The sequence below is a fragment of the Actinosynnema sp. NPDC037264 genome (assembly GCF_055603705.1).
In genome coordinates this window covers 1-56,376 of sequence record NZ_JBVJVK010000006.1, presented here as the reverse complement: position 1 = coordinate 56,376, position 56,376 = coordinate 1, and the positions used below count along the sequence as shown (strand labels likewise).

General features: G+C 72.2%; 56 protein-coding genes (1 of these 56 only partly in view). 37 read left to right on the top strand and 19 right to left on the bottom strand.

The genetic code is table 11. The features are described from left to right. Both ACZ7GX_RS09710 and ACZ7GX_RS09705 read right to left on the bottom strand, forming a co-directional pair. Positions 1 to 267, bottom strand: partial view of a DUF3515 domain-containing protein gene (locus ACZ7GX_RS09710; protein WP_498774765.1) — the 5' portion only. It extends 294 nt beyond the left edge of the window; the window shows 267 of its 561 coding nt (coding positions 1-267); the start codon lies at positions 265 to 267; its stop codon lies off the left edge, out of view. 20 nt (positions 268 to 287) lie between these two features. Further along, the gene (locus ACZ7GX_RS09705; RefSeq protein WP_015104517.1) at positions 288 to 521 is read right to left on the bottom strand and encodes an Lrp/AsnC family transcriptional regulator; all 234 of its coding nucleotides are present in this window, start codon (positions 519 to 521) and stop codon (positions 288 to 290) included. Between the two features lie 97 nt (positions 522 to 618). On the opposite strand from ACZ7GX_RS09705, the gene ACZ7GX_RS09700 reads away from it, so the two are divergent. The 4 genes from ACZ7GX_RS09700 to ACZ7GX_RS09685 are packed head-to-tail and all read left to right on the top strand — an operon-like array spanning position 619 to position 3,296. Continuing rightward, positions 619 to 1,584, top strand: a complete 966-nt coding sequence (locus tag ACZ7GX_RS09700; protein ID WP_498774763.1) for a thiamine-phosphate kinase — start codon at positions 619 to 621, stop codon at positions 1,582 to 1,584. Positions 1,585 to 1,598: 14 nt separating this feature from the next. Further along, positions 1,599 to 2,069 (top strand): GNAT family N-acetyltransferase, encoded by a 471-nt coding sequence (locus tag ACZ7GX_RS09695; protein WP_498774761.1) that lies wholly within the window; start codon positions 1,599 to 1,601, stop codon positions 2,067 to 2,069. Positions 2,070 to 2,085: 16 nt separating this feature from the next. After that, positions 2,086 to 2,607 carry a gamma carbonic anhydrase family protein gene (locus ACZ7GX_RS09690; RefSeq protein WP_230567739.1) on the top strand — a complete coding sequence of 174 codons (522 nt, stop codon included), beginning with the start codon at positions 2,086 to 2,088 and terminating at the stop codon, positions 2,605 to 2,607. 14 nt (positions 2,608 to 2,621) lie between these two features. Further along, complete coding sequence (locus tag ACZ7GX_RS09685) at positions 2,622 to 3,296, top strand: uracil-DNA glycosylase (protein WP_498774758.1); 675 nt, start codon at positions 2,622 to 2,624, stop codon at positions 3,294 to 3,296. Positions 3,297 to 3,475: 179 nt separating this feature from the next. Here ACZ7GX_RS09685 and rpmB read toward each other — a convergent pair whose 3' ends face one another. Further along, a complete protein-coding gene (rpmB, locus tag ACZ7GX_RS09680) occupies positions 3,476 to 3,667 on the bottom strand; it encodes a 50S ribosomal protein L28 (RefSeq protein WP_033437952.1) in 192 nt (63 codons plus the stop codon). A 145-nt stretch (positions 3,668 to 3,812) separates the two neighbouring features. Between rpmB and ACZ7GX_RS09675 the strand changes: the two genes are divergently transcribed. The 3 genes from ACZ7GX_RS09675 to ACZ7GX_RS09665 all read left to right on the top strand — a co-directional run bounded on the left by ACZ7GX_RS09675 (position 3,813) and on the right by ACZ7GX_RS09665 (position 8,670). Beyond that, on the top strand, positions 3,813 to 5,405 hold the full coding sequence (locus tag ACZ7GX_RS09675) for a DAK2 domain-containing protein (protein WP_498774756.1): 1,593 nt from the start codon (positions 3,813 to 3,815) through the stop codon (positions 5,403 to 5,405). A gap of 14 nt (positions 5,406 to 5,419) precedes the next feature. Further along, the gene (recG, locus tag ACZ7GX_RS09670) at positions 5,420 to 7,639 is read left to right on the top strand and encodes an ATP-dependent DNA helicase RecG (RefSeq protein WP_498774754.1); all 2,220 of its coding nucleotides are present in this window, start codon (positions 5,420 to 5,422) and stop codon (positions 7,637 to 7,639) included. 221 nt (positions 7,640 to 7,860) lie between these two features. Beyond that, entirely contained in the window at positions 7,861 to 8,670 is an 810-nt protein-coding gene (locus tag ACZ7GX_RS09665; protein WP_498774752.1) for an SCO4651 family lipoprotein, read from the top strand. 60 nt (positions 8,671 to 8,730) lie between these two features. Here the strand turns inward: ACZ7GX_RS09665 and ACZ7GX_RS09660 are convergent, their stop codons facing one another. Further along, complete coding sequence (locus tag ACZ7GX_RS09660) at positions 8,731 to 10,104, bottom strand: hypothetical protein (RefSeq protein WP_498774750.1); 1,374 nt, start codon at positions 10,102 to 10,104, stop codon at positions 8,731 to 8,733. 456 nt (positions 10,105 to 10,560) lie between these two features. Between ACZ7GX_RS09660 and ACZ7GX_RS09655 the strand changes: the two genes are divergently transcribed. The 11 genes from ACZ7GX_RS09655 to mutM all read left to right on the top strand — a co-directional run bounded on the left by ACZ7GX_RS09655 (position 10,561) and on the right by mutM (position 20,677). Continuing rightward, on the top strand, positions 10,561 to 13,938 hold the full coding sequence (locus tag ACZ7GX_RS09655) for a pyruvate carboxylase (protein ID WP_498774748.1): 3,378 nt from the start codon (positions 10,561 to 10,563) through the stop codon (positions 13,936 to 13,938). A gap of 408 nt (positions 13,939 to 14,346) precedes the next feature. Continuing rightward, positions 14,347 to 15,435, top strand: coding sequence for an MBL fold metallo-hydrolase (locus ACZ7GX_RS09650; RefSeq protein ID WP_498774746.1), 1,089 nt, complete (start codon positions 14,347 to 14,349; stop codon positions 15,433 to 15,435). A gap of 4 nt (positions 15,436 to 15,439) precedes the next feature. Then, on the top strand, positions 15,440 to 16,006 hold the full coding sequence (rsmD, locus tag ACZ7GX_RS09645; protein ID WP_498774744.1) for a 16S rRNA (guanine(966)-N(2))-methyltransferase RsmD: 567 nt from the start codon (positions 15,440 to 15,442) through the stop codon (positions 16,004 to 16,006). A gap of 54 nt (positions 16,007 to 16,060) precedes the next feature. Beyond that, the gene (gene coaD, locus ACZ7GX_RS09640; RefSeq protein ID WP_498774742.1) at positions 16,061 to 16,543 is read left to right on the top strand and encodes a pantetheine-phosphate adenylyltransferase; all 483 of its coding nucleotides are present in this window, start codon (positions 16,061 to 16,063) and stop codon (positions 16,541 to 16,543) included. Between the two features lie 65 nt (positions 16,544 to 16,608). Beyond that, positions 16,609 to 17,037, top strand: a complete 429-nt coding sequence (locus ACZ7GX_RS09635) for a guanyl-specific ribonuclease (RefSeq protein ID WP_498774740.1) — start codon at positions 16,609 to 16,611, stop codon at positions 17,035 to 17,037. An 87-nt stretch (positions 17,038 to 17,124) separates the two neighbouring features. After that, entirely contained in the window at positions 17,125 to 17,841 is a 717-nt protein-coding gene (locus ACZ7GX_RS09630; protein WP_498774738.1) for a DivIVA domain-containing protein, read from the top strand. Between the two features lie 105 nt (positions 17,842 to 17,946). Further along, on the top strand, positions 17,947 to 18,534 hold the full coding sequence (locus ACZ7GX_RS09625) for a YceD family protein (RefSeq protein WP_498774736.1): 588 nt from the start codon (positions 17,947 to 17,949) through the stop codon (positions 18,532 to 18,534). A gap of 2 nt (positions 18,535 to 18,536) precedes the next feature. Next, the gene (gene rpmF / locus ACZ7GX_RS09620; protein ID WP_053720453.1) at positions 18,537 to 18,719 is read left to right on the top strand and encodes a 50S ribosomal protein L32; all 183 of its coding nucleotides are present in this window, start codon (positions 18,537 to 18,539) and stop codon (positions 18,717 to 18,719) included. Positions 18,720 to 18,749: 30 nt separating this feature from the next. Next, entirely contained in the window at positions 18,750 to 19,571 is an 822-nt protein-coding gene (rnc, locus tag ACZ7GX_RS09615; protein ID WP_498774734.1) for a ribonuclease III, read from the top strand. A gap of 7 nt (positions 19,572 to 19,578) precedes the next feature. Beyond that, positions 19,579 to 19,809, top strand: a complete 231-nt coding sequence (locus ACZ7GX_RS09610) for a hypothetical protein (protein ID WP_498774732.1) — start codon at positions 19,579 to 19,581, stop codon at positions 19,807 to 19,809. A 10-nt stretch (positions 19,810 to 19,819) separates the two neighbouring features. Further along, complete coding sequence (gene mutM, locus ACZ7GX_RS09605; protein ID WP_498774730.1) at positions 19,820 to 20,677, top strand: bifunctional DNA-formamidopyrimidine glycosylase/DNA-(apurinic or apyrimidinic site) lyase; 858 nt, start codon at positions 19,820 to 19,822, stop codon at positions 20,675 to 20,677. A 9-nt stretch (positions 20,678 to 20,686) separates the two neighbouring features. Here mutM and ACZ7GX_RS09600 read toward each other — a convergent pair whose 3' ends face one another. Continuing rightward, positions 20,687 to 21,121, bottom strand: a complete 435-nt coding sequence (locus ACZ7GX_RS09600) for a MarR family winged helix-turn-helix transcriptional regulator (protein ID WP_498774728.1) — start codon at positions 21,119 to 21,121, stop codon at positions 20,687 to 20,689. 254 nt (positions 21,122 to 21,375) lie between these two features. Between ACZ7GX_RS09600 and ACZ7GX_RS09595 the strand changes: the two genes are divergently transcribed. Beyond that, the gene (locus ACZ7GX_RS09595) at positions 21,376 to 22,053 is read left to right on the top strand and encodes a response regulator (protein WP_498774726.1); all 678 of its coding nucleotides are present in this window, start codon (positions 21,376 to 21,378) and stop codon (positions 22,051 to 22,053) included. Positions 22,054 to 22,197: 144 nt separating this feature from the next. Here ACZ7GX_RS09595 and ACZ7GX_RS09590 read toward each other — a convergent pair whose 3' ends face one another. Continuing rightward, positions 22,198 to 23,304, bottom strand: coding sequence for an NAD(P)/FAD-dependent oxidoreductase (locus ACZ7GX_RS09590; protein ID WP_498774724.1), 1,107 nt, complete (start codon positions 23,302 to 23,304; stop codon positions 22,198 to 22,200). Positions 23,305 to 23,373: 69 nt separating this feature from the next. Here ACZ7GX_RS09590 and ACZ7GX_RS09585 point away from each other — a divergent pair, with 69 nt between their 5' ends. Further along, a complete protein-coding gene (locus ACZ7GX_RS09585; protein WP_498774722.1) occupies positions 23,374 to 23,931 on the top strand; it encodes a GNAT family N-acetyltransferase in 558 nt (185 codons plus the stop codon). Here ACZ7GX_RS09585 and ACZ7GX_RS09580 read toward each other — a convergent pair whose 3' ends face one another. The 3 genes from ACZ7GX_RS09580 to ACZ7GX_RS09570 form a co-directional block, all read right to left on the bottom strand. Beyond that, positions 23,932 to 24,411 carry a hypothetical protein gene (locus ACZ7GX_RS09580; RefSeq protein WP_498774721.1) on the bottom strand — a complete coding sequence of 160 codons (480 nt, stop codon included), beginning with the start codon at positions 24,409 to 24,411 and terminating at the stop codon, positions 23,932 to 23,934. Positions 24,412 to 24,547: 136 nt separating this feature from the next. Then, positions 24,548 to 25,045, bottom strand: a complete 498-nt coding sequence (locus tag ACZ7GX_RS09575; RefSeq protein ID WP_498774719.1) for a hypothetical protein — start codon at positions 25,043 to 25,045, stop codon at positions 24,548 to 24,550. 19 nt (positions 25,046 to 25,064) lie between these two features. Next, positions 25,065 to 25,793 carry a CAP domain-containing protein gene (locus ACZ7GX_RS09570; protein ID WP_498774717.1) on the bottom strand — a complete coding sequence of 243 codons (729 nt, stop codon included), beginning with the start codon at positions 25,791 to 25,793 and terminating at the stop codon, positions 25,065 to 25,067. Positions 25,794 to 25,830: 37 nt separating this feature from the next. On the opposite strand from ACZ7GX_RS09570, the gene ACZ7GX_RS09565 reads away from it, so the two are divergent. From ACZ7GX_RS09565 to ACZ7GX_RS09545, 5 genes are all read left to right on the top strand, one after another. Continuing rightward, on the top strand, positions 25,831 to 26,127 hold the full coding sequence (locus ACZ7GX_RS09565; RefSeq protein ID WP_498774715.1) for an acylphosphatase: 297 nt from the start codon (positions 25,831 to 25,833) through the stop codon (positions 26,125 to 26,127). A 33-nt stretch (positions 26,128 to 26,160) separates the two neighbouring features. Beyond that, positions 26,161 to 26,667: a sigma-70 family RNA polymerase sigma factor gene (locus tag ACZ7GX_RS09560; protein ID WP_498774713.1), complete on the top strand. Its 507-nt coding sequence runs from the start codon at positions 26,161 to 26,163 to the stop codon at positions 26,665 to 26,667. Further along, complete coding sequence (locus ACZ7GX_RS09555; RefSeq protein ID WP_498774711.1) at positions 26,664 to 27,308, top strand: anti-sigma factor family protein; 645 nt, start codon at positions 26,664 to 26,666, stop codon at positions 27,306 to 27,308. The genes ACZ7GX_RS09560 and ACZ7GX_RS09555 overlap by 4 nt, the downstream gene beginning before the upstream one ends. Positions 27,309 to 27,366: 58 nt before the next feature. Then, positions 27,367 to 31,119 (top strand): chromosome segregation protein SMC, encoded by a 3,753-nt coding sequence (smc, locus tag ACZ7GX_RS09550; RefSeq protein ID WP_498774709.1) that lies wholly within the window; start codon positions 27,367 to 27,369, stop codon positions 31,117 to 31,119. A 122-nt stretch (positions 31,120 to 31,241) separates the two neighbouring features. Further along, a complete protein-coding gene (locus ACZ7GX_RS09545; RefSeq protein ID WP_498774707.1) occupies positions 31,242 to 33,731 on the top strand; it encodes an Ig domain-containing protein in 2,490 nt (829 codons plus the stop codon). A gap of 183 nt (positions 33,732 to 33,914) precedes the next feature. Here ACZ7GX_RS09545 and ACZ7GX_RS09540 read toward each other — a convergent pair whose 3' ends face one another. From ACZ7GX_RS09540 to ACZ7GX_RS09525, 4 genes are read right to left on the bottom strand one after another with little or no spacing between them, the layout of a single operon-like run. Continuing rightward, entirely contained in the window at positions 33,915 to 34,613 is a 699-nt protein-coding gene (locus ACZ7GX_RS09540) for a lysophospholipid acyltransferase family protein (protein ID WP_498774705.1), read from the bottom strand. 15 nt (positions 34,614 to 34,628) lie between these two features. Further along, entirely contained in the window at positions 34,629 to 34,964 is a 336-nt protein-coding gene (locus ACZ7GX_RS09535; RefSeq protein WP_053720469.1) for a hypothetical protein, read from the bottom strand. A gap of 45 nt (positions 34,965 to 35,009) precedes the next feature. Continuing rightward, the gene (locus ACZ7GX_RS09530) at positions 35,010 to 36,179 is read right to left on the bottom strand and encodes a cytochrome P450 (RefSeq protein WP_498774703.1); all 1,170 of its coding nucleotides are present in this window, start codon (positions 36,177 to 36,179) and stop codon (positions 35,010 to 35,012) included. Between the two features lie 10 nt (positions 36,180 to 36,189). Next, positions 36,190 to 36,768, bottom strand: a complete 579-nt coding sequence (locus ACZ7GX_RS09525; protein ID WP_498774701.1) for a maleylpyruvate isomerase family mycothiol-dependent enzyme — start codon at positions 36,766 to 36,768, stop codon at positions 36,190 to 36,192. A 47-nt stretch (positions 36,769 to 36,815) separates the two neighbouring features. On the opposite strand from ACZ7GX_RS09525, the gene ACZ7GX_RS09520 reads away from it, so the two are divergent. Next, entirely contained in the window at positions 36,816 to 37,748 is a 933-nt protein-coding gene (locus tag ACZ7GX_RS09520; protein ID WP_498774699.1) for a GNAT family N-acetyltransferase, read from the top strand. Between the two features lie 17 nt (positions 37,749 to 37,765). On the opposite strand, the gene ACZ7GX_RS09515 is transcribed toward ACZ7GX_RS09520, so the two are convergent. Further along, entirely contained in the window at positions 37,766 to 39,325 is a 1,560-nt protein-coding gene (locus ACZ7GX_RS09515) for a sodium:solute symporter (protein WP_498774697.1), read from the bottom strand. Then, positions 39,312 to 40,448 carry an anhydro-N-acetylmuramic acid kinase gene (locus tag ACZ7GX_RS09510; protein ID WP_498774695.1) on the bottom strand — a complete coding sequence of 379 codons (1,137 nt, stop codon included), beginning with the start codon at positions 40,446 to 40,448 and terminating at the stop codon, positions 39,312 to 39,314. The genes ACZ7GX_RS09515 and ACZ7GX_RS09510 overlap by 14 nt, the downstream gene beginning before the upstream one ends. 114 nt (positions 40,449 to 40,562) lie before the next feature. Here ACZ7GX_RS09510 and ftsY point away from each other — a divergent pair, with 114 nt between their 5' ends. Next, positions 40,563 to 41,900, top strand: coding sequence for a signal recognition particle-docking protein FtsY (ftsY, locus tag ACZ7GX_RS09505; protein ID WP_498774693.1), 1,338 nt, complete (start codon positions 40,563 to 40,565; stop codon positions 41,898 to 41,900). Positions 41,901 to 41,943: 43 nt separating this feature from the next. Here ftsY and ACZ7GX_RS09500 read toward each other — a convergent pair whose 3' ends face one another. Next, on the bottom strand, positions 41,944 to 42,696 hold the full coding sequence (locus ACZ7GX_RS09500) for an IclR family transcriptional regulator (protein ID WP_498774691.1): 753 nt from the start codon (positions 42,694 to 42,696) through the stop codon (positions 41,944 to 41,946). A gap of 84 nt (positions 42,697 to 42,780) precedes the next feature. On the opposite strand from ACZ7GX_RS09500, the gene aceB reads away from it, so the two are divergent. From aceB to ACZ7GX_RS09485, 3 genes are all read left to right on the top strand, one after another. Next, positions 42,781 to 44,313, top strand: a complete 1,533-nt coding sequence (gene aceB, locus ACZ7GX_RS09495) for a malate synthase A (protein ID WP_498774689.1) — start codon at positions 42,781 to 42,783, stop codon at positions 44,311 to 44,313. Between the two features lie 2 nt (positions 44,314 to 44,315). Further along, complete coding sequence (locus ACZ7GX_RS09490; RefSeq protein WP_498774687.1) at positions 44,316 to 45,512, top strand: DUF6986 family protein; 1,197 nt, start codon at positions 44,316 to 44,318, stop codon at positions 45,510 to 45,512. A gap of 75 nt (positions 45,513 to 45,587) precedes the next feature. Beyond that, entirely contained in the window at positions 45,588 to 46,058 is a 471-nt protein-coding gene (locus ACZ7GX_RS09485; protein WP_498774685.1) for an Imm1 family immunity protein, read from the top strand. Between the two features lie 41 nt (positions 46,059 to 46,099). Here the strand turns inward: ACZ7GX_RS09485 and pucL are convergent, their stop codons facing one another. The 3 genes from pucL to uraD are packed head-to-tail and all read right to left on the bottom strand — an operon-like array spanning position 46,100 to position 47,757. After that, positions 46,100 to 46,978 (bottom strand): factor-independent urate hydroxylase, encoded by an 879-nt coding sequence (pucL, locus tag ACZ7GX_RS09480; RefSeq protein WP_498774683.1) that lies wholly within the window; start codon positions 46,976 to 46,978, stop codon positions 46,100 to 46,102. Between the two features lie 3 nt (positions 46,979 to 46,981). Further along, positions 46,982 to 47,275 (bottom strand): hydroxyisourate hydrolase, encoded by a 294-nt coding sequence (locus ACZ7GX_RS09475; protein WP_498774681.1) that lies wholly within the window; start codon positions 47,273 to 47,275, stop codon positions 46,982 to 46,984. After that, complete coding sequence (gene uraD / locus ACZ7GX_RS09470) at positions 47,272 to 47,757, bottom strand: 2-oxo-4-hydroxy-4-carboxy-5-ureidoimidazoline decarboxylase (RefSeq protein ID WP_498774679.1); 486 nt, start codon at positions 47,755 to 47,757, stop codon at positions 47,272 to 47,274. Before uraD ends, ACZ7GX_RS09475 begins: the two co-directional genes overlap by 4 nt. A gap of 158 nt (positions 47,758 to 47,915) precedes the next feature. Here uraD and ACZ7GX_RS09465 point away from each other — a divergent pair, with 158 nt between their 5' ends. From ACZ7GX_RS09465 to ACZ7GX_RS09435, 7 genes are all read left to right on the top strand, one after another. Then, on the top strand, positions 47,916 to 48,677 hold the full coding sequence (locus ACZ7GX_RS09465; RefSeq protein WP_498774677.1) for a hydroxypyruvate isomerase family protein: 762 nt from the start codon (positions 47,916 to 47,918) through the stop codon (positions 48,675 to 48,677). After that, positions 48,674 to 49,546, top strand: a complete 873-nt coding sequence (locus ACZ7GX_RS09460) for a 2-hydroxy-3-oxopropionate reductase (RefSeq protein WP_498774675.1) — start codon at positions 48,674 to 48,676, stop codon at positions 49,544 to 49,546. The genes ACZ7GX_RS09465 and ACZ7GX_RS09460 overlap by 4 nt, the downstream gene beginning before the upstream one ends. Beyond that, positions 49,546 to 51,261, top strand: coding sequence for a glyoxylate carboligase (gene gcl / locus ACZ7GX_RS09455; protein WP_498774673.1), 1,716 nt, complete (start codon positions 49,546 to 49,548; stop codon positions 51,259 to 51,261). Before ACZ7GX_RS09460 ends, gcl begins: the two co-directional genes overlap by 1 nt. Continuing rightward, positions 51,258 to 52,265, top strand: coding sequence for a glycerate kinase (locus ACZ7GX_RS09450; protein ID WP_498774671.1), 1,008 nt, complete (start codon positions 51,258 to 51,260; stop codon positions 52,263 to 52,265). Before gcl ends, ACZ7GX_RS09450 begins: the two co-directional genes overlap by 4 nt. A gap of 5 nt (positions 52,266 to 52,270) precedes the next feature. After that, positions 52,271 to 53,602 (top strand): allantoinase AllB, encoded by a 1,332-nt coding sequence (allB, locus tag ACZ7GX_RS09445; protein ID WP_498774669.1) that lies wholly within the window; start codon positions 52,271 to 52,273, stop codon positions 53,600 to 53,602. After that, complete coding sequence (alc, locus tag ACZ7GX_RS09440; protein ID WP_498774667.1) at positions 53,599 to 54,597, top strand: allantoicase; 999 nt, start codon at positions 53,599 to 53,601, stop codon at positions 54,595 to 54,597. Before allB ends, alc begins: the two co-directional genes overlap by 4 nt. 124 nt (positions 54,598 to 54,721) lie before the next feature. Beyond that, positions 54,722 to 56,257, top strand: a complete 1,536-nt coding sequence (locus tag ACZ7GX_RS09435) for an alpha/beta hydrolase (protein ID WP_498774665.1) — start codon at positions 54,722 to 54,724, stop codon at positions 56,255 to 56,257. Positions 56,258 to 56,376: the final 119 nt, after the last annotated feature.

Sequence of the window (56,376 nt, the reverse complement as noted above, 5' to 3'; positions counted from 1 at the left end):
GGCCAGTTCGCGGCGGGGCAGCGTGACGCCGCTGGACACCAGCTGCGCGGGCAGCGCACCCAGCAGCGCCTTGCACTCGTCCGACCCGGCCTCCGGCGCGGGCACCGGCACGAGCGCGACGGGCCCGGTGTGGACGGGGGGCGGGTCCGCGGAGTCGTCGCCGAGGAAGAGACCCGCCGCCGCGACGCCCGCCACGAGCAGCGCCGTCAGCCCGAGGACGACGACGAGCACCGGTCGGGGGAGCGGGGGAGCGGGTTCCTGTGCCACCCGGCTATGACAGCACGGACCTACAGGTGGACCACCGGACAGGTCAGCGTCCGGGTGATGCCCTCCACGTTCTGGATGCGGGCGACCACCAGTTGCCCCAACTGGTCGACGGTGTCGGCCTCGGCGCGGACGATGACGTCGTACGGGCCGGTGACGTCTTCCGCGGTGGCCACACCGGGGATGCCGGAGATCTCCGCCGCAACGGCGGCTGCCTTCCCGACCTCGGTCTGGATGAGGATGTATGCGTGCACCACGGCGTGCCCCTTCGTCGCGACAGGTTAGGTCGGGGTAGGAACGTGCACAGCAACGTACCCCAGTTGGGGTTCCGAATGCTCAGAACGGGAGGCAATCTTGCGTCCGGAGCCGCCGCGCAACGCGGACACGGTCGCTGAGGTGGGTGAGTTCGGTCTCATCCGCCGGGTGACGGCAGGTCGGACGCAGCCGCCCACCACGCTGCTCGGGCCGGGTGACGACGCGGCTGTGGTCGCGGCGCCCGACGGCCGCGTGGTGGTGTCCACCGACGTGCTGGTCGAAGGTGTCCACTTCAGACTCGACTGGTCGTCTCCCGAGCAGGTGGGGCGCAAGGCGGCGGCCGTGAACCTGGCCGACGTGGTGGCCATGGGCGCGATGCCGACGGCCCTGCTGATCGGCCTCGCGTGCCCGGCCGACACGCCGTCCTCCGTGGTGGAGGGGATCACCGCCGGGCTGTGGCAGGAGGCGACCGTCGCGGGCGCCGGAGTGGTGGGCGGCGACATGGTGTCGTCCGCGACACTGGTGATCTCCGTTACCGCGATGGGTGACATGGGCGGGTTGGAGCCCGTCACCCGTTCAGGCGCACAAGTGGGTGATGTCGTCGCGGTCTGCGGACGGCTCGGCTGGGCGGCGGGCGGGTTGGCCGTGCTGCAGCGCGGGTTCCGGTCGCCGGTCGCGGTCGTCGGCGCGCAGCGGAACCCCGAACCCCCTTACGAGGCCGGGCCCCAGGCCGCCGCGGCGGGCGCCACGGCGATGATCGACGTGTCGGACGGCCTGCTGGCCGACCTGGGGCACATCGCGGACGAGTCGGGCATCGGCATCGACATCCGCACGGAACTGCTGGAGGTCCACCCGCGGCTGATCGACGTCGCGGCGGCGCTCGGGGCGGACGCGCGGCACTGGGCGCTGACCGGTGGCGAGGATCACGCGCTGGCGGCGACGTTCCCCGAACCGGGGGCCGTTCCCGAGGGCTGGCGCACGATCGGCACGGTCCGGCACGGCAGCGGCGTGACCGTCGACGGGCGCGCGTACGAGAAACCCCCTGGCTGGGAGCACTGGCGCTAGGTAGCCTCACGTTTGTGGAACTATGCACGCTCGCGTATGACCATCCAGACTCGGTCAAGCTGATCGCCGACCTCCAGCAGGTCTACGTGGACCGCTACGGCGAGGGCGACGTCACGCCGGTCGACCCGGCCGAGTTCGCCGCGCCGCTGGGGCACTTCGTGGTCGGGTACCTCGACGGCGTGCCGGTGGCGTGCGGCGGGTGGCGGGCGCACGACGTGGCCAAGCACTCGTTGCGCCCCGGCGACGCCGAGATCAAGCGCATGTACGTGGGCGAAGCGCTGCGCGGGCGCGGACTGGCGCGGATCGTGCTGACGTCGCTGGAGACGGCGGCCCGGGCGGTCGGGCGCAGGCGCATGGTGCTGGAGACCGGGTTGCGCCAGCCCGAGGCGATCGGGCTGTACCAGGCCAATGGATACGCGCGCATCGACAACTTCGGCGTCTACCGGGATGATCCCGAAAGCCTTTGCTTCGCGAAGGATCTCTGAGGGCCGGGAGGACCGCATGGCGATCTACGCGTTGGGTGACTTCGAGCCGGTGATCCACCCGGACGCCTACGTGCACCCCGACGCGACGGTGATCGGCGACGTGCGGATCGGCGCGCACGCGTCGGTGTGGCCGCAGGCCGTGCTGCGCGGCGACTACGGGCGCATCGAGGTCGGCGCGCGGACGTCGATCCAGGACGGCACGGTCGTGCACTGCACCGAGGTCCACCCGACGCTGATCGGCGCGGAGTGCGTCGTCGGGCACAACGTGCACATCGAGGGCGCGACCATCGCCGACCGGTGCCTGATCGCCTCGGGGTCGGTGGTGCTCAACGGGTCCGTGGTGGAGACCGGCGCGATCGTCGGCGCGGGCGCGGTGGTGTCGTTCGAGGGCCACGTGCCCGCCCGGTCGATGGCGCTCGGCGTGCCCGCCCGCGTGCGCGAGGGGTACGTCGTGCCGGACGGCGCCTGGCAGTTCGCCGTGGACAAGTACGTGAACAACATCTTGCTGTACCGCAAGGAACTGCGACGCCTGGACTGAGGTAGGGTCCCGCCGTGGCACGTCCGCTTGAGGAGATCATGGAAGCCGGCTGGGCCGCGGCACTCGCGCCCGTGGCCGATCGCATCGCCGCGATGGGCGAGTTCCTGCGGGCGGAGGTGGCCGCGGGGCGGACATACCTGCCCGCCGGGGAGAACGTCCTGCGGGCGTTCCAGCAGCCGTTCCACTCCGTCCGGGTGCTGATCGTCGGCCAGGACCCGTACCCGACGCCGGGGCACGCGGTCGGGCTGAGCTTCTCGGTGTCGCCGGAGACCCGGCCCATCCCGAAGAGCCTGATCAACATCTACACCGAGTACGTGGCCGACCTGGGCCACCCCAAGCCCGCCAACGGCGACCTGACCCCGTGGACCGAGCGCGGCGTGCTGCTGCTCAACCGGGCGCTGACGGTGCAGCCGGGCAAGTCCAACTCCCACCGCAACAAGGGCTGGGAGCCGGTGACCGAGCAGGCGATCAAGGCGCTGGCCGAGCGGGACGCGCCGCTGGTCGCGATCCTGTGGGGCAGCCAGGCGCGCGCCCTCAAGCCGCTGCTGGGCGCCGACCGCTGCGTGGAGTCGGTCCACCCGAGCCCGCTGTCCGCGGCGGGCGGCTTCTTCGGCTCGCGGCCGTTCAGCAAGGCCAACGAGCTGCTGGTGAAGCAGGGCGCCGAGCCGATCGACTGGAAGCTGCCCTAGCCCGCCGACGGGTTTCCGCCACGGCCGGTGACGCCGGCCGTGGACGGGTCGCCGACTGGAGCGCGGACGTCTCCCGCACGTGCTCGGTGGCCCCAAGCCCGCGAAGAACGGCCCCCAGACGCCGAAAGGCCCCCGGAACGTGGTTCCGGGGGCCTTTCGCCAAGCTCAGGCGCGGGTCATCAGCCGCGCACCACCTTGCCCGCCTTCAGGCACGAGGTGCACACGTTCAGCCGCTGCCGCGTCGAAGAGGAAACCTTCGCGCGCACGGTCTGAATGTTCGGGTTCCACCGGCGGTTCGTCTTCCGGTGGGAGTGCGAGACAGAATGGCCGAAGCCCGGCCCCTTGCCACAGACGTCGCACACGGCAGCCACGTCAGCCACTCCTTAAGGTTCCTGATCGATACTCACGCCCCGGCGGGCGCGCAAGCGTGCACAAGCCTCAGCCGGGCATGGCAACCCAGACAGGGTAGCCGGTGGCGCGTTCTGCCACCAAACCGGGTCGAATACCCTCGCCGGCATGCAGGCTCTCGATGCGGTCGCGGTGCGCCAGTGGGCGGACGCCTGCGTTCGGTCCCTGGACGCCCACCGGGAGGACATCGATCGCATCAACGTGTTCCCCGTGCCGGACGGCGACACCGGGACCAACCTGCTCCAGACGATGCGCTCGGCGTTGGACGCGCTGCTCAGGACACCCGTCGACACGGTCGGCGCGGCGTTGGGCGCGCTCGCGCGGGGTGCGCTGGCCGGTGCGCGGGGCAACTCCGGGGTGATCCTGTCGCAGGTGCTGCGCGGCCTGGCGGAGGCCGCTCAAGGCGCCTCCACGGCGTCCGGAGCGTCGTTGCGGCGGGCGTTGTGGCGGGCCGACGAACTGGCCACCGCCGCGGTCTCGGAGCCGGTCGCGGGCACCGTGCTCTCCGTGCTGCACGCGGCGGCCGAGGCGGCCCGCGACTGCGCGTCCGACGACCTGGACGAGGTGGTCACGGTCGCGGCGAAGGCGGGCGCCGAGGCGTTGGCCGACACACCGCGCCAGCTGACCGCGCTGGCCCGGGCCGGTGTGGTCGACGCGGGCGGGCGGGGGTTGGTCGTGCTGCTGGACACGTTGGCGGCGGTGATCACCGGGCGGGTCGTCGAGGACGTGCCGGTCGTCGCCACGGTGCCGCGCGAGCCGCTGACCACCGCTCGGGAGGCCGGGTCGGCGGAGTTCGAGTACGAGGTCATGTACCTGCTGGACGGCTCGCCGGACGTGGAGGCGCTGAAGGCCGAGCTGACGGCCATCGGCGACTGCGTGTCCGTGGTCGGCGACGGCGACGCGCTGTGGACCGTGCACGTGCACTGCAACGACATCGGCGCGGCGGTGGAGGCGGGCATCCGGGCCGGCCGGCCGCACCGGATCACGGTGGCGCGCTTCGCCGACCAGATCGCCGCCCAGGCCCCGCGGTTCGTGCGCGACCGGGCGATCGTCGTGCTGGTCGAGGGCGAGGGCGCGGCGGAGCTGTTCCGGTCCGAGGGCGCGGTGGTGTTCGAGCCCGGTGACGAGGTGACGGCGGCCGACCTGCTGGCCGTGGTGGTGGGCACGCGGGCGCGGCAGGTGACCGTGCTGCCCGGCGACCCGACGTGGCGCGAACCGCTGGACGAGGCCGTCACGCAGGCCGTCGCCGCAGGTCAGGACGTCGTGGTCGTGCCGACGTTCTCGCCGGTGCAGGCGTTGGCGGCGCTGGCCGTGCACTCGCCGTCCCGGCGCGCCGGTGACGACGTGGTCGCCATGGCCGAGGCGGCGGCGGCCACCCGGCGCGGCGAGGTCGCGGTGTCCGACCGGGAGGCGATCACCTGGGTCGGCCGGTGCCGTCCCGGCGACCTGCTCGGCATGGTGGACGGCGAGGTCGTGCTGATCGAGCCCGACCCGGCCGGCGTGGGCGCGCTGGCGTGCCGGCTGGTCGACCGGATGCTCGCCAGCGGCGGCGAGCTGGTCACCGTGCTGTGGGGACGGGCCGCCCCGGACGGCGTCGAGCGGGTGCTGGAAGATCACCTGCGCGTCGCCCACCCGGAGGTCGAGCTCGCCGCGTACCCGGGCGGGCAGCGCGACGCGCTGCTGACTGTCGGTGTCGAGTAGTTGAATAGGCCGGGATGACGACCTTCGACGAGAAGCTGGTGTCGGTGCTCGGCAAGAAGAGCGCCGACGCGCTGGAGGCAGGGCTCGGCCTGACCACCGTCGGCGAGCTGCTGCGCCACTACCCGCGCCGGTACGACGAGCGCGGCAAGCTGACCGAGATCGCCGGGCTGGAGCTGGGCGAGCACGTCACCGTGCAGGCGCGGGTCAAGAGCGCGCGGCAGCGGCGGATGAAGTCGCGCAGCGGCGAGCTGCTGGAGGCCGTGATCACCGACGGCACCAGCGACCTGCACCTGGTGTTCTTCGGGCGCGGCTCGCGCAAGGTCGAGCGGGAGCTGCTGCCGGGGCGCGAGGCGATGTTCGCGGGCAAGGTCGGCATGTTCAACGGCAAGCTCCAGCTCGCGCACCCTGACTACCAGGTGCTCGACGGCGAGGGCGTGGCGGCGGCGGACTTCGCCGGGGCGATGATCCCGGTCTACCCGGCGGCGCAGGGCATCCAGTCGTGGAACGTCTCCAACTGCGTCGAGCAGGTCCTCGCGGTGTGGGACGGGGTGGCGGACGACCCGCTGCCGGAGTCGTTGCGGGCCGAGCGCGGGCTGATCGGGCTGGAGAAGGCGCTGCGCGACATCCACCGGCCGGACGGCTGGGCCGCGATCACCGTCGCGCAGCAGCGGTTGAAGTGGGACGAGGCGCTGGCGGTCCAGCTGACGCTGGCGCAGCGCCGCCGTTCGGCGACGGCCCGTCCCGCGCCCGCGTGCCCGCCCCGGGACGGCCTGGTGCGCGACGCGTTCGAGGCGCGGCTGCCGTTCGAGCTGACGGCGGGGCAGCGCGAGGTCGGCGAGCAGATCGTCCGGGACCTGTCCGGCGAGCACCCGATGAACCGGCTGCTGCAAGGAGAGGTCGGCTCGGGCAAGACGATAGTGGCGCTGCGGGCGATGTTGCAGGTCGTCGACGCCGGGCGGCAGGCGGCGATGCTCGCGCCGACCGAGGTGCTCGCGGCCCAGCACGCGCGGTCGTTGCGCGAGTTGCTCGGCGACCTCGGGCAGGCCGGTGAGCTGGGCGGGGCCGAGCACGCGACGCGGGTGACGCTGCTGACCGGGTCGATGGCGACGGCGGCGCGGAAGCGGGCGTTGCTGGAGATCGTGTCCGGCGAGGCCGGGATCGTGGTCGGCACGCACGCGTTGATCCAGGACAAGGTCGAGTTCGCGGACCTGGGGCTGGTCGTGGTGGACGAGCAGCACCGGTTCGGCGTGGAGCAGCGGGCCGCGCTGAGCGGGCGCGCGGGCGGGTCGACGCCGCACGTGCTGGTGATGACGGCCACGCCGATCCCGCGCACGGTGGCGATGACGGTGTACGGCGACCTGGAGGTGTCCGCGCTGCGCGAGCTGCCGCAGGGGCGTTCGCCGATCAGCACGTCCGTGGTGCCCGTGGCCCAGAAGCCGGGCTGGCTGGACCGGGCCTGGCAGCGGATCCACGAGGAGGTCGGCAAGGGCCACCAGGTGTACGTGGTGTGCCCGCGCATCGGCGACGGCGAAGCGGAGGACGACGGGGAGGTCCCCCCGAAAGAAGGGCCGGGCAAGGAGTCCGCCAAGGGCTCGCCGAAGGACGACGGCTCCGACCGCCGGCCGCCGCTCGCGGTGGTGGACGTGGCGAACAAGCTGGCCGAGGGGCCGTTGCGCGGGCTGCGGATCGACATCCTGCACGGCCGGATGGCACCGGAGGACAAGGACGCCGTGATGCGGGCGTTCGCGGCGAACGAGGTGCAGGTGCTCGTCGCCACGACCGTGGTCGAGGTCGGCGTGAACGTGCCCAACGCCACCGTCATGGTGATCATGGACGCGGACCGGTTCGGGGTCAGCCAGCTGCACCAGCTGCGCGGACGGGTCGGGCGGGGCAGCGCGCCGGGGCTGTGCCTGCTGGTCACCGAGATGCCCGACGGCACGTCGACGATGGAGCGGCTGCGGGCGGTGGAGTCCACTTTGGATGGTTTCGAGCTGGCGCAGCTCGACCTGGAGCTGCGGCGCGAGGGCGACATCCTCGGCGCGGCGCAGTCCGGGAAGCGGTCGGGGCTGAAGATGCTGTCGCTGCTGCGCGACGAGGACGTGATCGCCGAGGCCCGGGTGGTGGCGCAGGAGGTCGTGGAGGCGGACCCGGAGCTGACCGGGAACCCGGGGTTGGCCGGGCTCGTGGCGGGGTTGTTGGACGACGAGCGGGCGGAGTACCTGGAGAAGGCGTAGGCCGCTCGGTGGCCGGTGGCCGGTGGTCGGTGGGCCGGTGGGCTGGCCGGTGGCCGGGTGGCCGGGTGGCCGGGTGGGCTGGGCGGCCGGGGGTCGGTGGGCTGGGCGGTGGCGGGTGGCCCGGTGCCCGGGGGGCCGAGTCGGCTCGGGGTTCGGACGACTGGTCGGCCCGGTGCGGGTGCGTGGGGAAGGGCCGGCCGGCCTGTTGGTTACCCTGGCTTGTGCGCCGATTCCTGCTCGCCCTGGTTCCGTTGGTGCTCGTCGCCTGCACGGCGGCGCCCGCCGGTGACCAGGCCCCCACCACGTCCTCGCTGCCCAAGGGCGATCTGGCGGTCCTCGCCGAACGCATCGGGCAACGGCAGGCGGAGCTGGGCACGGCGACGTTCCACACCGAGAATTTCGCCTCGGACGGGCAGGCCACCGAGGTGCGCAACGTGGTGGACGGCACGCTGAGGCGCGACGGCGACGGCGTGACCGGCTCGATGACGATGGACGTGTCGACCGGCGGGCAGCCGAAGAAGATCGCGCTGGTGGTTGTGCGCGACGGCACGTACGTGCAGGTCGAGGGCGCGCCGATGCCCGCGGGCAAGAAGTGGGGCTTCTACCCGTCGGCGAGCGGTGGCGAGGTGTCCGCGTTGCTGCGCGGCTTCGGGCCGAGCGCGACGCCGGGCGCGGAGCTGGACTACGTGCAGCCGCGGGCGGCGTTGATCGTGGGCCGGTCCTCCGAGCAGGTGGACGGCGTGCCGACGACGCGGTTCGACCTGGTGGTCGACGCGTTGAAGATGGCGAAGGTCATCGAGGACCAGGACATCCAGCTGCAGCACACCCAGCTGGCCGAGTACGGGGTGACGATCTCGGCGTCGGTGTGGGTGGACGACACCAGCGCGCCGGTGCGGGCCGAGTACCGGTTCGAGCTGGACGGCAAGGTCGTGAAGCAGTCGACCACCCGGTTCCGCGGGTGGGGCGAGCCGGTCGAGATCACCGTGCCGGCGCCGGGTGAGGTCGTGCCGGCCGACCAGCTGCCCCAGTAGCCGGCTGCCCGGTAGCCGGCTGCCCGGTAACCAGCTGTCCCGGTGAGCGGGGGCGCGGACCTACTTGGACTGCCTGCCCTTGGGTACAGGCAGCTGGGTGGTCGGCTGCTCCGACGGGTCGACGTCCTTGGCCTTGGTGGCGGGCTTGCCGTCGGCCGGCTTGGGGTGGGGAGGCCTGGTGTCGGCCGGCTTGCTGTCGGCGGGCTTCGGGCCGGCGGGCTTGGCGGGCACGGGCTTGGGGGTCGCCGGTTTGGTCGGCGCGTCGCCGGCGTCGGCGGTGTTGGTCGCCTTGTCGGCGGCACGGTCGGCGGCCGCGTCGGCGGGTTGGTCGTCGGCCGCGGCTTCCTCGTCCAGCGGGGTGAGCGTGGCCACCGCCAGGGACACCGCTTCCTGCGCCGCGGCGAACTGCTCGCTCAACGCGCGGTGCACGCGGTGCAGCTCGGCCAGCTTCTCGTCGGCCGCCGTGGTGCGGCGGTCGGCGTGGGCGTCGGCCTCGGTGATGGTCTTCTTCGCGTGGGCGTCGGCTTCGGTGACCGTCTGCTCGGCGCGGGCGTCGGCTTCGGTGACCGTCTGCTCGGCGCGGGCGTCGGCTTCGGAGATGGTCTTCTCGGCGAGCGCGTTCGCCTCGGTGACGGTCTTCTCGGCGAGCGCGTTCGCCTCGCTCACCGCCTTCTCCGCCTTGGCCAGCGCCTCGGACTCCAGCTCGGCGACCTGCTTCTCGGTCTCCGCGCGCAGCGCCGCCGCCTCGGCCTGAGCGGCTTCGAGGAGCTTCGCGGCCTCGGCCTTGGCCTCGACCACGTGCACCTCGTGCTCCTTGCGGAGCTTGGTGCGCAGCTCGTCGTACTCCTTGTCGAGGTCGTCGTGGTAGCCCTTGTACTTCTGCTCCAGCTCGACCCGCTTCGCCTCGAGCTCGGCGGTCTTGGCCTCGAACTCCCCGGTGAGCTTCTCGCGGTCGGCGCGGGACTCCGCCATCAACGCCTCGTGCTCGGCGGTCAGCTTGGCCCGCAGCTCCTCGTGGGAGCGCTCCAGCTCGGCCCGGCGCTCGTCGAACTGCCGCTCCAGCTCGGTGGTCCGCTGCTGGTGGGCGGCCTCCAGCTGCCGCCGCCGGTCCTCCAGCTCGCCCATCGCGCGGTGGTGCGCCGCCTTGCCCTCGGCCGCCGCCCGCTCGGCCTCGGCGCGGGTGGCGTTGGCCTGGTCGAGCGCGGCCTTGCGGATGTCGGCGATCTCCTCCTCGGCCAACGTCATCATCACGCGCACGCGCTCGGTGACGTTGGACGCGCTGGAAGGGCTCGCGGCCAGCTTGCCCAGCTGGGACTTGACCTTGTCAAGCTCGGCGCGGGTGGAGTTGAGCAGTTTGCCCAGCTCCGCGACCTGGGCCGACGCCGCTTCCCGGGCCCGGTTCGAGTTCTTGAGGTCGAACTCGAGCCGCGTCACCCGTTCGTTCACCTGACGCTGGTTGTACCCGCGCAGTACGACGTCGAAATGGGTGCGGGCAGCAGGCTGCCCAGTCCCTTCAGCCCCGGCCATGGGCCAACCCTACCGAGAAGTCGCCGCCCGTAGTCACCCGATGCAGCGAACGCACCGTAACGAGTCGGTGATCCACCGTGCGGGGCGAACGCCGGTCGGCGGGCGGTGGGGTATGGGTCCCGCCGCGCGGACGTCAATCCGCCGCACGCGTGGGGGCTGCGCCGCGCGACCTCGCAAGGGAGAATCCCGGGGCGTGATCCCAGGTCGCGCCCGCCTTGACCGGAGGAGTGACCGATCACGATGACGTCCGTCACGTGGGATGGAACTCCCGAGGGGCGGGAAGCGCACGGTAGCGTGCCTTGATTCATCGAGTCCCGCCCGCGCTCGGGCGGGACTCGCCGAGTAACCGGGAGGGAACGCCGCATGTTCCGCAAGGTTCTTGTCGCCAACCGCGGCGAGATCGCGATCCGGGCCTTTCGCGCTGCCTACGAACTGGGCGCCGGCACGGTTGCCGTCTTCCCCCACGAGGACCGCAACTCCCTGCACCGGCTGAAGGCCGACGAGTCGTACGAGATCGGCGAGCCCGGCCACCCCGTCCGGGCCTACCTGTCCGTCGAGGAGATCATCAAGGCGGCGCGCAAGGCGGGCGCCGACGCGGTCTACCCCGGCTACGGGTTCCTCTCCGAGAACCCCGAGCTGGCCAAGGCCTGCGCGGACGCCGGCATCACGTTCGTCGGCCCGCCCTCGGACGTGCTCGAGCTGACCGGCAACAAGGCGCGCGCGATCGCCGCGGCCCGTGCCGCCGGCCTGCCGGTGCTCAAGTCCAGCGAGCCGTCCAGCGACATCGACGCCCTGGTCCGGGCCGCCGAGGACATCGCGTTCCCGGTCTTCGTGAAGGCCGTCGCGGGCGGTGGCGGGCGCGGCATGCGGCGGGTGGAAGCCCCCGCCGCGCTCCGGGAAGCCCTGGAAGCCGCGTCACGCGAGGCGGAGTCGGCGTTCGGCGACCCGACGGTGTTCCTGGAGCAGGCCGTGGTCGAGCCGCGGCACATCGAGGTGCAGATCCTCGCCGACGGCGGGGGCAACGTGATCCACCTGTTCGAGCGCGACTGCTCGGTGCAGCGCCGCCACCAGAAGGTCATCGAGATCGCGCCCGCGCCGAACCTGGACCCCGGGCTGCGCGACCGGATCTGCGCCGACGCCGTCAAGTTCGCCCGGCACATCGGCTACCGCAACGCCGGCACCGTCGAGTTCCTGCTCGACCCGAACGGCAACTACGTCTTCATCGAGATGAACCCCCGCATCCAGGTCGAGCACACGGTCACCGAAGAGGTCACCGACGTCGACCTGGTGCAGTCGCAGATGCGCATCGCGAGCGGCGAGACGCTGGACGACCTCGGCCTGAGCCAGGAGACCGTGCAGCTGCGCGGCGCGGCCCTGCAGTGCCGCATCACCACGGAGGACCCGGCCAACGGCTTCCGCCCGGACACCGGCATGATCAGCGCCTACCGCTCGCCGGGCGGCTCGGGCATCCGGCTGGACGGCGGCACGACCGGCGCGGGCACGGTCATCGGCGCGCACTTCGACTCGATGCTGGTCAAGCTGTCGTGCCGCGGCCGGACGTTCTCCGCCGCGGTGGCCCGCGCGCGGCGCGCGGTGGCCGAGTTCCGCATCCGCGGCGTGTCCACGAACATCCCGTTCATCCAGGCGGTGCTGGACGACCCGGACTTCTTCGAGGGCCGGGTCACGACGTCGTTCATCGAGAAGCGCCCCCACCTGCTGACGGCGCGGCACTCCGCCGACCGCGGCACGCGGATGCTGACCTACCTGGCCGACGTGACGGTGAACAAGCCGAACGGCCCGCGCCCGTCCGTCGTGGACCCGAGGGTGAAGCTGCCGGTGGTCGACCTGAACGCCGAGCCGCCGGCGGGGTCGAAGCAGAAGCTGGACGAGCTGGGTCCGGAGGGCTTCGCCCGCTGGCTGCGGGAGAGCAAGGCGCTGGCCGTCACCGACACCACGTTCCGCGACGCGCACCAGTCGTTGTTGGCGACGCGGGTGCGGACGAAGGACCTGCTGGCGATCGCGCCGCACGTGGCGCGGATGGCGCCGCAGCTGCTGTCGTTGGAGGCGTGGGGCGGCGCGACGTACGACGTGGCGCTGCGGTTCCTGGCCGAGGACCCGTGGGAGCGGCTGGCGGCGCTGCGCGAGGCGGTGCCGAACATCACGCTGCAGATGCTGCTGCGCGGCCGGAACACGGTGGGCTACACGCCGTACCCCGAGGCGGTGACCAGCGCGTTCGTCGAGGAAGCGACGAAGACGGGTATCGACATCTTCCGGATCTTCGACGCGCTCAACGACGTGGAGCAGATGCGGCCGGCGATCGAGGCGGTGCGCGAGACCGGCACGGCGCTGGCCGAGGTGTGCCTGTGCTACACCTCGGACCTCTCGAACCCGGACGAGCGGATCTACACGCTCGACTACTACCTCAAGCTGGCCGAGCAGATCGTGGGCGCCGGTGCGCACGTCCTCGCGGTGAAGGACATGGCGGGCCTGCTGCGCCCGCCGGCGGCGGCGCGGTTGGTGACGGCGCTGCGCAAGGAGTTCGACCTGCCGGTGCACCTGCACACGCACGACACGGCGGGTGGGCAGCTCGCCACCTACCTGGCGGCCATCCAGTCCGGGGTGGACGCGGTGGACGGCGCGGTGGCGTCGATGGCGGGCACGACGTCGCAGCCGCCGTTGTCGGCGATCGTGGCGGCGACGGACTACACGGACCGGGCGACCGGTCTGGACCTGCGCGCGGTGTGCGACCTGGAGCCGTACTGGGAGTCGGTGCGCAAGGTCTACGCGCCGTTCGAGTCGGGGATCCCCGGTCCGACAGGGCGGGTGTACTCGCACGAGATCCCCGGTGGGCAGCTGTCGAACCTGCGGACGCAGGCGGTCGCGCTCGGGCTCGGGCAGAAGTTCGAGGAGATCGAGTCCATGTACGCGGCGGCCGACCGGATGCTCGGTCGGCTGGTGAAGGTGACGCCGTCGTCCAAGGTGGTGGGCGACCTGGCGTTGCACCTGGTCGGAGCGGGTGTCTCGCCGAAGGAGTTCGAGGCGGACCCGGGTCGGTTCGACATCCCGGCGTCGGTGATCGGGTTCCTGCACGGTGAGCTGGGCGACCCGCCCGGCGGGTGGCCGGAGCCGTTCCGGAGCAAGGCGTTGCAGGGGCGTGCCGCGCCGAAGGGCGTGGCGGAGCTGACCGACGACGACCTGAAGGGCTTGGAGCACGACCGGCGGGCGACGCTCAACAGGTTGCTGTTCCCGGCGCCGACGAAGGAGTTCCAGGCGCACCGGGAGGCGTATGGCGACACGAGTGTGCTGGGCAGCAAGGACTTCTTCTACGGGCTCAAGCCGGGGGAGGAGTACCAGGTCGACCTGGAGCCCGGGGTGCGGCTGCTGATCGGGCTGGAGGCCATCGGTGAGGCGGACGAGCGCGGTATCCGCACGGTGATGGCGACGTTGAACGGGCAGTTGCGGCCGATCCAGGTGCGCGACCGGTCGATCGCGGCCGAGGTGCCCGTGGCGGAGAAGGCGGACCGGGGCAACCCGGGGCACGTCGCGGCGCCGTTCGCCGGGGTCGTCACGCCCAGCGTGGCGGAGGACGAGCAGGTCGAGGTCGGGCAGACGATCGCGACGATCGAGGCGATGAAGATGGAGGCCGCGATCACGGCGCCCAAGGCCGGGCGGGTCAAGCGGCTCGCGGTGCGTGGGGTGCAGCAGGTCGAGGGTGGGGATTTGTTGATCGTGCTGGAGTGAGGTGGGCCGGCTCGGGGTCGGCTCGGGTTTGGGCTGGACCGGGTTGAGGTCGGCTCGGGTTTGGGCGGCTCCGGGCAGGTCACTTCCGGCTCGATTTGACATGGGGCCCTTACGGGCACCCCAGGCAGGCCAAAGCCGGGCAGGCATGGCGGAAAAAGCACCCGCCAAGCCTGCCCGGCTTCGTCCAGCCTATGGCGCCCGAACCCATGTCAAATCGGGCCTAGGTGCTGGTGTTCCGGGTCCGTTGTGGTGGTGGATCAGCTGTTGCGGCGGGCGTGGTTCCGGAGGCCGTGGTTCCGGAGGCCGCGGTTCCGGCGCGATGTGCGGAAAGCGGAGCGGGCTTGAGTGTTCGCGGCCACATCGGGCGTTCGGGGGAACCGGGGGGTTCGGGGCGGCGTTGGTGGTGGCATGAAGAAGGTCGCTGTCGGGTTGTTCGCTCTCACGGCCGGTGTTGTTGCCTGGGCGGCGCGGGATGTGTCGTTGGCGTTGGGTGGGAAGCCCGGTGGGGAGCGGGTGCGGCGGTCGCCCCGGTATCGCGACGGGAAGTTCCACAACGCGGCGAGCACGCGGACGATGCCGGACGGCGCGGCGGGGACCGTGCGGGAGATGTTCTTCGGTGGGCAGCAGCGGCGGCCCGTCGGTGAGGTGCCGTTGGTGCCGCCGACCGTTGGTTCGGCGGACGGGTTGCACATCACCTGGTACGGGCACGCGTCGACGTTGGTGGAGATCGACGGGGCGCGGGTGTTGATCGACCCCGTGTGGAGTGACCGGGTCTCACCGTCGCAAGTGGTCGGTCCGCGTCGGTTGCACCCCGTGCCGCACTCGTTGCCCGAGGTGGGGCCGGTGGACGCGGTGGTGATCTCGCACGACCACTACGACCACCTCGACCTGGCGACGGTGCGGGCGTTGACCGCGGACACGGACGCGGTGTTCGTGGTGCCGCTCGGCATCGGGGCGCACCTGCGCCGGTGGGACGTGCCCGAGCACCGGATCGTGGAACTGGACTGGGACGAGTCGCACGAGGTGGCCGGCGTCACGTTGGTGGCCACGGCGGCGCAGCACTTCTCCGGCCGCGGCTTCCAGCGGGACAACACGCTGTGGGCGTCGTGGGTTCTGAAGGGGCCGGCGCACCGGGTCTACTACAGCGGCGACACCGGTTACTTCGACGGTTATCGGGCGATCGGCGAGGAGCACGGTCCGTTCGACGCCTCTTTGATCCAGATCGGTGCTTACGGGCCCGGTTGGCCGGACATCCACATGACGCCGGAAGAAGGCGTCACGGCGCATCGGGACGTGCGGGGTGGCCTCTTGATCCCGGTGCACTGGGCGACCTTCAACCTGGCGTTCCACGACTGGTCCGAGCCGGTCGACCGGGTGTGGCGCGAGGCGAAGGCGCACGGGGTGCCGTTGGCCGTGCCGCGGCCCGGCGAGCGGATCGACGTGGAGCAGCCGCCGGAGGTCGACGGGTGGTGGCAGGCGCTCGCGGTGGGACGATGACCCGGTGACCAGGATTGTCGCGGGCGCCGCCGGTGGCCGCCGGCTGCAAGTGCCGCCGAGGGGTACCCGTCCCACCTCCGACCGGGTTCGCGAGGCGTTGTTCAGCTCGTTGGAGACGCTGCTCGACCTCGACGGCGCGGTGGTGCTCGACCTGTACGCGGGGTCGGGGGCGCTCGGGTTCGAGGCGTTGTCGCGGGGTGCGGTGAGCGCCACGTTCGTGGAGTCGGACAAGCGGGCTGCCGAAGTCCTGAAGAGCAACGCCAAGGTGGTCGCGCTGCCCGGCGCGACGGTGGTGAACCGCACCGCGGAGGCCGTGGTGGGCGGTGTGGCGGAGGTGGCGTGCGACGTCGTCTTCGCCGATCCGCCCTACGCGGTGACGGACGGGCAGCTCAACCGGCTCCTCGCGGCGCTGGTCACGAACGGTTGGACGAAACCGGGGTCGCTGATCGTCGTGGAACGCGACGCGCGCAGTCCTGAACCGATTTGGCCGAGTCCGGTGGAATCGTTGCGCAGCAAGCGATACGGCGACACGGCGCTGCACTGGGCCGAACAGGTCGACGCCTCCGGGTGATGCCGACCACGCACCGGAGTGGACGCGTCCGATCGGGTGCTACCGTCCGAAACCATGACGCGTGCCGTGTGCCCCGGCTCCTACGACCCGGCCACCAACGGACACCTGGACATCATCGGCAGAGCGGCGAAGCTCTACGACGAGGTCGTCGTCGCCGTGCTCATCAACAAGACCAAGAAGACGTTGTTCTCGGTGGAAGAGCGCACGGAGATGCTGCGCGAGGTCACCTCGCAGTGGCCGAACGTCCGCGTCGACTCCTGGCACGGCCTGCTGGTCGACTACTGCCGGGAGAACGACGTCCAGGCCATCATCAAGGGCCTGCGCGCGGTCAGCGACTACGACTACGAGCTGCAGATGGCGCAGATGAACTACCAGCTCAGCGGGGTCGAGACGCTGTTCATGCCGACGAACCCGATCTACAGCTTCCTGGCCAGCTCCCTGGTCAAGGACGTGGCGACCTACGGCGGCGACGTGACGAGCCTGGTGCCGCCGTCGATCAAGGACCGGCTCACGGCCAGGCGCGCAGAGGGTCGTTGACCGGTCACGGTCCGTTAACTTGAGGACCGCCTCTTCGTCGCTGGGTGCGGTTAGCGTTCACTGGCATGAGCGAGATCACATCGCGCACCGCGAAGGTGCTGCTCTCCCTGCTGCTGGTCCTCGCGGGCACGTTCACCACCTCGACCCAGGCGGTCGCGGCCGAGTCGGTCGCGGTCGCGCAGGCCGCGTGCGGTGACACGTCCGGCTTCCGCAAGGTCGCCCTCTCCGCCCTGCCCGTCCAGGCGACCGACACCGTGAGGTTGGTCCAGCGGGGCGGGCCGTACCCGTATCCGCAGGACAACCAGACCTTCTACAACCGCGAGGGCATCCTCCCGGCGTGCTCGACCGGCTACTACCGGGAGTACACGGTCAAGACGCCCGGGGTCTCCACCCGCGGCGCGCGGCGGATCGTGACCGGCAACGCCACCCCGAAGCTGTACTTCTACACGTCGGACCACTACGCGAGCTTCGTCCTGGTGGACATCACCCGTTAGCCGGACACGCCCTGCCGATCTCCCGGCGGCGAAGAGATCGGCAGGGCACACTAGGACGGGTACTGCTGTGGGCGCGAGGAGTGTGACGTGTACCGGGTGTTCGAGGCCCTCGACGAGCTGGTCACGATCGTCGAGGAAGCGCGTGGCGTGCCGATGACCTCCGGGTGCGTCGTGCCGCGCGGCGACGTGCTCGAACTCCTCGACGACGTGCGCGACGCCATCCCGGCGGAGCTGGACGACGCCCAGGACGTGCTCGACCACCGCGACGAGCTGGTCGGCAAGGCGCAGCACGACGCGGACCAGGCGCTGAGCAAGGCGCGGTCGGACTCCGAGCGGATGGTCGCCGAGGCGCAGCACGAGGCCGAGCGGATGCTGTCCGAGGCCCGGGCCCGGGCCGAGCGGATGGTCGCCGAGGCCGAGGACCAGGCGCAGCGCACCGTCTCCGCGGGCCGCCAGGAGTACGAGGACCTGGTGGGCCGGGCGCACGCCGAGGCCGACCGCATGGTCCAGGCGGGCCGGGCCAACTACGAGCGCGCGATCGAGGAGGGCCGGGCGGAGCAGGCGCGCCTGGTCGACGGGACCGAGGTCGTGCAGGCCGCGCACGCCGAGGCCGCCCGCGTGCTGGACGCCGCCCAGACGGAGGCGATCCGGCTGCGCAGCGAGTGCGACGCGTACGTGGACGGCAAGCTGGCCGACTTCGAGGACCTGCTCGCGCACACCCTGCGCAGCGTCGGGAAGGGTCGCTCGCACCTGCGCGGCCCGGCCGTCGCGAGCGCCGCGGCGCCGTTCGACTACCACGAATGACCCGACCGGACGACGCCCCGACCAGCCGATTTCACGTGGACGCCCGTTGTCCCGTACCCTTGACCGGCTGGTCGTGGTAAGTCCCCGACGGCAACACCAAACATCATGTCTGAGCATCGTCACGCCTCCGCGCGTCCCACAGCGACCGGGCCCTGGGTCATCGACACCAGGGACCTCGGGCGTCGTGCGGGCTCCAGCCGCGGGGTGCGCCGGACGGTGCCCGCTGAGGGCGTCGGCCTGCTCGGCGTGATCGCGGTGCCGGCGGGGGGCAACGTCGAACTCGACCTCCTGCTGGAGTCGGTGGTCGAAGGCGTGCTCGTGACGGGCACGGCCGCGACGGTGGTCGAAGGCGAGTGCTCGCGCTGCCTCGACCCACTGTCCGCGGAGGTCGAGGTGGAGCTGACCGAGCTGTACGCGTACCCGGACAGCACCACCGACGAGACGACCGAAGAGGACGAGGTCAGCCGTCTGCACGACGACCTGATCGACCTCGAACCCGTGGTGCGCGACGCCATCGTGCTCGCGCTGCCACAGGTGCCGCTGTGCTCGCCGGACTGCCTCGGGCTGTGCGTCGACTGCGGCGGCAGGCTGGCTGATCTCGGCCCCGACCACGGGCATGAGACGATTGACCCCCGTTGGGCCGCCCTCCAAGAGCGGTTCGACGGGAATCGTGACAATCCAGAGGAGAACTAGTCGTGGCCGTCCCGAAGCGGAAGATGTCGCGCTCGAACACGCGCTCGCGCCGCGCTCAGTGGAAGACCAGTGCTGTGCACCTGGTGGCTTGCCAGAACAGGGCCTGCCGCCAGCCGAAGCCGCAGCACATCGCCTGCCCGGCCTGTGGCCAGTACGACGGCCGCCAGGTCGTCCAGCCGGCCTGATCACCCCTCTGGCGAAGGTAGCGGCGAATCGTGGGGGGTAGGTCGTCGCGCGGTCGGTCCGCCGACCGCGCCCCGTTGCTCGAAGCGCTCGGCGTCCCGTTGGACGCCGAGCTGCTGACGCTCGCGCTCACACACCGGTCGTACGCGTACGAGAACGGCGGACTGCCGCCGAACGAGCGACTGGAATTCCTCGGCGACGCGGTGCTCGGCCTCGTCGTCACCGATCACCTGTACCGCACGCACCCCGAGCTGCCCGAGGGCCAGCTCGCCAAGCTCCGCGCGAGCGTGGTGAACATGCACGCCCTGGCGGGCGTGGCCAGGGGTCTCGGCGACGACGGGTTGGGCGGGCACCTCCTGCTCGGTCGCGGCGAGGAGCTGACCGGCGGCAGGGACAAGGCGAGCATCCTCGCGGACGGCCTGGAAGCCGTCATCGGCGCGGTGTACCTGCAGTTCGGCATCGAAACCGCGCGTCAACTCGTTCACCACCTGTTCGACCCGCTGTTGGCCGAAGCGCCGCTGCGTGGTGCTGGACTGGACTGGAAGACGAGTCTCCAGGAGCTGACCGCGTCCGCCGGCCTGGGCGTCCCCGAGTACCGGGTGGACGACCAGGGCCCCGACCACCGCAAGGAGTTCACCGCGACGGTGCTCGTCGGTGGACAGGCCTACGGGACCGGTGACGGGCGCACGAAGAAGGAAGCCGAGCAGAAGGCGGCCGCGGCCGCCTACCGCGTGCTGCAGGAACGGGTCCGCGCCGAGGAGACCGGCGCGTCCGGGAACGGCCACGCACCCGGCTCGGCCACGCAGGCTTCACCCCAGGCTTCACCTCAGGCTTCACCTACTCAGGAAGACTGACGCCGAAATGTATGCCACGAACGTCCGGACGAACCGGCGCGCGCGCCACGCGCGTCCGTCCCGCCCGCTGAACGCCAGCCGCAACGGCGGCATCCAGGGCCTGGTCCTCGTGCGCGACACCGCCCAGGCGGGCGGCTGGGTGCTCAAGCCGACCAAGCCGCAGGCCGCCGCCTACCAGATGCTCGAAGAGCTGGAGCAGGCCGAGGCCGCCGCCGCCGAGCGCGAGTCCGAGGACTGATCACCCGCCGGTGCCCGAGCTGCCCGAGGTAGAGGTCGTCCGCCGAGGTCTGCACGAGCACGTCGCGGGGAGGACCGTCGAAGCGGTAGAAGTCCTCCACCCACGCGCGATCCGCCGACACCTGCCCGGTGCGGCGGATTTCGCCATGCGCCTGACCGGTCAGCGACTGGAGGCCGCGCGCCGTCGCGGCAAGTACCTGTGGGTCGACCTGTCGGGCGGCGACGCCATGCTCGCGCACCTCGGCATGAGCGGCCAGATGCTGGTCCAGCCCGTCGGCGCGCCCGACGAGAAGCACCTGCGGGTGCGGGTCCGGTTCGCCGACGGCGGCCCGGAGCTGCGGTTCGTCGACCAGCGCACGTTCGGCGGGTTGGCGTTGGCGGAGATCGTCGAGGTCGACGGCGCCCGGCTGCCGAAGCCGGTGGCGCACATCGCGCGCGACCCGATGGACCCGGCCTTCGACCCGGACGCGGCGGTCGCGGCGTTGCGGAAGCGGCGGACCGAGGTCAAGCGCGCCCTGCTCGACCAGACGCTCGTCTCCGGCGTGGGGAACATCTACGCCGACGAGGCGCTGTGGCGGGCCGGGCTGCACGGGTTGCGGCCCGTGGACAAGCTGACCAGGCCCAAGGCCGCCGAGCTGCTCGCGCACGCCACGCAGGTGATGTACGAGGCGCTCGGCGAGGGCGGGACGTCGTTCGACGCGCTCTACGTCAACGTGAACGGCCAGTCGGGCTACTTCGACCGGTCACTGGCCGTGTACGGGCGGGAGAACGAGCCGTGCCGGCGGTGCGGGACGGCGATCCGGCGCGAGCCGTTCATGAACCGCTCGTCCTACTCGTGCCCGCGCTGCCAGCCCCGACCGAGGGGCTGACGGCCGGGCTCACCGCGCCGGGTCGGCGAGCCTGCGCAGCACGGGCGTGACCGCTCGGAGCGCGTCGCGCTCGGCCGGCTCCAACCGGGCGATCCGTTCGGACAACAGCTCCGCCTCGCCGTGCGCGAGGGACAGGATGGTCTCCCGGCCGAGGCCGGTCAGCTCGACGATCGTGGCCCGCCCGTCGGCCGGATCGGATTCGCGGCGCACCAGGCCGCTCGATTCCAGGCCCGTCACCACCGTGGTCGCCGTCGGCTGCGAGCACAGCGCCCGCACCGCGATCTCGCCGATCCTCATCGGCCCCTGCGACGCGAGTTCCGCGAGCACCAGCAGCTGGGTGGGCTGCAGGCGCCGGACGGACGCGGACTGGCGCAGGCTGCGGATCAGCCGGTGCACGGCGACCACGAGTTGTAACGCGTCCTGATTAGTCACACTGGTGGTCATCAGACCTCCTCGTGGCTCACCGTGAGTGAGCAAGTGTCCGAATTCGGACAGGACATTCGCACTTTCGCAGTACGGCTGTCCAGGGAATGGATTCATTCGCACCCGGATGTACTCACGCTTTCCGCACCGATGCGGAGAAGGACGCGTCAAAACGGCATAAAGGGAGAACAGAACCGCATCAAGGGCCCGTCAGGAAGTTCGCCGAACGTAGTCGGGCACGGTGGGCGCGCGAGGTCCGGGCGTAGTGTCTCAGCGTGACAAAGGTGCTGGTCGTCGATGACGAGCCGCAGATCGTGCGGGCGTTGCGGATCAACCTGTCGGCCCGCGGCTACTCGGTCCTGACCGCGCACGACGGCACGACGGCGCTCAAGGCGGCGGCCGAGGGCAAGCCGGACGTGGTGGTGCTCGACCTCGGGCTGCCGGACGTGGACGGCAGCGAGGTGATCGCGGGTCTGCGCGGCTGGACGACCGTGCCGATCATCGTGCTGTCCGCGCGGGTCGACTCCGCCGACAAGGTGCAGGCGCTGGACGCGGGCGCCGACGACTACGTGACCAAGCCGTTCGGGATGGACGAGCTGCTGGCCAGGCTGCGGGCGGCGGTGCGGCGCTCGGCGGTGGCGGAGGGCGAGGACGCGGTCGTGGAGACGGCGTCGTTCACGGTCGACCTGGCGGCGAAGAAGGTGCGCCGAGCCGGCGCCGAGGTGCACCTGACGCCGACGGAGTGGGGCCTGCTGGAGATCCTGGCCCGCAACCGCGGCCGGCTGGTGGCGCAGAAGCAGCTGCTGCAGGAGGTGTGGGGCCCGGCGTACGCGAAGGAGACCCACTACCTGCGCGTGTACCTGGCCCAGTTGCGGCGCAAGCTGGAGCCCGAGCCGGCGCGTCCGCGGCACCTGGTGACCGAGCCCGGCATGGGCTACCGGTTCGAGGTCTAGCGCACGTCCGGAGAGGGCTGCCCCGCCGCCACGGGGACCTGCAGGCCCGGTCGTCCGTCGTAGCCGAGGGCTGATTCTGCGCCGCGTCGGCCGACGATCTGCGCGCGTCGGCCGACGCGGTATGTGCCGCGGCCCCGTGCCCGCTCAACCCGCCGGCATCGTGGGGTGGCGCTGGAACGCCAGGGCGGTGCGCACCACCAGCTCCTTGGTGATGGCCGCCGCACGGCCGGTGAGCACGCGTTCCCTGGGGCGGTCGTCGGCGTCCACGAACTGGATCAGGGCGTCCCTCCGACCGAGGCTGATGCACCGGATGCGGTACCGGAAGTCGAGCCGATCGGCCGGCTGCCCGCCGTCGAGCCGCTTCGCCAGCGCCCGCACGGCCTGCTGCGACGTCGGCAGGCCGGTCGCGCACGCCATGCGCAGTTCGAGGCCGTCGTGCCGCTTCATCGCGGCGGCGTCGCCGATGCCCTGGACGTCCGGGTGCGAGATCGACGTCAACGTCTGGTCGACCAGCATCCGGCCGCGGTCGTCCACCGCGAACCCGGCCCGTGCGGCCAGGTCCGGCACGGCGAAACCGGCCGTCCAGACGACGGTGTCGGCGGCGACGAGCTCGCCGGCGTCGAGCACCAGGCCGTCGGCGCGGACCTCGGTGACGTGCGCGTGGTCGCGGACCCGGACGCCGAGCCGGTCGAACACCTCGCGCACGTGCCGCCTGCCCTTGTCCGACAGGGCATCGCCGAAGCCGCCGGCGGTGACCAGCACCACGTCCAGGTCGGGGCGCGACTCGGCCAGCTCGGAGGCGGCCTCGATGCCGGTCAGCCCGCCGCCCGTGACGGCGACCGTGCGCGCGGTCTTCAGCGCCACGGCCAGCTCCTGCGCGTCCTCCCGGGTGGAGAGGGCGTGCGCGTGCTCGGCTGCGCCCGGGACGCCGGCCAGGTCGGCGTGGCTGCCCAGCGCGTAGATCAGCCGGTCGTAGGCCAGCGCGCCGTCGGTGAGCCGGACCTTGCGCGCGTCGGGGTCGATGTCGGTGACCCGGTCGACCACCAGCTCGACCCCGGTGCCCTTGAGGACGTCGGCGAGCGGGACGTCGCGCATCCGCTGCCCGGTCGCGAACTGGTGCAGCCGGACCCGTTCGACGAACCGGTCCCGCGCGTTGACGAGCGTGACCCGCGAGTCGGTCCACTTCGCCGCCAGCTTGGCCGCGGCCAGACCCGCGTAACCCGCACCGACCACCACGATGTGCTCTGCCATGTTCGGCTCCTTTCGCCTGTCAGAGGAGCGAAACGGGAGCGTCGGGTGTGACGGCTTAGGGTGTGAAGCGTGTCACCGGTTTCCCTGATCCACACCTGGCAAGTGCCCGCGCCGGCGCTCGTCGCGGCCCGCGAGCTGCTCGACGAGGCGTTCGACGGCGATTTCGGCGACGAGGACTGGGAGCACAGCCTGGGCGGCGTGCACGCCTTCGTCTGGGACGGCGACGAGCTGATCGGCCACGGCGCCGTCGTGCAGCGTCGGTTGCTGCACGTACGCCGGGTCGCGGGTGTCCCGCACCCGACCCGCGCGCTGCGGGCCGGGTACGTGGAAGGCGTCGCGGTGCGTGCGGACCGACGTCGTCAGGGCGTGGGCGGGGTCGTGATGGCCGCGCTGGAGGACGTCGTGCGCGGCGCGTACCCCCTCGGCGCCCTCAGCGCGTCGGAGGAGGGCCAGGAGTTCTACGCGGCGCGGGGGTGGCAGCGCTGGCGGGGCAGGACGTTCGCGATGACGCCGACCGGGGTCGAGCGCACCGAGGAAGAGGACGACGGGGTCTTCGTCCTGCCGGTCGTGCCGCTCGACCTGACGGGCGACCTCGCGTGCGACTGGCGTGACGGCGACGTCTGGTAGCTACGGCTCGTCGGTTTCGTCCTCGTCGTCCTTGGTCGTCGGCGTGGTGGCGCTGGTCGACGCGGAGGACGACGGCGAGGGCGGGCGGTAGGACGCCGGCGGGTTGCTCGGCGGCTGGGCGGTGAGCCGGGGTTCGGACGACGTCGCCGCGCTGGTCCCCGGCGCCGGGTCCGCCGCCGGTGGTGTCCCGTTCTCCGGTGTGGAGCCCGGCTCCTTGCGCGGCGGCTGCTCGCCCGCGCGCTTGGACACGGTGACCACCAGCGTGGCCGTCCTCGCGTCCGGCGCGGCGGCGTCCGGCGCGTCCTCGGTCGTCAGCACCTCGACCTCGGGCACCGGCGGTGGCGAGGCCGTCGACCCGCCGCCGGTCAGCACCGACGCGAGGGTGGCGATCACGGTGGCGACGACGGCGCCGCCCGCGGCGAGCAGCACGACCGCGGTGATCTTCTTCTTCGGCGGCGCGGTCTGGTCTTCCTCGAACACACCATCTCCCTGTGGGGGATCCGGACGGATGGTCAGTGTTCGGGTTATCGGCCGCTCAGGCCGCCTACCTCAACGTTCGGGCGGTCCACCACACGATGGTGTGGCGGACCGTCACCGACCGCGGATGATCTCGTTACTAGCCGGCGCTGTTGGTCGTCGTGGTGGTCGTCGGTGCAGTCGTGGTGGTGGTCGTCGTCGTGATCACGGGCGGCGTCGTGGTGGTGGTCGTCGTGACCACCGGCGGCGTCGTGGTGGTCGTCGGCTGGGGCTGGGGGTCGTCCACCACCGTGGTCGTGGTGGTGCCGTCCGGCCGGGTCACCGTGGTCACGCGGGTGCGGCGCGACGTGGTCGTCGTGGTCGCGTCGGTCGTCGTGGTGGTCGACTCCGCGGTGGTGGTCATGCTGACCGAGGAGGACGACGACGTGCGCGGTGCCGTGCTGAGGGTGCTGCGGGACACGACGTCCTCGCGCGGCAGCTGGTTGGCGGGCGACGCGTCCGGGGTCGCGCCCGCCAGGGACGCGATGGTGGCGAAGATCGTCGACACGGCGACACCGGACGCGGCCAGCAGCACGTGGGGCGACACGCGCGGGCGGGTGCGCTCGGGCTCCGGGGTCTCGTACAACGGTTCTCCCATGGTCTGTCGGACGTCGTCTCTACCAGCCGAAGTTCTGGGTCCAGTACCAGCCGCGGGTGTCCAGGCCCACGCCGATGGTGGTGAACCCGCAGTTCAGGATGTTGCGGCGGTGCCCGTCGGAGTTCATCCAGGCCTTCATGACCTGCTCGGCGGACCGCTGGCCCATGGCGATGTTCTCCCCGCCGGGGCTCGGGTAGCCCGCCGCGCGCATGCGCTGGGCGAAGTCGACGCCCTCGGGGGTCGTGTGCGAGAAGTAGTCGCGCTGGGCCATGTCGGCGCTGTGGCCCTGCGCGGCCTTGACCACCCGGTCGTCCACCGCCAGCGGCTTGCAGCCGGCGAGGTCGCGCGCCTCGTTCACCAGGGCGACGACCTGCTGCGCCTGCGTCGTGTCGGCGGGCGGGGTCGTCGTCGTGGGCGCGGGCGACGGCTCGGACGTCGTGGTCGTCGGCTCCGTCGTCGTGGTGGTGGTCGTGGTCGTGGTGGTCGTCTCGGTGGTGGTCACCGTGGACGGCGGCGCCTCGGTCGTGGTCGGCCGGACCTCCGGCTCACGGCTCTGCGCGGGCCCGCCCACACCCCCGACCCCGCCGACGCCGATGTTGTCGGAACCGCCGCGCTGTGCTGCGCTTTCCCCGACGAACGGGGCGAGCTGTTCCGGGTTGGCGACGGCGACGCCGGTCGCACCGGCCGCGCCGAGGAGCAGGCCGACGAGTCCGCCGATCACGGACCGGTTACCGCGCCGTGCTGTCACGGTCGCGCACCGTACCACTAACGGGTGAAATGACAGGATGGCTCTTGTGGCTGGAGTAGAGCAGACCGTGCGCCTGACCGCCTGGGTGCGGGGTCACGTGCAGGGTGTCGGTTTCCGGTGGTGGACCCGCGCCCGGGCGCTTGAGCTGGGACTTGTCGGTTCGGCGTCCAACCTGCGTGACGGCCGGGTCGAGGTGAACGCCGAAGGTTCGGAGGCCGCGTGCCGGGAGCTGCTGACTGCGTTGCGTTCGGGTGATACCCCCGGTCGGGTGGACTCGATCGTGGAGCGCTGGTCGGAGGCCCGCGGCGGCTTCACGGGTTTCGTGGAGCGTTGAACGCCGAGGGGCCCGATGGCGTAGTACATCGATGTGGACCGTGGCGAAGATGTCGTCAGGCAGCTGTACGGCCGTTGGCGCGGCCCGCTGCACGGCTACGTCCTGCGTCTGGTCGGCGGTGACCACCAGCAGGCGGAGGACGTCGTCCAGGAGACGTTGCTGCGGGCGTGGCGGCACGTCGACGAGCTGACACCCGCCGACGCGGGCCCGTGGCTGTACACCGTGGCCAGGAACCTGGTCATCTCCGGCTTCCGCAAGCGCGGCGGCCGCAACAGCGAGGTGCAGATCGAACCGGGCGACCTGCCGCCGGTCGCGGACGAGGTGGAGCACGTCCTGCAGAGCTGGCAGGTCGCGGAGGTGCTGCGCGCGCTCAGCGCCGACCACCGCAACGTGGTGATCGAGCTGTACTACCGGCGGCGTTCGGTGGCGGAGGCGGCCGCGGTGCTGGGCATCCCGCCCGGCACGGTCAAGTCGCGCTGCTTCTACGCCCTGCGGGCGCTGCGGGACGCGTTGGAGGAGCGGGGGGTGACGGAGTCGTGAGCTGCGCGGAGACCGTGGCGCTCGGCGCCTACCTGCTCGGCTCGCTCGACCCGGCGGAGCGGTCGTCGTTCGAGCGGCACGTGCGCGGTTGCGCCGCCTGCCGGCGGGAGATGGTCCGGTTGGCCCCGCTGCCCGGGTTGCTCGGCCAGGTGCAGCTGTCGGACCTGGAGCTGCCGTTCGACGACCCCGCGCCCGATCCCGACCTGCGACCGCTGCCGCCCGCGCCCGAACCGGCGCACGTGCCCGCGGCGGGACGGCGGAGACGGTGGCCGGTGCTGGTCGGCGCCGCCGCGCTCGTCGTGCTCGTGGCGCTGGGCGTGCTCCTGGTGCCGCGGCTGACCGGGGACGACGCCGTGACGTGGCACGCCGCCGACGCCGCGTCCGGCGTGGTGGCCACCGCGGACCTCGTCGGCAGGTCGTGGGGCACCGAGCTGTGGATGAGCATCGAGAACATGCCCAAGGGCACGAGGTGCAAGCTGATCGTCCACGACCGGGCCGGGCGGACCGAGATCGGCGGCTGGTGGGGCACCGACCACGCCCCGGACGAGCGGATCCCCGGCGCCACGTCGTTCCCGGTCGGGGAGATCGAACGGCTCGACCTCGTGGTCGACATGTTGGTCCTGGTCTCGGTCCGGCCGTGATCGCGCAGGTCAGCGTGCCGCCGACTGGTTCGCGGCCCGCACGGGTACTCTGCCCCGCGTGCACCTCAAGAGCCTGACGCTGAAGGGGTTCAAGTCCTTCGCCTCGGCTACCACGCTGCGCTTCGAGCCGGGGATCACCTGCGTCGTCGGACCGAACGGCTCGGGCAAGTCGAACGTGCTCGACGCGCTGCGCTGGGTGATGGGCACGCAGGGCGCGAAGGACCTGCGCGGCGGCAAGATGGAGGACGTCATCTTCGCCGGCACGTCCGGCCGCGCGCCGCTGGGCCGCGCCGAGGTGACGCTGACCATCGACAACTCCGACGGCGCGCTGCCGATCGACTACGTCGAGGTGTCGATCACCCGCCGGATGTTCCGCGAGGGCGCCACCGAGTACGAGATCAACGGCAACTCCTGCCGGCTGATGGACATCCAGGAACTGCTCAGCGACTCCGGCATCGGCCGCGAGATGCACGTGATCGTCGGCCAGGGCCAGCTCGCCGCGATCCTGGAGTCCAAGCCCGAGGAGCGGCGCGCGTTCGTCGAGGAGGCCGCGGGCGTCCTGAAGCACCGCAAGCGCAAGGAGAAGGCGCTGCGGAAGCTGGAGGCGATGCAGGCGAACCTGACCCGCCTGACCGACCTCACCGCCGAGCTGCGCCGCCAGCTCAAGCCGTTGGGCAAGCAGGCCGAGATCGCGCGGCGCGCGCAGGTCGTGCAGTCGGAGCTGCGGGACGCGCGGATGCGCCTGCTGGCCGACGACCTGGTGACGCAGCGCGAGGCGTTGGCGCGCGAGGAGCAGGACGAGGCCGCCGCCCGCGCCCGCCGGGCCGAGGTGGAGAAGTCGCTGCAGCAGGCCCAGGTGCAGCAGAACGAGCTGGAGGACCAGGTCGCGGCCGACGCGCCGAAGCTCCAGCAGGCCCAGGACACCTGGTACCGGCTGTCGGCGTTGGAGGAACGGCTGCGCGGCACGGTGCGGCTGGCCGTGGAGCGGGAGCGGCACCTGTCGGCGGCGGTGGACGCGCCGCGCGGCGGGCGTGACCCGGACGAGCTGGACGCCGAGGCCGAGCAGACCGCGGAGCTGGAGCAGGAGCTCCAGGACGGCGTGACCGAGGCCCGGGTGGGGCTGGCGGAGGCCGTGGAGACGCGGGCCGAGCTGGAGCGCATGGTGTCCGCGGCGGAGAAGGCGCACCTGGCCGCGGTGCGGGCGATCGCCGACCGGCGCGAGGGCCTGGCCCGGCTGTCCGGTCAGGTGGAGGCGCTGCGGTCGAAGACGAGCGCGACCGCCGAGGAGATCGAGCGGATGTCGGTCGCGCTGGCCGAGGCGGTCGAGCGGTCCGAGGTCGTGCAGCAGGAGCTGGCCGAGGCCCGTGAGGTGACCGGGACCGAGGACGAGGACGACGTCGGGCTCGACGAGCGGCACCGGCTGGCGGTGGAGTCCGACGACGCCGCGCGCCGCCGGGTCGAGGAGCTGGTCAAGGCCGAGCGGACGGCCGAGCGGGACATCGCGTCGTGGAAGGCACGGGTGGACGCGCTGTCGCTGGGCCTGACCCGCAAGGACGGCGCGGGCGCGTTGCTGGCGTCGCGGCTGCCCGGGTTGCTGGGCTCGGTCGCGGCGCTGCTGACCGTGGAGCCGGGCGCGGAGGTCGCGCTGGCGGCGGCGCTGGGCCCGATCGCGGACGCGGTCGCGGTGGCGTCCGGCGCGGACGCGGTGGCGGCGCTGGAGCTGTTGAAGGAGCAGGACACCGGTCGGGCCGGGGTGCTGGTGGGCGGCGCGCCGGTGAGCGTCGACCGGTCCGGGTGGCCGTCGTTGCCGTCGGACGCGCGGTGGGCCGTGGACGTGGTGCAGGCGCCGGAGCCGCTGCGGCCCGCGTTGCACCGCGCGTTGGACCGGGTCGTGGTGGTGGACTCGCTGGCCACCGCGCGCGGGTTGGTGGAAGCGCACCCGTCGGTGCGCGCGGTGACCCGTGACGGCGACGTGCTCGGCGCGGACTGGGCGGTCGGCGGGTCCGGGCGCAGTCAGAGCGTCATCGAGGTCCAGGCCGCGGTGGACGAGGCTTCGGAGAAGCTGGCGCTGGCCGAGCGCGCGCTGGAGCAGTCCACGGCCGCTCTTGAGGGCGCACGGGCCGAGCAGCAGGCACGGCGTGCCGAGGTCGCCGCAGTGAAGGAGCAGCTCAACGAGGCCAAGGTGCGGCGCGCCCGGTCGTCGGAGCGGCTGAACCGGCTGGCCGCGGCGGTGCGCTCGGCCGAGGCCGAGGTGGAGCGCGTGCGGGCGCAGCGGGCGAAGGTCGAGGCGGCCCGCGAGGAGAACCTGCTCAAGCTCGGCGAGCTGGAAGAACGCCTGCTGGTGGCGGAGGAGCAGCCGCTGGACGACGAGCCGGACACGTCCCACCGCGACGAGATGGCGGCCGAGCTGGCCGCCGCGCGCCAGGGCGAGGTGGACGCCCGGCTGGCGTTGCGGACCGCCGAGGAGCGCGCCCGAGCGTTGCAGGGCAAGGCGGAGGGGCTGCGCCGGGCGGCGCGTGCCGAGCGCGAGGCGCGGGAACGCGCCCAGCGCGCCCACGCCGCCCGGGCCAGGGGCGCGGTCGTGGCGAAGGCCGTGGTGCGGGGCGGCGAGGTCGCGCTGGAGCGGATCGCCGCGTCGTTGGGCCGGGCGGCGCGGGAACGTGACGCGGCGCAGGAGCGCAAGGCGCGGCGCGAGACGTACCTGGCGCAGGTGCGCAACCTCGTCCGCGAGATGTCGGTGGAGCTGGAGAAGCTGACCGACGCCGTGCACCGCGACGAGGTGCTGCGGGCCGAGCAGCGGATGCGCATCGAGCAGCTGGAGACCAAGGTCGCCGAGGAGTTCGGCATCGGCCTGGAGGACCTGGTCGCCGAGTACGGCCCGGACGTGTTCATCCCGCCGTCGCAGCAGGAGGTGGCCGAGTACGAGGCGGCCAAGGAGCGCGGCGAAATGGTCACCGCGCCGCAGCCGATGCCGTACGACCGGGACACGCAGGCGCGGCGGGCCAAGCGCGCCGAGCGGGACCTGTCGCTGCTGGGCAAGGTCAACCCGCTGGCGCTGGAGGAGTTCGCGGCGCTGGAGGAGCGCTACAAGTTCCTGTCCAACCAGCTGGAGGACATCAAGGCGACGCGGCGCGACCTGCTGACCGTGGTGAAGGAGGTCGACGACAAGATCCTGGAGGTCTTCACGTCGGCCTACGAGGACGTCGCGCGCGAGTTCGAGGTCGTGTTCAAGGTGCTGTTCCCCGGTGGCGAGGGACGGCTGGTGCTGACCGAGCCGGACGACATGCTGACCACCGGCATCGAGCTGGAGGCCAGGCCGCCGGGCAAGAAGGTCAAGCGGCTGTCGCTGTTGTCGGGTGGCGAGAAGTCGCTGGCGGCGGTGGCCATGCTGGTCGCCATCTTCCGGGCGCGGCCGTCGCCGTTCTACGTGATGGACGAGGTCGAGGCGGCGTTGGACGACACCAACCTGCACCGGCTGATCAGCCTGTTCGAGCAGCTGCGCGAGCACTCGCAGCTGCTGATCATCACGCACCAGAAGCCGACGATGGAGATCGCCGACGCGCTGTACGGCGTCTCGATGCGCGGTGACGGCATCAGCCAGGTGATCTCCCAGCGCCTGCGGGGCGAGGACAAGCCGAAGCGCGCCAAGGCCGCACCGAAGGCCGCCGCGGCCATCGCCGCCGACGCCGCTGCGGACGTCGAGGTCGTGCCCGGTGACGCCGTCGACGCCGCTGGGGAAGCCGCCGCCGAGGACGCGCCGGTCGCCGAGGACGCGCCCGTCATCGAGCCCGGATCGACCTCGCCCGCCTAGGACCGGACCCGTAACGGGCGTTCCCCGGCGGTCGACTTCGTGATCAAGGGGAGTGCCCGGCCGCCGTGCGGCGGCCCGTGGGCGCGCGGTCACGAGGGGGTTCGATGCGTTGGTGGTCATGGGTGGGAGCGGTCCTGTCCGCGGTTCTGGTGACCGGGGTGCTGCTCCCCGCGGCGGCACGAGCGGGAGCCACGACGCCTTACGCGTTCGAGGACCGGGCCTACACGCCGGTCACGCCGACGCGGGTCCTCGACACCCGTAGCGGCCTCGGCGCGCCGGCGGGCCCGGTCGGCCGGCAGGGTCGGGTCGACGTGCGGACGGCGGGGCGCGGCGGGGTGCCCGCCACGGGCGTGGCCGCGGTCGCGATCAACCTGACCGGCACCGAGCCGACCGCCACCACCCACGTGATCGCCTACCCGGCCGGTGACACCAGGCCGACGGCCAGCAACCTGAACCTGGTCGCCGGCCAGACCGCGCCCAACGCGGTGGTCGTCAAGCTCGGCGCGGACGGCTCGATCAGCCTCTACAACAACGACGGGTCGGTGCACCTGATCGTCGACGTGGTCGGCTGGTTCGCCCACGTCCCCGACTTCACCGCCACCCGGCCCGCGCGCCTGCTCGACACCCGCTCGGGCCTCGGCGCCCCGGCGGGCAAGGTGGGTCCGCGCGGCAGCGTCGACCTGGACGTGACCGGCGTGGGCGGTGTGCCCGCCGCGGGCGTCGGCGCGGTGGTGGTCAACCTGACCGGGACGGAAGCCACCGAGGGCACGCACGTCATCACCCACGCGAAGGGCACCCCGAGGCCGTCGACCAGCACCCTCAACGTGGTCGCCGGGCAGACCGTGCCGAACCTGGCGGTCGTCGAGGTCGGTGCGGACGGCAGCATCAGCCTCTACAACAACGCGGGTTCGATCCACCTCTTGGTCGACGTCGTCGGCTGGTTCGCGATCGGCGCGGACTACGGCGGTGTCGCGCCGACCCGCCTCTTCGACAGCCGCACCGATCACCCCGTCCGGGAGGTCGGGGGCGTGGACGTCGAGGTCGCCGGTCAGGGCGGTGTGCCCGCGGTGGGCGTGGGCGCGGTCGTGCTCAACGTGACCGCGACCGAGGCGAACCGCAGCACCTACGTGACCGCGGCTCCGGTGGAGAACCCCTTCCCGCGGATCAGCAACGTGAACGTCGAGCCGGGGCAGACCGCGTCGAACCTGGTGGTCGTCGAGCTCGGCCCTTCGGGCCGGGTGCACCTGCACTCCTGGAAGAGTGACGTCCACCTCGTCGTCGACGTCGTCGGGTGGTTGTCGGTCGGCGTCACCGCCGCGGTCGACAAGCCGGACGGGACCGAGATCATCGCGCCCTCGCGCGTGACCGCCGTGTCCGGCGCGGACGTCACGCTGACCGGCGCGCCGCCCGCCGCGGGCACCGTCGTGTTCGTCGCGCCCGGCTCGGCGACCACGGGCCGCGGCCTGCTCGGCCGGGTCACCGGGACGACCGCCGGCGACGGCGTCACCACGGTCCACACCCAGCCGGTGATGATCACCGAAGCCTTCCCGTCCGGGCGGGTGGCGGGCAGCGTCGACACCCGGTCCCTGATGCCCGACGCCCTGCCGTCACCGGCGAAGGTGCTCGCCGGCCCGGCGATCGTCGCCGGTCCCGGAGGCCGGGTCCGGGTCACCGCGCGCGACCTCGTCGCGCAGTGCCAGGAAGGTACGGGGGAGGCCGACGCCGACCTGTCGGTCCACGCCCGGGCCCTCGTCCACGCCGAATGGGGCGCCGACGGCGTCCGGAGCGTGCGGACGGCCTTCGAGTTCGACCTCGACGGCTCGCTCACCGCGGTCGTGGCCGGGCACGCCGCGCCCACGACGGCGTGCCGGTTCGAGGTGGGCCCCGACATCCCGCTCGGCACGATCTGGGGCTTCACCCCCAGCGCGCGCAACGTGCTGGACGTGCGGTTGTCGGGCGGCGTCCCGGAGACGGTCGACGTCAGCGGGCACGTCCGGGTCGGTGCGCACCACGTGCGCGGCAGTGACGTCCAGTGGCTCCACGACGGCGACGTGCGGGGTACGCGGACCACGGCCACCATCGCCGTGGACGGCAGCGTGGAGGTGCTCTTCGCGCCGCGCGGATCCATGGCGTTCGGCTCCGTCGCCGGTCCGTCGTTCGTCGGCGGCATGTACGCCGACTCGACCACGTCGGTCATCGGCGACCCGTGGTGGTACAGCGTGTTCGGGGTGCGGGCAGCGGCGGACTTCGACGTCGACGGCTGGTTCCCCGTCGCGCCCGCCACGCTCCCGGTGTCGCGGGGCCCGTGGACCGACTCCTACAACAACTACGGGTTCTGGCCCGGACCGCGCATGGTGTCCGGTCCGCTGAAACCGGCCGTGGTCGGCGCCGCCTACGTCTCGTCCCTGAACCTCAGGACCGGCCAAAGCGCGACCGTGGGCCCGAGCGTCGTCGAGGGCGCCCTCCCACCGGGCCTGCTCATGATGCCGGAGACGGGCGTGCTGCGCGGCACCCCCACCGCCGCCGGCGAGTACAGGTTCACCGTGGAAGCCGGTGACGTCAGGGGGCACCGGGTGCGGGCCACGTTCACCCTGCCGGTGAACCCGGCGTAGGCGGGCGACTTCGAGGACCGGCTCCGGGCGCGCGTCGAGGACGGGCGCCCGGAGCCGGTCGCGTGATGGCCTGGTTGCCCGAGCACCGCGAGGTGTGGCGGGAGCGGGCTCTGGCGCGGCGGCGAGGGCCGGGCGTCGCCGACCTCCGAAGGGCGGCTGACGGCGTCGGTGGAAGGCCCGGCCTCAGCGGTCGTCGAGGCGCTTGGCCTCTTCCGGGGTCGGCGCGGCGCCGCCGAGGTGGGCCGGTTGCCACCACTGGCCCTCGCCCGACTCCGGGTAACGGGCCTGGGCGTCGTCCAGCAGGTCCTGCATCCGCTCGCGCAGCGCGGCGTCCGTGGTCGGCTCCACCGGCTCGCCGACGATGATCGTGATCGGCACGTGCCGCTGGGTCAGCGACTTCGGCCTGCCCTTCGTCCACAGGCGTTGCGTGCCCCACACCGCCGTCGGCAGCAACGGCACACCGGCCTCGGCCGCCAGCCGCACCGCGCCGCTCTTCACGTCCTTGACCGTGAACGACCGGCTGATCGTGGCCTCGGGGAAGATCCCCACGACCTCACCGGACCGCAGCGCGTCCAGCGCCTGCTGGTAGGACGCCTGGCCGGCGGCCCGGTCCACCGGGATGTGGTGCATCCCGCGCATGAGCGGGCCGGACACGCGGTGCTTGAACACCTCGTGCTTGGCCATGAACCGGACCAACCTGCGCGCGGGCAGCGCGCCGTAGCCGGCGAAGATGAAATCGAGGTAGGAGACGTGGTTCGAGGCCAGCACGGCCCCGCCGGTGGTCGGCACGTGCTCCGCGCCCTCCACGGTGATCCGCATGTCGAGCACGCGGAACATCAGTTTGGCCGCGGCGATCACCGGCGGGTACACGCGATCTGGCATGAACCCCAGCGTACGTTACTCGTCAGTAGTGCGATCGTGTTCGCGCACCACCCGTGGAACGCCGGCCAGGTCCTCCTCATTGCACAGCAGCTTGAGGGCGTAGTACGGCGAACCCTTGGTGTCGTCGTAGTCCAGGTGGACCGCGATCACGTCGACCGCTTCACCGAGCCAGTCCTGTGTCTGCCGCAGCCAGGAGGCCGCGCGCTCCAACGCGCTCGGCAGGTCGTCGTCGCGGAACTCGACCGGCCGATAGGGGACCTCCTGCACGGTGTCCCGCTGGTTGGCAGGCATCGGTAGGTCTACCGCCACCCCGCTGTCGTTGAGTTCGAGTTGGATCGTTTCCTCGCTCACGCTCCCAGGGTTCCCCAACGCGAAACGCGCGGCAATAGATGTCGGTCATCCGAGGCTGACCGGCAACTCGGCCAGGCCGCTGACCAGGACCCTCCGCCAGGCCAGCTCCTCGACCGGTCGGGCCGCCCGCAGCCCCGGGAACCGCCGCAGCAGCACCAGCAGCGCCTCCTGGAGCTCGATCCGCGCCAACTGCGCGCCGAGGCAGAAGTGCGGGCCGATCCCGAGCGCCAGGTGCTGGTTGGGCGTGCGCGCGAGGTCCAGCGCGTCCGGCTCGGCGAACGCGCGCGGGTCGCGGTTGGCCGAGCCGATGGACGCCATCACGCCCTCGCCCGCCCGCACGAGCACGCCCGCGACCTCCACGTCCTCCAGCGCCACCCGCAGCTGCCCGACCTCGCTGAGCCGGGTGAACCTCATCAGCTCCTCGACCGCGCTCGGCACCAGCGCCGGATCGCCGAGCAGCCGTTCCCACTGCGACCGGTCGCGCAGCAGGGTGGCGACGAAGCTGGTGATCTGGTTGGCCGACGTCTCGTGCCCCGCGACCAGCAGGTTCAACGCGAACGCGACCAGCTCGTCGTGCGTCAGCGACGTCGCGCACAGCTCGTCGAGCAGGTCGTCCGACCTCGGCTCCCGCCGTTTCGCCGCGACCAGGTCGCCCATGTACGCCAACAGGCTCTCCATCGCCGCCTCTACCCGCGGCCGCTCGGCCATCTCCAGGCTGTACGCCAGCTCGATCCACTCCCGGAACCGCTCGCGGTCCTCGTAGGGCACGCCGAGCAGCGTGCAGATGACCTGGATCGGCAACGGCAGCGCGTACACCTGCCGCAGGTCGGCGCCGTCCACCACGTCGTCGGCGAGCCGTTCGCACAGCTCGCGCACCCACGGCCGGGTCCGCGAGATCGTCCGGTGCGAGAACGCGCCGGACACGAGCTTGCGCAGCCGGGTGTGCTCGGGCGGGTCGGTGGTCGGCAGGGTGCCGGGCAGCGGCCGGGACACGCCGACCCTGGGCGCGCCCGCCGCCACCACGCCCGCCCGGGAGAACCTCGGGTCGGCCAGCACCAGCTTCACGTCGTCGTAGCGGGTGACCAGCCACACCTCGGCGCCCGCGAGCGTGCGGACCCGGACCACCGGCGACTCGTCCCGCAGCCGCGCCCACGTCGGCGAGGGGTCGAAGGCGAAGGCGTCGGCGAAGGGGATGTCGAGGACGTCGTCCGTCATGACCTCGACGCTAGGAGCCGAGGGGAGCGCAGTGCCAGCGCCATCCGGTGCGCTTCGGCAGGTCGTCGAGCGGCACGCGGCCGTTCGCCCACAGCAGCGTCCGCGCCGGGTCGCCGCCGGTCGGCGCCTCGGGGAACATCCGGACCAGCACCTTGCGCGCGAGGTCGGGCGGGATCGCGAACTCGCACCCGAGGCCGCGGGCCGCGTCGTGGGTGTGCACCAGCATCTCGTCGCACCCCATGCCGGCGAACCCCGCCGCGTCCGCCAGGCCCCACGGGTGCCAGCCCAGGGCGTCCGCCGGTGTCGCGTCGACCACCGCCGCCAGCACCGCCGCGAACGACCGCAGCGTGCGCACCAGGTCGGCGGGCGAGGAGTCGGGTCGCACTCCCACCTCGGCCGTGCTCAGCTCGACGGGTCCGGCGGCGAGGTCCGCGGCGTACCAGAGCAGGCAGTCGCAGGCGTGGGCGACGGTCTGCGCGACCGTCCAGTCCATGCCCGGCACGGCCACCGCCCAGTCCCGATCCGCCACGCCGTCGAGGAACGCCGCGCACCGCTCGGCGACCTCCATCACGTCCCGCCCGTCCACCACCGAAAACTCCCTCGCGTCGAGCCGCCTCGCGGGTGACCATTCCAGACATGTACGACATCCGTCCCGCCGCCCAGGACGACCTGGACGCCGTCCTCGCGCTGGTCCTGCGGTTGCAGGCCGACGACGCGCACCACATCGGCTACCTCGGCGAGACGCTCGGCGACATCTCCGCGGAGCTGGCCGAGTTCGAGCCGGACTGGGCCGCGTGCACCGTGGTCGCCACCGACGACTCGGGCTGGGTCGTCGGCGCGCTCAGCGTCGAGGTCGACGCCGAGTCCGGCCGCGCCTACCTGCACGGACCGTTCGTCGACGTGCCGGTCAACCACCCGGCGGGCAGCCGGATCTGGGACCAGACCGCCGACGCGCTCTATTCGGCGGCCCTACCGCTGCTCGACGGCGTCACCGACCGCGAGCTGCTCGGCCACACCGGGCACCGGCGGCTGGCCGCGTTCGCCGAGCGGCACCGCTTCGCCGCCGCGCGGGCGTGCGGCATCCACGTCCTCGACGGCGACGGCCTGCGCGGCCTGCTGCTGCGGGAGGCGAGCTGCCCGCGCACCGGCCCGGCCCGCGAGATGCGGGTCCTGCCGACCGACCGCGCCGTGCACGAGGCGGTGGCCGTGCTGCACGAGCGGTGCTTCCCCAAGACCTACCTGTCCGGGCGCAAACTCGTGGACGCCGCCCGACGGCACACCGTGGTGGTGGCCATGGACGGCGACCGCGTGCTCGGCTACGCCTCGGGCAAGGCCGAGCCGAGCGAGTTCTACCTGGACTTCGTGGCCGTGGAACCGGACGTGCGCGGGCAGGGCGTCGGCGCGGCGCTGGTCACCGAGCTGGTCTGGAAGCTGGCGGAGAAGTCCGGGGCACGACCGCAGGCCGCCGCCGCGATACTGGCCGGCAACCGCTCCTCCCAACGGCTCTTCGACCGGCTCGGCTTCCGCCTCCACCTCGAACTCGTCGCCTACCGCGCCAACGCCGCCTGAGCGCCGACCAGGGCGGACTAGGACGCCTTGGCCGACACCACGTCGCCCTGCACGTCCGGCGGCTGGTAACCCTTGTGCCGCAACGACATCAAGCCGCCCACGACCAACGTCACCAGCACCCCGAGCACCGTGTACCAGGGGTAGGCCAGCGACACGATCTTCTGCGCGGGCGCCGCCGGCGAGAAGTCGATCGCCAGGGTCGCCTCCGGCCCGACGAACTTCACGCCCAGGATCACGAAGGCCATCACGACCACCGTGACGACGAACGCGACGATCGCGTCGAGCTCCTTGGCCTTGCGGAACACCAGCCCGAGCAGGAACGCGCCGAGCAGCGCGCCGTAGGTGAACCCGGCGATCGACAGGCCCTGCTCCACGATCGGGTTGCCGCGGCGGGTGAGCGTGGCGAACAGCCCGGCGCACACGATCAGCAGCCCGGCCCAGACCACCGTCCAGATCCGACCCTGCTTGAACACCTCCGCCTCGCTCATCGGCCGCCGCACCACGCGCTGCACGATGTCCGTCACGGTCGAGGAGGCCAGCGCGCCCAACGACGACGACAGCGCCGCCGCCAGGATGCCCGCGATCACGAACCCGGACAGGCCCGACGGCATGTCGTTGACGATGAAGTTGGCGAACAGCTCGTCGTTGTTGTTGAGCCCGAGGTCCTTGACCGGGTTGGCCGCCTTGTAGAACGCCCACAGCATCACGCCGATGAACAGGAACAGCGCGAACTGGAGGAACACCACGACACCGCTGGCGATCAACGCCTTCTGCGCCGAGCGCACGTCCTTCGTGGCCATCAGCCGCTGCACGATGAGCTGGTCCGCGCCGTGCGAGGCCATGGACAGCACCGCGCCGCCGATGAACGCGACGACGATCGCGTAGGGCGAGGTGAACGCGCTGGCGTTGAAGTCGAGGACCTGGAACTTGCCCGCGTCGGCGGCACTGGCGAACCACCCGTCGGGCAGCTTGCCGTTCAGCACCAGGATCACCGCGAACGCGCCGACGACGTACCAGAGCATCTGGATCGCGTCGACCCACACCACGGCCCGCACGCCGCCGAGGAAGCTGTAGACGACCATCGCGACGCCGAGCGCCGCCACGATCACCCAGTACGACACGTCCACGCCGTACGCGACGAGCACGACCTTGATCGGGATGGCGGTGGCGAACAGCCGCAGGCCGTCCGCCAGCAGCCGGGTGACGAGGAACGTCAGCGAGGCCGTGCTCTGGATGTTGCGCCCGAACCGCTTGCCGAGGAAGCCGTACGCGGTGATCAGCTCGCCCGCGATGTACTTCGGCAGCAGCACGAACGACACCACGATCCGGCCGATCAGGTAGCCGATGGCCAGCGACAGGAACGTCATCGTCCCCAGGTAGGCGACCGTCGGCACGCTCAGCACGGTCAGCGTGGACGTCTCCGCCGACACCACCGACACGCACACGACCCACCACGAGATGCGGCGCTCGCTGACGAAGTAGTCGGTGGCGGAGCGCTGGCGCCCGGCGATCCACACGCCCAGCAGCGGCATGCCCACCAGGAACAGCACGATGATGCCGACATCAAGTGCGCGCATGGCCTCTCCCATCCGACTGCCTCTCACGGCGGCCGATCGTCAATCCCGTCACGGCGGTGATCACGGGCTCGGGCAGGCGCAGCGGGTAGCGGCCGGGGGTGATCGACCCCAGCGGGCGCGGGCCGGCGGCGCCGGTGGCGGACGGCACGTTCGCGGGCAGGCCGTGCCAGGTCAGGAAGCCGAGCAGGGCGGCGAGGTAGGCCTCCTTGCCCGCGGCGGGCAGCCCCAGCTCGTCGCTCGTGCGCAGGTCCACGAGCCGTCCCAACGACTCGACCAGCACGGGGTTGCGCATCCCGCCGCCGGAGCCGATGACGGTGCCCTCGCACTCGGCGGCGATCGTGCGCGCGGTGAGCTCGGTCAGCGTGGCCAGCAGGTCCTCGGCGGGCATGGTCAGGCCCTCGGTGACGCGGTCCAGGTAGGCGCGGTTGAAGTGCTCCTTGCCGGTCGACTTGGGCGCGGGGAGGCCGTAGTACGGGTCGGCCAGCAGGCGGTCGAGCAGCTCGGCGCGCACCCGGCCGCGACCGGCGAACTCGCCGTCGGTGTCCTGGTTCCGCAGGCCGCCGGACAGGACGGTCATCGCGGCGTCCATCAGCGCGTTGCCCGGTCCGGTGTCGTAGGCGATCACACCTTCGGGCGAAACCTTGGTGACGTTGGCGATGCCGCCGATGTTCAACGCGGTCGCCGGCCCGTCGAAGTCGGCCAGCCACAGCGCGTCCAGGGTGCTCGCCAGCGGCGCGCCGTGACCGCCCGCGGCGACGTCGCGGACCCGCAGGTCGGAGACGACCGGCAGGCCGGTGGCTTCGGCTATCCACGCGGGCTGGCCGAGCTGGAGCGTGCCGAGGCAGCGGCCGTCCTCGACCCAGTGGTGCACGGTCTGGCCCAGCGACGACACCAGGTCGCCCTCGTACCGGGCGGCGACCTCGGCGAACGCCTGGCCGAGCCGGGTGTCGAGCGCGCACAGCTCGGCGGCGCTGGTCGGCGGCCTGCGCAGGTCCTCCGGGAACGGGTGCTCGGCGTGCTCGACCGGGGTCAGCACGACCGTGCGGCCGGCCAGGGACAGGTCGGCGACGGCCACGTCGATGGCGTCCATCGACGTGCCCGAGATGAGCCCGATCACCTTCACGCCCTGTGGTCTATTCCACACTGCACGCTCGCGCAAGAGTGTTCGTTGGAAAGTTGCCTGAAATCAACCTGGTTCGTCGATCGCCAACATATGGTGGCGTGCGAGGATTGCGCCGTGTCCACCACGTCCCTGATCTGGATCATCGTCGTCGTCGCGGCCCTGCTCGCGGTCGCCCTCGTGACGGGCGTCGTGCTGGCGCGGCGCCGGCGGATCAGCCTCACCGAGCCCGAGCAGGACAAGCCGGCCAAGGGCGGTTACCAGGCCGGCGGCGCCATCACGTTCAACGCGACCGCGCCGCCGGTGGTGGAACCGACCAGGCCGGCCGAGCCCGTGGAGCGCGCCGGCGCGTCGCCCGCGCCCGCTCCCGTCGAGCCCGTCGAGCACCCGGTCGCCGAGCGGACCGAGGTCGACGGCCAGCCCGGCGTCGGTGACGACGCGGCGGTGCCGCGCGACTCGGTCAAGCGCGGGTTCGTCGAGGTCGAGCTGCCCGAAGAGGCTTCCGAGATCGAGGAGATCGAGCCGACCTCCGGTCGGTTGGAGCGCCTGCGCGGACGGCTGTCGCGGTCGCGGTCGACGTTCGGGCAGAGCCTGCTGGGGCTGCTCGGCGCGGGTGACCTGGACGAGGACTCGTGGACGGACATCGAGGACACGCTGCTGATGGCGGACCTCGGCGCGGCGATCACGGACCAGATCGTGACGGCGCTGCGCGAGCAGATCGTGGCGCGTGGCGTGCGCACGTCCGAGGACGCGCGGGCGTTGCTGCGGGACGTGCTGGTCGACGCGCTGCACCCGGAGATGGTTCGCGCGGTGAACGCGCTGCCGCACGCCGACGGCGCGTCCGGGCCGAAGCCCGCCGTGGTGCTGGTGGTGGGCGTGAACGGCGTGGGCAAGACCACGACGACGGGCAAGCTGGCCCGGGTGCTGGTGGCCGACGGCCGCACGGTGCTGCTGGGCGCGGCGGACACCTTCCGCGCGGCGGCGGCCGATCAGCTGGAGACGTGGGGTTCGCGCGTGGGCGCGTCGACCGTGCGGGGGGCCGAGGGCGCGGACCCGGCTTCGGTGGCGTTCGAGGCGGTCAAGCGCGGCGTCGTCGACGGCGTGGACACCGTGCTGATCGACACGGCGGGCCGGCTGCACACCAAGACCGGCCTGATGGACGAGCTGGGCAAGGTCAAGCGCGTGGTGGAGAAGCAGGCGGAGGTGGACGAGGTGCTCCTCGTGCTCGACGCCACCACCGGGCAGAACGGCCTGACCCAGGCGCGGGTGTTCGCCGAGGTGGTCGACGTGACCGGCATCGTGCTGACCAAGCTGGACGGCACCGCCAAGGGCGGCATCGTGTTCCAGGTCCAACGCGAGCTGGGCGTGCCCGTGAAGCTCGTGGGCCTCGGCGAGGGCGCCGACCACCTGGCCCCCTTCGAACCGACCGCCTTCGTCGACGCCCTCCTCAACTGATCCCGCGCGTCCTACCTCCGGACCGCGCGCGGTCTGGGGTGGGTCAGGTGGGGGAGCTGGTGGAGAGGCGGGTGGCGGTGGCCAGGACTTCCGGGATGATCCGGGGCAGCGAGTCCTTGGTCAGGCGGCTGTCGGGGCCCGAGACGGAGACGGCGGCCAGGGTCGGTGCGCCGTGCAGCGGAACGGCGACGCAGCGCACGCCCAGCTCCTGCTCGCTCTCGTCCAGCGCGTAGCCCTGTTCGGCGATCTGGTCCAACGACGCCAGCAGCACGTCCGGGTCGGTGATGGTGTTCGGCGTGTACGCGGGCAGGCCGGTGCGGGCCAGCAGGGCGCGCACCTCGTCGCGCGGCAGCTGCGACAGCATCGCCTTGCCCACGCCCGTGCCGTGCGGCAGCAGCCGCCGACCCACCTCGGTGAACATCCGCATCGAGTGCCGTGACGGCACCTGCGCCACGTACACCACCTCGTCACCGTCCAGCACGGCCAGGTTCGCGGTCTCCTCCACCTGGTCCACCAACTGCGCCAGCAACGGCCGCGCCCACGTGCCGAACTGCCGCGACGCGCTCTCGCCGAGCCGGATCAGTCGGGACCCGAGCGTGTACCGGCGGTTGCTGTTCTGCCGCACGTACCCCAGCGTGACAAGGGTGCGGATCAGCCGGTGGATGGTCGGCAGCGGCAGGCCGGAGGTGGCGGCGAGCTCGGACAGGCTCGCCTCGCCACCCGCGTCGGCCAGGCGTTCCAGCAGGTCGAAGGCGCGTTGGAGCGACTGGACGCCGCCCGTGGACTCTCGTGCCACCGACACCACTCCTTCGTTGCCGTTCCGCGTGGTGAAAACTATAGTCCGCGAAGTAGAAACCGACTCGGAACGAGGTGGGCTTCCATGTCCGGTGTTCGCGTCCTCGGTGGCGAAGTCGAGCGCGGGGACGAGATCCTCACGCCGGACGCGCTGGAGTTCGTGGCCGAGCTGCACCGCGCGTTCGCGCTCGAGCACGCCGCCCTGATGCGCCGCCGCGCGGACCGCCGCCCGCTGGGCTTCCTGCCGGAGACGAAGGCGATCCGCGACGGTGACTGGCGGGTCGCCGAGGCGCCCGAGCCGCTGCGCGACCGGCGGGTGGAGATCACCGGCCCGACCGAGCGCAAGATGACCGTCAACGCGCTGAACTCCGGCGCGAAGGTCTGGCTGGCCGACCTGGAGGACGCCAACACCCCGCACTGGCACAACGTCGTCTCCGGCCAGGTCAACCTCTACGACGCGGCCCGCGGCACGGTCGAGCACACCTCGCCGGAGGGCAAGCACTACACCCTGCGCGACGACGTGGCCCGGCCGACGATCGTGGTCCGCCCCCGCGGCTGGCACCTGCCCGAGCGGCACGTCGAGGTCGACGGCAGGCCCGCCATCGGCGCGCTGGTCGACTTCGGCCTGCACTTCTTCCACAACGCCGAACTCGGCCGGCCGTACTACTACCTGCCGAAGATGGAGAGCCACCTCGAAGCCCGGCTCTGGAACGACGTCTTCACCGCCGCCCAGCGCCGGCTCGGCGTCCCGCACGGCACGATCCGCGCGACGGTGCTGATCGAGACGATCCCCGCCGCGTTCGAGATGGACGAGATCCTCTACGAGCTGCGCGAGCACGCGTCCGGCCTGAACGCGGGCCGCTGGGACTACCTGTTCAGCGTCATCAAGTACTTCCGCGACGCCGGCCGGGACTTCGTGCTGCCCGACCGCAACAGCATCACGATGACCGTGCCGTTCATGCGCGCCTACACCGAACTGCTGGTGCGCACCTGCCACAAGCGCGGCGCGTTCGCGATGGGCGGCATGGCGGCGTTCATCCCGAACCGGCGCGACCCGGAGGTCACCCGCGCGGCGCTGGCGAAGGTGCGCGACGACAAGCGCCGCGAGGCGGGCGACGGGTTCGACGGCTCGTGGGTGGCGCACCCCGACCTGGTGCCGGTGTGCGCGGAGATCTTCGACCAGAAATTCTCCGACAAGCCCAACCAGCTCGACGAGCTGCGGCCCGAGGTGTCCGTCACCGCCGAGCAGCTGCTGGACTTCAAGTCGGCCGGCGGCGGCGCGACGCGCGCGGGCGTGGAGTCCGCCGTGGACGTCGGCGTGCGGTACCTGCTGTCCTGGCTGGGCGGCAACGGCGCGGCGGCCATCCACAACCTGATGGAGGACGCCGCCACCGCCGAGATCTCCCGCTCGCAGCTGTGGCAGTGGGTGCACAACGACGTCGTGCTGGACGACGGCACGCCCGTCACCGCCGAGCTGGTCCGCACCGTGCTCGCGCAGGTGCGGGACAAGCTCGAGGGCGAGCACCTCGACCTGGCCGTGGAGCTGTTCGAGCAGGTCGCGCTGTCCGACGAGTTCGTGGACTTCCTGACCCTGCCCGCCTACGAGCGGATCGGCTGACGGTGCCGCGCACGTCGTTGTCGGCCGACGCGGTGCGCGCGGTCACCGCGCGGCTGTCCGATGTGGAGCTTCGTGCGCCGGTGGGCCGCCAACCCGTGCACACCTGCTACGTGCCCGCCGACCGGGTGAGCCCGGCCACGCTCGGCGACTGGGGTGCGCAAGCGCTTGCGGCGCTGGACGAGCACGCGCCGCACGGCTTGGCGGACGTGCTCGACCTCGCGCGGGACGTGGCCGAGGTCGTACACGGGCGCGTGCGGGCGAAGCTGGGCGGCGAACCGGTGGAGGACCTGCGGATCGACTTCGAGGACGGCTACGGCGTCCGCTCCGACGCGGAGGAGGACTCCGACGCCGAGCGCACCGCGCTCGTCGTGCGGGACTGGCTGCGCGACGGCACGGCGCCGCTGCGGTTCGGGCTGCGGATGAAGTCGTTCGACACGAGGGCCTTGCGCGAGCGCGGCATCCGGACGCTGGACGTCTTCCTCACCGCGCTGGGCGAGGCGCCCGAGGGCTTCGTGATCACGTTCCCGAAGGTCACCTCGGTGGCGCAGGTGGAGGTGCTCGGCGACGTCCTGGACCTGTTCGGGCTGCCGCTCCGGTTCGAGGTCCAGGTCGAGACGACGCAGTCGATCGTCGACCGCGAAGGCCGGTTGGCCCTGCCCCGGTTCATCGAGGCGGGCCGCGGCCGGGTCACCGGGCTGCACTTCGGCACGTACGACTACACGGCGGCCTGCGGCCTGGGCGCGGCGCACCAGCACCTGGCGCACGGGGCGTGCGACTTCGCGCGCAACGTGATGCAGGTGTCCGCGGCCGGCACGGGCGTCGCGCTGTCGGACGGCTCCACCAACGTGCTGCCGGTCGGCGAGGACGTGCACGAGGGCTGGCGCACGCACTACCGGCTGGTGCGGCGTTCGTTGGCGCACGGCTTCTACCAGGGCTGGGACCTGCACCCGGCGCAACTGGTGACCAGGTACGCGGCCGTGCACGCGTTCTACCTGGAAGGGGTGGACGCGGACGCGCGCCGGCTCAAGGCGTACGTGGCGCGGGCCGGCGGCTCGGTGCTGGACGAGCCCGCGACCGCGCAGGCGCTGTCCACGTCGTTCCTCCGCGCCTTGGACTGCGGTGCCCTGGACGAGGACGAAGTCCACCGCGCGACGGGACTCACCGTGACCGAATTGCAGGCTCTAGCCAGAAGAGAGTGATCGTGGCATCGCTGGATGGGGTGATCCTCAAACCAGCGAAAAGCCGAATCACGCGACACCGGTCAGTGTGTGTCCATGACCATGCGAGCCGGGTTGTGGACCGGGCTGCCGGACCTGGAGCGGGCGGAGTTCCGCTACCAGGTGGTGGCGTGCGCGGCGGACGTGGACGTGCTGATCGCCGCCCTGGCGCGGCCCGAGTGCAACGACGGGATGCTGGAGCACTTCGGCCGCGCGCCCGACGCCGAGGGGGAGAGCGACCACAACCTGGTGCTCGCCGTCCGCGGCGCGTGGGGCTACCTGAACTACGTGGACGACGAGTTCACCGGCTGGCCCAAGGGCGAGCCGGACGCGCCGTACGTGGACGAGACCTACACCGACTTCCCGCCGGGCGTGGCCGTGCCGCTGACGACGTACCGCGAGATCCTGCTGGAGTTCATGTTCACCGCCCGCCGGCCGACCGTCGTGGACTGGTACGAGGAGGCCGACCTGTTCCACGCCTGGCGGTTGCAGCGCATGGCCCTGCACAAGAAGGTGACGGGCCACTAGACCGTGCTCCCCGGTCCGGGAGCACGGTCCGCGACCCGCTTTCAGAACGTCGGCAGGGTGTGCCAGGCCGAGCCGGCGTCCTCCGCGTCGTCACGCAGCACGGCGCCCTCGATCAGCCCGTACGGCCGGTCGGCGGCGTAGAACACCTCGTTGTCGTTCTCCAGCCCGAACGGCGACAGGTCCACCGCGAAGTGGTGCTTGTTCGGCATCGACAGCCGCACCTCCGCCACCTCCGGCCGGGCCCGCAGCACCGCCTCGCCCATCGCGTACAGGGTCTGCTGCAACGACAGGCTGTGCTTGGCCGCGAACGTGGCCAGCAGCAGCCGGCGGATCTCGGCGAAGCTCTTCGCCCAGTCGATCCCGTCGCCCTGGTAGCGCCACCGCGCGGTGACCGAGGTGGCCAGGATCCGGTCGTAGGTCTCCTTCAACGTCGTGTACTCGTCACGCGGGAAGCCGTGGAACTCCGACCCGGTCGACTTGAGCACCACCATGTCCCGCACGCCCGACACCACCCACGCGCGCTCGCCCTCGACCGTCACCGCGGTCGTGCGCTTCTCGTTGCTGCCTTGCACGAACGAGTGGTCGTTGCCCTCGATGCGCTCCCACGCGTGCTCGTCGACGAGCACGCGGGCGCCGGTGATCGCCTCCTGCGACGAGACGAAGTGCCGGCCCAGGCGCAGCGCGAAGTCCTCGATCTCGCCGACCGGCGCCTGCTTGGCGAAGGCGTAGACGGTGTTCTTCTGCGTGTCGGTCGCCAGCACCTTCGAGTTGTCGCCGGTCAGGTGGGTGTCCGCCAGGTCGCCGCGCAGGGAGGTGCTGACCGTGAGGTCCTTGATGGTGTGCACGGGGCCGTTGCGGGTCACCGTGACGAGGCGGTTCTCCGCCTTCCCGTACTGGTTGGGCCCCAGGACGATGGCCATCGGTCAGCTCCCTCGGTAGGTCGTGAACGCGTACGGGCTCAACAGGATCGGCACGTGCAGGTGCGGCGGGTCGCCGGTGACCCGGAACGCGACGGTGACCTCCGGGTAGAACGGCGTGTCGACCTCGAACGTCAGCCGGTGCACGCCGGGCGACAGCTCGCGCGCGAACCGCAGCCGGCCGTCGTCGTCGGTGACGCCCTCGGCCAGCACCTCGCCGTCGCGCGCCAACCGGACCGGCACGCCGACGCGCGGCCGGCCGGCCTCGGCGTCGAGCACGTGGGTGGACAGCGTCGTCATGCCAGCACCTTCCTCAGCCGCAGCGCCGCGATCTTCGCGAGCTCCCGGTTCACCACGCGCAGCTCCACGTCCGGCGGGTTGGCCATCCTCTCGGCCAGGTCGGCCAGCATCCGCTCACCGCTCAGCCCGGTCGCGCACACCAGGTAGATGTGCCCGAACCGGTCCTCGTAGGCGGCGTTGGCGGCGAAGAGCCGGTCGCCGAGGGACGCGCCGACGCCGGACTGCTCGTCGGCCGACCACTTCGCGGCCACCCCGCCCCCCGAGGCCTGCTCCCCGATGCGCGGGTGACCGCCGATGGCGGTCAGGACCTCGTCGTCGGTCAGGTCCGCGTGCCGGTCCGAGGCGGCGAGCAGCGCGTCCACGTCGGCGTAGGGGCGGCCGGCGAGCAGCGCGTCGACCCAGCGCGGCACGGCGAGGCAGTCGGTGAGCAGGGGGCGGAGCTCGGCCGCGGGCGCGGAGTTGAACCCTTCCAGATCGGGCACCAAGGCTCCCTTTTCTGTATCGCGGAATCACCTTTCCGCAAGGAGGGACGGTACGAGCGCGCCTCCGAGCGTGTCAACAGTCTTGCGCCGCCGTCGAGGACCTGCCTAGTCTCTCGATGTACGGAAGTTAGCTTCCGCATTGTGGAAGGAAGCTCCTCATGCGCTACGACGTCAACCTGTCGATCCTGTTCACCGACCTACCGGTGCTGGAACGACCCGCCGCGGCTCGGGCGGCCGGGTTCGACGCGGTCGAGTTCTGGTGGCCGTTCGCCGAAGCCGTGCCCCCGTCCCGCGAGATCGAGGCGTTCGAGGCGGCCGTGGCCGACGCGGGCGTGCGGCTCGTCGGGCTCAACTTCTTCGCGGGCGACCTGCCCGCCGGCGACCGGGGCCTGGTGGCGTGGCCCGGGAGGCAGTCGGAGTTCCGCGCCAACGTCGAGATCGCGGCCGGCATCGCGGGCCGGCTCGGCTGCCGCGCGTTCAACGCCCTGCACGGCAACTTCCCCACCACGGACACCGCGCTGGACAACCTCGCGTACACCGCCGACGTGGCCGCGGAGATCGGCGCGGTGGTCCTGCTGGAGCCGCTCTCCGGCGCGCCGGAGTACCCGCTGCTCACCGCCGCGGACGCGCTGGAGGTCGTCGACCAGGTCGGCCGCGACAACGTGGCGCTGCTGGCCGACCTCTACCACCTCGCCGTCAACGGGGACGACCTCGACGCCGTCGTCTCCGACCACGTGGACCGCATCGGCCACGTGCAGATCGCCGACGCGCCGGGCCGCAGCGAGCCGGGCACGGGACAGCTCGACGTCTTCGGCTACCTGGCCAAGCTCGAGGCCAACGGCTACCAGGGCTACGTCGGCCTGGAGTACCACGCGCGGACCGGCGGCTTCGACTGGCTCACCGAGGAGGGACGGCGATGAGCAGGATCGGGTTCATCGGCCTGGGCATCATGGGCACGCCCATGTCCGCGCACCTGGTCGCCGCGGGCCACCGGGTCACCGGCTTCGACCTGAGCCGGGACGCGCTCGACAAGCTCACCGCGGCGGGCGGCACGGCGGCGGCGAGCGCGCGTGACGCGGTGGCGGACGCCGAAGTCGTCATCACCATGCTGCCCGACCACCCGCAGGTGGAAGACGTCGTCCTGGGCACGGTCCTCGACGCGGTCGACCGGGGCACGCTCCTGGTCGACATGAGCACCATCCGCCCGGAGACGTCCCTCGCCGTGGCCGAGGAGGGCGCGAAGCGCGGCGTCCGCGTGCTCGACGCGCCGGTGTCCGGCGGTGAGACCGGCGCGCGGCAGGCCACCTTGTCGATCATGGTCGGGGGTGGCGAGGCCGACTTCGCCGCCGCGAAACCGGTCCTCGACGTGCTGGGCAAGACCGTCGTCCACGTCGGCCCGCACGGCGCGGGCCAGGTGGTGAAGGCCGCGAACCAGCTCGTGGTCGGCGGCATCTACGCCCTGGTGGCCGAGGCGATCGTGCTGCTGGAGGCCTCCGGGGTGGACGCCAAGGCGGGTCTGGACGTCCTCGCCGGCGGGCTGGCCGCCAACCGGGTCCTGGACCTCAAGCGCGACGCGATGATCGCGCGCGAGTTCCAGCCGGGTTTCCGCATCGACCTGCACCACAAGGACATGGGGATCGCGCTGGCCGCGGCCCGCCAGGTCGACCTCGCACTACCGGTGACGGGGCTGATCGCCCAGCTCTTCGCGTCCGGCCGGGCACAGGGGTACGGATCCCTCGACCACTCGGCGTTGTTGAAGGTCATCGAGAACCTGTCCGGGAGGGCCTGATGGCTCGGGTACCCGTCATGCAAGCGGTCGTGGAGGTCCTCAAGAGCGAGGGGGTCGACACGGTCTTCGGCTGCCCCGGAGCGGCGATCCTGCCGCTCTACAAGGCGATGGAGGAAGACGGCGCGATCGAGCACCTGATCGTGCGGCACGAGGAAGGCGCCACGCACATGGCCGACGGCTGGTCGCGCACGACCGGCAACGTCGGCGTGGCCATCGGCACGTCCGGCCCGGCCGGCACCAACATGATCACCGGCCTCTACACCGCGCAGGCCGACTCCGTGCCGATCCTGTGCGTCACCGGGCAGGCGGCCACGTCCAAGCTGCACCAGGAGGCGTTCCAGGCGGTCGACATCGTGGCGGTCGCCGCGCCCGTGACCAAGTGGGCGGTGCAGGTCAAGGAGGCCGCGCAGGCGCCGTGGATCTTCCGGGAGGCGTTCCGGATCGCGCGGTCCGGCCGGCCGGGGCCGGTGCTGATCGACCTGCCGATCGACGTGCAGAAGCAGGAGATCGAGTGGGACCACACCATCGACGCGCCGCTGCCCGTCACCCGGCCGCAACCGCACCCGGCCCGCGTGGCCCGGGCGCTGGACCTGCTCCTGGCCGCCGAACGGCCGTTGCTCCTCGCGGGCGGCGGCGTGATCCTCGCCGAGGCGCACGAGGAGCTGCTGGCGGTGGCCGAGCACCTGAACGTGCCGATCCAGGCCACGTTGATGGGCAAGGGCGCGGTCGACGAGGACCACCCGCTGTACGCGGGCATGACGGGCATCCAGACGTCCCAGCGGTACGGCAACGCGTCGTTCCTGGAGAGCGACCTGGTGGTGGCGCTGGGCGCGCGGTTCGGCGACCGGCACACGGGTGACCTGGCGACGTACCGGGGCGACCGGAAGTTCGTCCACGTCGACGTCGAGCCGACGCAGCTCGGCAAGGTCTTCGGGCCCGACCTGGGCGTGGTCTCGGACGTGAAGGCGTTCCTGCGGGCGTTGCTCGCCCTGGCGAAGGCCAGGACCGGTCCCCGGCCGGACAACGCCTGGACGGCGCGGACCCGCGAGCTGAAGGCGACCCTGTTGCGCCGCGAGGACTTCGACACCGTGCCGGTGAAAGCGCCGCGGGTGTTCAAGGAGATCAACGAGTTCTACGGCCCGGACACCTACTTCGTCACCGCGATCGGGCTGTACCAGATCTGGTCCGGCCAGCACCAGAAGGCGCACAAACCCCGGCACTACCAGGTGTGCGGGCAGGCCGGGCCGCTCGGCTGGGAGATACCGGCCGCGATCGGCGTGAAGAAGGCGCTCAAGGACACCGACCCGGCCGCCGAGGTGGTGGGGATCGTCGGGGACTACTCGTTCCAGTTCCTGGTGGAGGAGCTGGCCGTCGGCGCCCAGTACGACGTGCCGTTCGTGCTGATCATGCTGAACAACGAGTACCTGGGCCTGATCCGGATGGCCGAGGACCACGGCGGCTACGACATGGAGTACCAGGTCGACATCCACTACGACACCGTCGGGTCGGACAACGTCAAGATCATGGAGGCCTACGGGTGCTCCGGCACCAGGGTCACCGAGCCGGGGCAGATCCGGGAGGGCCTGGCGTGGGCGCGCAAGGAGGCCGAGCGCACCAGCCGTCCCGTCCTGGTCGAGATCATGATCGAACGCGAGGGCAACACCGCCAACGGCACGTCGATCGCCGCCGTTCGCGAGTACGAAGAGGTGCCGTGACGGGGCACGTCGTCGTCGCGCCCGACAAGTTCAAGGGCACGCTCACCGCACCGCGCGTGGCCGCCGCCGTCGCGCGCGGCCTGCGGGACGTGGTCCCCGACCTGGACGTGCGCTGCCTGCCGGTGGCCGACGGCGGCGACGGCACGGTGGACGCCGCCGTCGCCGCCGGGTTCGTCCGGGTCGGCCGGTGGGTCACCGGGCCCGTCGGCAGGCCGGTCCCGGCGAGCTTCGCGGTGCGCGGCGACACGGCGGTGGTCGAGGTGGCCGCGGCCGCCGGCTCCGCCCTGCTGGACCGTCCCGCTCCGATGACGGCGACCAGCAGGGGCGTCGGCGAGCTGCTGCGCTCCGCCCACGACCTGGGCTGCCGACGGCTGGTCCTGGGCGTGGGCGGCAGCGCGTGCACCGACGGCGGCAGGGGGATGCTCGACGGGCTCGGCGGCCGGGACCTGCGCGACGTCGAGCTGATCCTGGCCACCGACGTCGACAACCCCCTCCTGGGACCGCACGGCGCGGCGGCGGTCTACGGCCCGCAGAAGGGCGCGACCCCGCGCCAGGTCGAGGAGCTGGAGGCCAGGCTCCGGGACTGGGCCGACGAGGTCGACCCGTCCTACGCCGACCACCCCGGCGCGGGCGCGGCCGGCGGCATCGGGTTCGCCGCGCTGGCCGTGCTCGGCGCGACCAGGCGAGCGGGCATCGACGTGGTGCTCGACCTGGTCGGGTTCGCCGACCACCTGCCCGGCGCCCGGTTGGTGATCACCGGCGAGGGCTCGCTCGACCACCAGACCGCGCGCGGCAAGGCGCCGGCGGGCGTGGCGAGGGCGGCGGGCGGCGTGCCCGTCGTGGCGGTGGCCGGCCGGTGCGCCGTCGACCCGGCGGAGCTCGGCCTCGACGCCGCCTACGCCCTGCTGGACGTCGAGCCCGACCTGCGGCGCTGCCTGGCCGAACCGGAACCGGTCCTGCGACGTCTGGCCGGTCGCATCGCCGCCGACCGGCTGGGAGAGTGACGTGCATGGACCTGGTGCTGCGCGCTGCCCGAGTGATCACGCCGGACGGCGAACGCCGCGCCGACGTCGGCGTCGCGGACGGTCGGATCGTCGAGGTGGCCGACCGCCTGGACGCCGGGACCGTCGTGACGCTCGCCGACGACGAAGTGCTGCTGCCCGGCCTGGTCGACACGCACGTCCACGTGAACGACCCGGGCCGCAGCGACTGGGAGGGCTTCGAGAGCGCGACCAGGGCGGCGGCGGCCGGCGGCGTCACCACGATCATCGACATGCCGCTCAACAGCCTGCCGCCGACGACCACCGTCGCCGCCCTGAAGGCCAAGCGGGAGGCGGCGCGGGACAAGGCGCACGTGGACGTCGGGTTCTGGGGCGGCATCGTGCCGACGAACCTGGACGACCTGGAGGAGTTGCACGACGCCGGCGTGTTCGGCTTCAAGTGCTTCCTGATCCACTCGGGCGTGGACGAGTTCCCGCACGTCAGCGAGGACGAGCTGCGCGCGGCTCTGCTGCGGCTGCGCGGACGTGACGCCCTCACGATCGTGCACGCCGAGGACCCGCTCGAGGTCACCGACCCCGGTCCCGGCTACCGCGCCTTCCTCGACTCCCGACCGCACCGGGCCGAGCAGCACGCCATCACCACCGTGGTCGACCTGGCCAACGAGACCAAGGCCAGGCTGCACGTGCTGCACCTGTCCAGCGGCGAGGCCGTGCGGCAGGTGCGGATCGCCAAGGACCTCGGGCTGCGGCTGACCGCCGAGACGTGCCCGCACTACCTGACGTTCGTCGCGGAGGAGATCGGCGACACCGCCACGGAGTTCAAGTGCTGCCCGCCGATCCGCGACGCGGCCAACCGCGAGCAGCTCTGGCGCGCGTTGGGCGAGAACCTGATCGACCTCGTCGTCACCGACCACTCGCCGTGCACCCCGGAGCTGAAGGAGGGCGACTTCGCCACCGCGTGGGGCGGTATCGCGAGCCTGCAGCTGGGCCTGCCCGCGGTGTGGACCCAGGCCAGGCAGCGCGGGCACGCGCTGACCGACGTGGTCCGGTGGATGGCCACCAACCCGGCCGACCTGGTCGGGCTGGGCGCCAAGGGCCGCATCGCGCCCGGCGCGGACGCCGACTTCTGCGTGTTCGCGCCGGACGACGCGTTCGTCGTGGACCGCGCCGCGCTGCGCCACCGCAACCCCGTCACGCCCTACCACGGCCGTCCGCTGGCGGGCGTGGTGCGGCAGACGTGGCTGCGCGGTCGGCGGATCGACGACCGGCCGCGCGGCCGGCTGCTGAGCAACCTCGGCCGAGCCGAGGACCGGATGGACCGGACACGAGGAGACGCATGACGGAAGTCCCCGGCTGGACCCGACTGCCCGACCTGGCCTGCCGCGCGGTCGGCGGCAGCGTGCTGTGGGCCAACGACGAGTTCTTCGCCGAGCGCGAGAACCTGATCCGCGCCACCGAGCCGGAGTACCGGACCTACACGTTCGGGCACAAGGGCCAGGTCTACGACGGGTGGGAGACGCGCCGCCGCCGGGAGGCGGGCGAGGACCACGCGATCGTCCGGCTCGGCCTGCCGGGCGTGATCAAGGGCGTCGTGGTCGACACCGCGTTCTTCAAGGGCAACTACCCGCCGTTCGCCTCCGTCGAGGCCACCTCCGCCAAGGGCTACCCGGCGCCCGACGAGCTGGCCGGCTGGGAGACCGTGGTGCCCAGGTCGCCGCTCGAAGGCGACCGCAAGCACTACTTCGAGGTGTCCGCGCACCGCCGCTACACGCACGTCCGGCTCACCATCCACCCGGACGGCGGGGTGGCCAGGCTGCGCGTGTTCGGCACGCCCGTGGCGGACCCGGACCTGATCGTGCCGGACGCGCTGGACCTGGCCGCGCTGGAGAACGGCGCGTCGATCACGGGGTGCAGCAACATGTTCTACAGCGCCCCGGGCAACCTCATCGCGCCCGGTCAGGCCACCGTCATGGGCGAGGGCTGGGAAACCGCGCGCCGGCGTGACGACGGCAACGACTGGGTCGAGGTGGAGCTGGCCGCGCCGGGCGTCATCCGGCTCGCGGAGCTGGACACCAGCCACTTCAAGGGCAACGCGCCGGGCTGGGCGTCGGTCCGGGGCCGCGACGCGCGCACCGGCGCGGAGTTCGACGTGCTGCCGCGCACCCGGCTCCAGCCCGACACCCGGCACCGCTTCCGCGTGGAGAACGCCGCCGAGGCCACCCACGCGCGGCTCGACATCTACCCGGACGGCGGGATGGCACGGCTGCGGCTGTTCGGCCGGTTGACCCCTGACGGTCTCAGGGTGATCACCCAGCGCTACCAGGACTTGCGCTGAAAGGCGTCGAAGTTGTCAGCCCTTGGGCTGATTGTCGGTGAGACTTCAGTCGGTTGTGGGGGGTTCGGCTGCCCTGGAAGCCTGCGAAAACCCGATTGGGTGAACAGGAACTAGGGAGGAACCTGTGCGACCGATCATCAGGGCGCTCGGCGGTGTCGCCACCGCGTTGGCGCTCGCAGTCGGCACGACGTCGGTGGCGTCGGCCGAAACGCAGCCGGCGGCGCCCGGCGCGGGCGGGATCGACTGGCGGCCGTGCCCGGAGCTGGCCGAGGTGGAGTGCGGCACGCTGAGCCTGCCGATCGACTGGGCGAAGCCGGGCGGTGAGAAGTTCGACCTCGCGGTGGCCCGCCGCAAGGCCACCGACCCCGCGAAGCGGATCGGGGTCCTGGTCGTCAACCCGGGCGGTCCGGGCGGCTCGGGCGTGAACTTCGCGCTGGGGGCGGACGGCTACTTCAGCCCCGAGGTGCAGCAGCGCTTCGACATCATCGGGTTCGACCCGCGCGGCGTCGCGCGCAGCCAAGCCGTCCGGTGCTCCGTGGACGTGTTGCGCGCGCAGCCGTCGATCTACCCGACCGACCAGCGGGGGTTCGACGCGCTCGCCGCGTACAACCGCGAGCTGGCCGCCGACTGCCGCGAGCACAGCGGCCCGATCTACGACCACGCCGACACCGGCGCCGTCGTCAAGGACATCGACGCGCTGCGCGCGGCGCTCGGCGAACGGAAGATCAACTACTACGGCCTGTCCTACGGCACGCTCATCGGCCAGCAGTACGCCGAGGAGTTCGGCCGCCACATCCGCGCCATGGTGATCGACTCGAACATGGACCACAGCCTCGGCACGTGGCGGTTCAACGAGACCGAGGCCGCGACCGCCGAGGACTCGTTCCGCGAGTTCGTGGCGTGGTGCGACCGCACCGAGTCCTGCGCCCTGCACGGCCAGGACGTGGCGAAGGTGTGGGACGACCTGCTGGCCCGCGCCGACCGGGGCGAGATCGCCGACCCGTTCGACCCCGACCGCAAGGTGTCCGCCGACGACATCATCGGCGCCGCGTTCGGCGCGTTCTACGGCCCGGACTGGCAGCCGCTGTCGGAGTTCCTGGTCGAGCTCGGCGCGGGCACGCCCGCGTCGGCCTTCGCGGCGGAGGAGACGGCGAACAACCCGTTCCCGGCCGTGTTCTGCCAGGACTGGGCCATCCGCATCAAGGACCACCGCCAGTTCTCCGCCCTGGTCGACCGCGCCCGGCAGCTCGCGCCGCACATGCGCGGCTCGTCGCTCGGGCACACCGCCATGGCGGGCTGCGTCGGCCTGCCGGAGCGGGTCAACAACCCGCAGCACCGGCTGAAGATCAAGGACGCGCCGCAGATCCTCATGCTGAACGCGCTGCACGACCCCGCCACCGGTTACGAGTGGGCCGCCAACGCGCACCGGCAGAGCCGCCACACCACGGTCCTGCTGACCTACGAGGGCTGGGGCCACGGCGTCTACGACCGCAGCGACTGCACCCGCGGCGCGACGGACGACTACCTGGTCGACCTGAAGACGCCCCGACCCGGTGCGCGGTGCGCGGCGGTCGAGCCCGCGCCGCAGTCGGTCGCGTCGCTGGACGCGAAGCCGGTCCCGGCGGGCCCGACCTCGGTCATCCCGGGCTGGCTGAAGTAGTCGGCACGGCGCCGCCCCCCCCCCCCGGTGGGGGGGGGGCCGGGCGGTCTGGGCGGGCTTGGTGCGAACCCCCGGGCCGGCGTCCCACCACCTGTGAACCAGAAGCGTCAAAGCCTGGC

Coding starts and splice junctions, on each gene's coding strand:
- ACZ7GX_RS09690 (WP_230567739.1), top strand. CDS start 2,086: ATGGCGATCTACGCGTTGGGTGACTTCGAGCCGGTGATCCACCCGGAC.
- recG (WP_498774754.1), top strand. CDS start 5,420: ATGACGACCTTCGACGAGAAGCTGGTGTCGGTGCTCGGCAAGAAGAGC.
- ACZ7GX_RS09540 (WP_498774705.1), bottom strand. CDS start 34,613: ATGCCAGATCGCGTGTACCCGCCGGTGATCGCCGCGGCCAAACTGATG.
- ACZ7GX_RS09600 (WP_498774728.1), bottom strand. CDS start 21,121: ATGACCACCAGTGTGACTAATCAGGACGCGTTACAACTCGTGGTCGCC.
- ACZ7GX_RS09520 (WP_498774699.1), top strand. CDS start 36,816: ATGTACGACATCCGTCCCGCCGCCCAGGACGACCTGGACGCCGTCCTC.
- ACZ7GX_RS09625 (WP_498774736.1), top strand. CDS start 17,947: ATGTCTGAGCATCGTCACGCCTCCGCGCGTCCCACAGCGACCGGGCCC.
- ACZ7GX_RS09565 (WP_498774715.1), top strand. CDS start 25,831: ATGGCTCTTGTGGCTGGAGTAGAGCAGACCGTGCGCCTGACCGCCTGG.
- gcl (WP_498774673.1), top strand. CDS start 49,546: ATGGCTCGGGTACCCGTCATGCAAGCGGTCGTGGAGGTCCTCAAGAGC.
- ACZ7GX_RS09475 (WP_498774681.1), bottom strand. CDS start 47,275: ATGACGACGCTGTCCACCCACGTGCTCGACGCCGAGGCCGGCCGGCCG.
- ACZ7GX_RS09675 (WP_498774756.1), top strand. CDS start 3,813: ATGCAGGCTCTCGATGCGGTCGCGGTGCGCCAGTGGGCGGACGCCTGC.
- pucL (WP_498774683.1), bottom strand. CDS start 46,978: ATGGCCATCGTCCTGGGGCCCAACCAGTACGGGAAGGCGGAGAACCGC.
- ACZ7GX_RS09530 (WP_498774703.1), bottom strand. CDS start 36,179: ATGACGGACGACGTCCTCGACATCCCCTTCGCCGACGCCTTCGCCTTC.
- ACZ7GX_RS09650 (WP_498774746.1), top strand. CDS start 14,347: ATGAAGAAGGTCGCTGTCGGGTTGTTCGCTCTCACGGCCGGTGTTGTT.
- ACZ7GX_RS09460 (WP_498774675.1), top strand. CDS start 48,674: ATGAGCAGGATCGGGTTCATCGGCCTGGGCATCATGGGCACGCCCATG.
- ACZ7GX_RS09610 (WP_498774732.1), top strand. CDS start 19,579: ATGTATGCCACGAACGTCCGGACGAACCGGCGCGCGCGCCACGCGCGT.
- allB (WP_498774669.1), top strand. CDS start 52,271: ATGGACCTGGTGCTGCGCGCTGCCCGAGTGATCACGCCGGACGGCGAA.
- ACZ7GX_RS09575 (WP_498774719.1), bottom strand. CDS start 25,045: ATGGGAGAACCGTTGTACGAGACCCCGGAGCCCGAGCGCACCCGCCCG.
- ACZ7GX_RS09485 (WP_498774685.1), top strand. CDS start 45,588: ATGACCATGCGAGCCGGGTTGTGGACCGGGCTGCCGGACCTGGAGCGG.
- ACZ7GX_RS09465 (WP_498774677.1), top strand. CDS start 47,916: ATGCGCTACGACGTCAACCTGTCGATCCTGTTCACCGACCTACCGGTG.
- ACZ7GX_RS09655 (WP_498774748.1), top strand. CDS start 10,561: ATGTTCCGCAAGGTTCTTGTCGCCAACCGCGGCGAGATCGCGATCCGG.
- alc (WP_498774667.1), top strand. CDS start 53,599: ATGACGGAAGTCCCCGGCTGGACCCGACTGCCCGACCTGGCCTGCCGC.
- ACZ7GX_RS09590 (WP_498774724.1), bottom strand. CDS start 23,304: ATGGCAGAGCACATCGTGGTGGTCGGTGCGGGTTACGCGGGTCTGGCC.
- ACZ7GX_RS09635 (WP_498774740.1), top strand. CDS start 16,609: ATGAGCGAGATCACATCGCGCACCGCGAAGGTGCTGCTCTCCCTGCTG.
- coaD (WP_498774742.1), top strand. CDS start 16,061: ATGACGCGTGCCGTGTGCCCCGGCTCCTACGACCCGGCCACCAACGGA.
- aceB (WP_498774689.1), top strand. CDS start 42,781: ATGTCCGGTGTTCGCGTCCTCGGTGGCGAAGTCGAGCGCGGGGACGAG.
- ACZ7GX_RS09515 (WP_498774697.1), bottom strand. CDS start 39,325: ATGCGCGCACTTGATGTCGGCATCATCGTGCTGTTCCTGGTGGGCATG.